The 53,431-nt window shown below is 32.2% G+C and carries 43 protein-coding genes and 1 pseudogene (1 of these 44 cut by a window edge); 9 read left to right on the forward strand and 35 right to left on the reverse strand.

Features of this window, described 5'->3' with window-relative positions; translation table 11 throughout:
- Nucleotides 1-706, reverse strand: partial view of a hypothetical protein gene (locus BED47_RS14605; RefSeq protein WP_069034270.1) — the 5' portion only. Its footprint begins 2,150 nt before the window's first position; only the first 706 of its 2,856 coding nucleotides appear in the window; it begins with the start codon at nucleotides 704-706; its stop codon lies off the left edge, out of view.
- A gap of 107 nt (nucleotides 707-813) precedes the next feature.
- On the opposite strand from BED47_RS14605, the gene BED47_RS14610 reads away from it, so the two are divergent.
- Genes BED47_RS14610 through BED47_RS14620 form a run of 3 tightly spaced genes read left to right on the forward strand, consistent with a single transcriptional unit; the run spans nucleotide 814 to nucleotide 3,412 of the window.
- On the forward strand, nucleotides 814-1,017 hold the full coding sequence (locus BED47_RS14610) for a DNA modification system-associated small protein (protein ID WP_069034271.1): 204 nt from the start codon (nucleotides 814-816) through the stop codon (nucleotides 1,015-1,017).
- On the forward strand, nucleotides 1,007-3,013 hold the full coding sequence (gene dndD, locus BED47_RS14615; protein WP_069034272.1) for a DNA sulfur modification protein DndD: 2,007 nt from the start codon (nucleotides 1,007-1,009) through the stop codon (nucleotides 3,011-3,013). The genes BED47_RS14610 and dndD overlap by 11 nt, the downstream gene beginning before the upstream one ends.
- Nucleotides 3,014-3,412, forward strand: coding sequence for a DndE family protein (locus BED47_RS14620; RefSeq protein WP_084006932.1), 399 nt, complete (start codon nucleotides 3,014-3,016; stop codon nucleotides 3,410-3,412).
- A 533-nt stretch (nucleotides 3,413-3,945) separates the two neighbouring features.
- Here BED47_RS14620 and BED47_RS14625 read toward each other — a convergent pair.
- From BED47_RS14625 to BED47_RS14655, 7 genes are all read right to left on the reverse strand, one after another.
- Nucleotides 3,946-4,623 carry an HNH endonuclease gene (locus BED47_RS14625; RefSeq protein ID WP_069034273.1) on the reverse strand — a complete coding sequence of 226 codons (678 nt, stop codon included), beginning with the start codon at nucleotides 4,621-4,623 and terminating at the stop codon, nucleotides 3,946-3,948.
- Nucleotides 4,620-7,388, reverse strand: coding sequence for an AAA family ATPase (locus tag BED47_RS23275; RefSeq protein ID WP_084006933.1), 2,769 nt, complete (start codon nucleotides 7,386-7,388; stop codon nucleotides 4,620-4,622). Before BED47_RS23275 ends, BED47_RS14625 begins: the two co-directional genes overlap by 4 nt.
- Before the next feature lie 497 nt (nucleotides 7,389-7,885).
- Nucleotides 7,886-9,604 (reverse strand): AIPR family protein, encoded by a 1,719-nt coding sequence (locus BED47_RS14635; RefSeq protein WP_069034274.1) that lies wholly within the window; start codon nucleotides 9,602-9,604, stop codon nucleotides 7,886-7,888.
- A gap of 1,080 nt (nucleotides 9,605-10,684) precedes the next feature.
- Entirely contained in the window at nucleotides 10,685-11,842 is a 1,158-nt protein-coding gene (locus BED47_RS14640) for a DNA cytosine methyltransferase (RefSeq protein WP_069034275.1), read from the reverse strand.
- A gap of 244 nt (nucleotides 11,843-12,086) precedes the next feature.
- Nucleotides 12,087-12,476, reverse strand: coding sequence for a hypothetical protein (locus BED47_RS14645; protein WP_069034276.1), 390 nt, complete (start codon nucleotides 12,474-12,476; stop codon nucleotides 12,087-12,089).
- A 180-nt stretch (nucleotides 12,477-12,656) separates the two neighbouring features.
- On the reverse strand, nucleotides 12,657-14,273 hold the full coding sequence (locus BED47_RS14650) for an AlwI family type II restriction endonuclease (RefSeq protein ID WP_069034277.1): 1,617 nt from the start codon (nucleotides 14,271-14,273) through the stop codon (nucleotides 12,657-12,659).
- Between the two features lie 3 nt (nucleotides 14,274-14,276).
- Nucleotides 14,277-14,765, reverse strand: a complete 489-nt coding sequence (locus tag BED47_RS14655) for a hypothetical protein (protein ID WP_069034278.1) — start codon at nucleotides 14,763-14,765, stop codon at nucleotides 14,277-14,279.
- A 280-nt stretch (nucleotides 14,766-15,045) separates the two neighbouring features.
- Here BED47_RS14655 and BED47_RS24530 point away from each other — a divergent pair, with 280 nt between their 5' ends.
- On the forward strand, nucleotides 15,046-15,225 hold the full coding sequence (locus BED47_RS24530; RefSeq protein ID WP_368072859.1) for a hypothetical protein: 180 nt from the start codon (nucleotides 15,046-15,048) through the stop codon (nucleotides 15,223-15,225).
- A 193-nt stretch (nucleotides 15,226-15,418) separates the two neighbouring features.
- Here the strand turns inward: BED47_RS24530 and mngB are convergent, their stop codons facing one another.
- The 8 genes and pseudogenes from mngB to BED47_RS14695 all read right to left on the reverse strand — a co-directional run bounded on the left by mngB (nucleotide 15,419) and on the right by BED47_RS14695 (nucleotide 25,805).
- Complete coding sequence (gene mngB / locus BED47_RS14665) at nucleotides 15,419-18,019, reverse strand: mannosylglycerate hydrolase (protein ID WP_069034280.1); 2,601 nt, start codon at nucleotides 18,017-18,019, stop codon at nucleotides 15,419-15,421.
- Between the two features lie 15 nt (nucleotides 18,020-18,034).
- Entirely contained in the window at nucleotides 18,035-19,972 is a 1,938-nt protein-coding gene (gene mngA / locus BED47_RS14670; RefSeq protein WP_069034281.1) for a PTS 2-O-a-mannosyl-D-glycerate transporter subunit IIABC, read from the reverse strand.
- A gap of 132 nt (nucleotides 19,973-20,104) precedes the next feature.
- The gene (locus tag BED47_RS14675; protein ID WP_069034282.1) at nucleotides 20,105-20,848 is read right to left on the reverse strand and encodes a MurR/RpiR family transcriptional regulator; all 744 of its coding nucleotides are present in this window, start codon (nucleotides 20,846-20,848) and stop codon (nucleotides 20,105-20,107) included.
- A 105-nt stretch (nucleotides 20,849-20,953) separates the two neighbouring features.
- A complete protein-coding gene (mreC, locus tag BED47_RS14680) occupies nucleotides 20,954-21,694 on the reverse strand; it encodes a rod shape-determining protein MreC (RefSeq protein WP_069034283.1) in 741 nt (246 codons plus the stop codon).
- 229 nt (nucleotides 21,695-21,923) lie between these two features.
- Nucleotides 21,924-22,010 (reverse strand): annotated as a pseudogene (locus BED47_RS24535) (VOC family protein); the annotation flags it as partial.
- Nucleotides 22,011-22,033: 23 nt separating this feature from the next.
- Nucleotides 22,034-23,017: a hypothetical protein gene (locus BED47_RS14685; RefSeq protein ID WP_069034284.1), complete on the reverse strand. Its 984-nt coding sequence runs from the start codon at nucleotides 23,015-23,017 to the stop codon at nucleotides 22,034-22,036.
- Between the two features lie 293 nt (nucleotides 23,018-23,310).
- Nucleotides 23,311-23,865 carry a DUF1643 domain-containing protein gene (locus BED47_RS14690; RefSeq protein ID WP_069034285.1) on the reverse strand — a complete coding sequence of 185 codons (555 nt, stop codon included), beginning with the start codon at nucleotides 23,863-23,865 and terminating at the stop codon, nucleotides 23,311-23,313.
- A 620-nt stretch (nucleotides 23,866-24,485) separates the two neighbouring features.
- The gene (locus BED47_RS14695; RefSeq protein WP_139116362.1) at nucleotides 24,486-25,805 is read right to left on the reverse strand and encodes a hypothetical protein; all 1,320 of its coding nucleotides are present in this window, start codon (nucleotides 25,803-25,805) and stop codon (nucleotides 24,486-24,488) included.
- 380 nt (nucleotides 25,806-26,185) lie between these two features.
- Here BED47_RS14695 and BED47_RS14700 point away from each other — a divergent pair, with 380 nt between their 5' ends.
- Nucleotides 26,186-27,292: a hypothetical protein gene (locus BED47_RS14700; protein ID WP_069034287.1), complete on the forward strand. Its 1,107-nt coding sequence runs from the start codon at nucleotides 26,186-26,188 to the stop codon at nucleotides 27,290-27,292.
- Between the two features lie 377 nt (nucleotides 27,293-27,669).
- On the opposite strand, the gene BED47_RS14705 is transcribed toward BED47_RS14700, so the two are convergent.
- From BED47_RS14705 to BED47_RS14740, 9 genes are all read right to left on the reverse strand, one after another.
- Entirely contained in the window at nucleotides 27,670-28,065 is a 396-nt protein-coding gene (locus tag BED47_RS14705) for a VOC family protein (RefSeq protein WP_069034288.1), read from the reverse strand.
- 151 nt (nucleotides 28,066-28,216) lie between these two features.
- Complete coding sequence (mutT, locus tag BED47_RS14710) at nucleotides 28,217-28,606, reverse strand: 8-oxo-dGTP diphosphatase MutT (RefSeq protein ID WP_069034289.1); 390 nt, start codon at nucleotides 28,604-28,606, stop codon at nucleotides 28,217-28,219.
- 78 nt (nucleotides 28,607-28,684) lie between these two features.
- Nucleotides 28,685-28,807 carry a hypothetical protein gene (locus tag BED47_RS24415; RefSeq protein WP_286143721.1) on the reverse strand — a complete coding sequence of 41 codons (123 nt, stop codon included), beginning with the start codon at nucleotides 28,805-28,807 and terminating at the stop codon, nucleotides 28,685-28,687.
- A gap of 102 nt (nucleotides 28,808-28,909) precedes the next feature.
- On the reverse strand, nucleotides 28,910-29,098 hold the full coding sequence (locus BED47_RS14715) for a hypothetical protein (protein ID WP_069034290.1): 189 nt from the start codon (nucleotides 29,096-29,098) through the stop codon (nucleotides 28,910-28,912).
- Nucleotides 29,099-29,156: 58 nt separating this feature from the next.
- Nucleotides 29,157-30,080 (reverse strand): type II toxin-antitoxin system SpoIISA family toxin, encoded by a 924-nt coding sequence (locus BED47_RS14720; protein ID WP_069034291.1) that lies wholly within the window; start codon nucleotides 30,078-30,080, stop codon nucleotides 29,157-29,159.
- Between the two features lie 109 nt (nucleotides 30,081-30,189).
- Complete coding sequence (locus BED47_RS14725; protein ID WP_069034292.1) at nucleotides 30,190-30,972, reverse strand: ABC transporter permease; 783 nt, start codon at nucleotides 30,970-30,972, stop codon at nucleotides 30,190-30,192.
- Nucleotides 30,973-30,976: 4 nt separating this feature from the next.
- On the reverse strand, nucleotides 30,977-31,780 hold the full coding sequence (locus BED47_RS14730) for an ABC transporter permease (protein ID WP_069034293.1): 804 nt from the start codon (nucleotides 31,778-31,780) through the stop codon (nucleotides 30,977-30,979).
- Nucleotides 31,777-32,754 (reverse strand): ABC transporter ATP-binding protein, encoded by a 978-nt coding sequence (locus BED47_RS14735; RefSeq protein WP_069034294.1) that lies wholly within the window; start codon nucleotides 32,752-32,754, stop codon nucleotides 31,777-31,779. The genes BED47_RS14730 and BED47_RS14735 overlap by 4 nt, the downstream gene beginning before the upstream one ends.
- A 381-nt stretch (nucleotides 32,755-33,135) precedes the next feature.
- A complete protein-coding gene (locus BED47_RS14740) occupies nucleotides 33,136-33,909 on the reverse strand; it encodes a hypothetical protein (RefSeq protein WP_069034295.1) in 774 nt (257 codons plus the stop codon).
- Between the two features lie 801 nt (nucleotides 33,910-34,710).
- Between BED47_RS14740 and BED47_RS23760 the strand changes: the two genes are divergently transcribed.
- On the forward strand, nucleotides 34,711-34,854 hold the full coding sequence (locus BED47_RS23760; protein WP_175403502.1) for a hypothetical protein: 144 nt from the start codon (nucleotides 34,711-34,713) through the stop codon (nucleotides 34,852-34,854).
- A gap of 178 nt (nucleotides 34,855-35,032) precedes the next feature.
- Here BED47_RS23760 and BED47_RS24585 read toward each other — a convergent pair whose 3' ends face one another.
- The 6 genes from BED47_RS24585 to BED47_RS14765 form a co-directional block, all read right to left on the reverse strand.
- Entirely contained in the window at nucleotides 35,033-35,146 is a 114-nt protein-coding gene (locus tag BED47_RS24585) for a glycoside hydrolase family 3 N-terminal domain-containing protein (RefSeq protein WP_439097787.1), read from the reverse strand.
- A 392-nt stretch (nucleotides 35,147-35,538) separates the two neighbouring features.
- A complete protein-coding gene (locus tag BED47_RS14745) occupies nucleotides 35,539-36,909 on the reverse strand; it encodes a PTS transporter subunit EIIC (RefSeq protein WP_069034296.1) in 1,371 nt (456 codons plus the stop codon).
- 318 nt (nucleotides 36,910-37,227) lie between these two features.
- On the reverse strand, nucleotides 37,228-37,965 hold the full coding sequence (locus BED47_RS14750) for an IclR family transcriptional regulator (protein WP_069034297.1): 738 nt from the start codon (nucleotides 37,963-37,965) through the stop codon (nucleotides 37,228-37,230).
- A 242-nt stretch (nucleotides 37,966-38,207) separates the two neighbouring features.
- Nucleotides 38,208-38,909 (reverse strand): amino acid ABC transporter permease, encoded by a 702-nt coding sequence (locus tag BED47_RS14755; RefSeq protein ID WP_069034298.1) that lies wholly within the window; start codon nucleotides 38,907-38,909, stop codon nucleotides 38,208-38,210.
- Between the two features lie 67 nt (nucleotides 38,910-38,976).
- Nucleotides 38,977-39,759 (reverse strand): ABC transporter substrate-binding protein, encoded by a 783-nt coding sequence (locus BED47_RS14760; protein ID WP_069034299.1) that lies wholly within the window; start codon nucleotides 39,757-39,759, stop codon nucleotides 38,977-38,979.
- 27 nt (nucleotides 39,760-39,786) lie between these two features.
- Nucleotides 39,787-40,509, reverse strand: coding sequence for an amino acid ABC transporter ATP-binding protein (locus BED47_RS14765; protein ID WP_069034300.1), 723 nt, complete (start codon nucleotides 40,507-40,509; stop codon nucleotides 39,787-39,789).
- Nucleotides 40,510-40,761: 252 nt separating this feature from the next.
- On the opposite strand from BED47_RS14765, the gene BED47_RS14775 reads away from it, so the two are divergent.
- Complete coding sequence (locus tag BED47_RS14775; RefSeq protein ID WP_069034302.1) at nucleotides 40,762-42,144, forward strand: hypothetical protein; 1,383 nt, start codon at nucleotides 40,762-40,764, stop codon at nucleotides 42,142-42,144.
- Nucleotides 42,145-42,408: 264 nt separating this feature from the next.
- Complete coding sequence (locus BED47_RS14780; RefSeq protein WP_069034303.1) at nucleotides 42,409-42,855, forward strand: hypothetical protein; 447 nt, start codon at nucleotides 42,409-42,411, stop codon at nucleotides 42,853-42,855.
- Between the two features lie 12 nt (nucleotides 42,856-42,867).
- Here the strand turns inward: BED47_RS14780 and BED47_RS14785 are convergent, their stop codons facing one another.
- Entirely contained in the window at nucleotides 42,868-43,560 is a 693-nt protein-coding gene (locus BED47_RS14785; RefSeq protein ID WP_069034304.1) for a phosphodiester glycosidase family protein, read from the reverse strand.
- 170 nt (nucleotides 43,561-43,730) lie between these two features.
- Between BED47_RS14785 and BED47_RS14790 the strand changes: the two genes are divergently transcribed.
- A complete protein-coding gene (locus BED47_RS14790) occupies nucleotides 43,731-44,204 on the forward strand; it encodes a hypothetical protein (RefSeq protein ID WP_069034305.1) in 474 nt (157 codons plus the stop codon).
- Nucleotides 44,205-44,414: 210 nt separating this feature from the next.
- On the opposite strand, the gene BED47_RS14795 is transcribed toward BED47_RS14790, so the two are convergent.
- The 3 genes from BED47_RS14795 to BED47_RS14805 form a co-directional block, all read right to left on the reverse strand.
- A complete protein-coding gene (locus tag BED47_RS14795) occupies nucleotides 44,415-47,159 on the reverse strand; it encodes a bifunctional YncE family protein/alkaline phosphatase family protein (RefSeq protein ID WP_254664602.1) in 2,745 nt (914 codons plus the stop codon).
- A 525-nt stretch (nucleotides 47,160-47,684) separates the two neighbouring features.
- On the reverse strand, nucleotides 47,685-50,816 hold the full coding sequence (locus BED47_RS14800; RefSeq protein ID WP_069034307.1) for an efflux RND transporter permease subunit: 3,132 nt from the start codon (nucleotides 50,814-50,816) through the stop codon (nucleotides 47,685-47,687).
- Nucleotides 50,817-51,831: 1,015 nt separating this feature from the next.
- A complete protein-coding gene (locus BED47_RS14805) occupies nucleotides 51,832-52,428 on the reverse strand; it encodes a hypothetical protein (protein ID WP_069034308.1) in 597 nt (198 codons plus the stop codon).
- Nucleotides 52,429-53,431: the final 1,003 nt, after the last annotated feature.

Below are 53,431 nucleotides of genomic sequence, written 5' to 3' on the forward strand. Positions count from 1 at the left end.
AAATCCAATCTTTAAAGTCGACATATTTATCAAACGTATGCTTTATAGCATTGAATACTATTTGATTTGAATCTTTTTCTATTGGGAGAAATATTGTTATTTTTTTATTTAGATCATTAAAACGATTTAATAATTGATGATGTTTTGGCAAAAATGGTAAGAATGCACCATCAAATATTACTTCATCTACATTTTGAAATTCTTCTTTAGAGAAAATCTCATAAACTAATTTTCCGAAATCATTTTTTTGCTTTTTTTCAACTTCCTTTATATATTTTTCATATAATTCCAATGCCATTGTAAACTTTTGATTTGTATTAATTTTTTTAAGTTCATTAACCTCTATACCAAGTAACGACCATTCTATAAAAATATCAACTAAATCTGGTATTACAGATAACCAAGCATCATTATTTAGATTAATACTTTCTTTCATTAATCTAACAATTAATATTTGCATTTCACTTTTTGTCAGGACATTTTGATTTTCTTTATATACATTATTTTTTATAAATTCATTAAATTCATGAAGCTGAATGTTACTATTATCATTTTTAATATTTACCCCTAATTTCTTATAGAATAATTCACGTTGTCTATATAAAATCATAGTTGGTACAATATGAATAATATTAGTCTCAAAGTTTATATTTTTTTTTAAATACGTCTCTGCTTCATTAGTTTCTCTAGTACAGATTACGTTCATATTACAGTTATTACCTCCTAGTTATTATTTTTATCTTATAATATAATAGTTATAAGATAATTTTACTAAATTGAAATAAAAATTCAATGTATTGAAGGAGCTAATATATGGAATTTACAGTGGAAGAGAAAGAATTATTAAATAAAATTGTTAGTAAACATAATATTCCGGCAAAATATTTAGAAAGTCTAATTAAATTAGAAAAAGGATATTCTGACAAGAATATGGCAAGACGTGTAGGAATTTTTAAAGAAATGGATGAATTTATTAAATATTGGGCAATAGAAATGAGTGAAAAAAATGATATTTGAGTATATTAGGTTCCATAACTATCGTCCATATTATGGCACACAAACAATTTATTTTACGGAGAAGAACCCAAAATTTTCACCTTTTAATCAAAATATTGTTCTAATAGGCGGATTGAATGGTGCAGGTAAAACTTCTTTAATAAATGCCATTTTTGTATGTCTTTATGGTAGAAGATTCTTCAGTAAGAAAGAGTATTCTAAGATCCTTGAAACAGCTATTAATAAAAAGTTTCGCATAGAAGGTGGTACCGAATCTACAATTGAGCTATGTTTTAAAGATAGTTCCGGTGTTTATATGATCGAAGTAAAGTTTTTTCAAACTCGTACTGGGATTGAAGACGAAATTACTTTATATACTATAGATGTTGATGGACAAAAAATCAAATCATCAACAACTTCTGAAGAATTCATCAGTTTTATTGACAAAAAAATTCCTAAAGAAGTCTCTCAATTTTTTATTTTTGATGCAGAAAAAATTAGAGATTTAGTTGGTCAACACGATGCAAAAGAAACAATAGACGCAATTCAGAAAGTAGTTTCTTTAGATTTATATAGAACTCTATCTAAAGATTTATTACATCTTTTTAACACTGAAACAAAAAAATTAGATAGTTTAGTAAAAGATGATGACCTAACAAATATACAAAAAAGATTAGAAGAGATTCAAAATATATTAGAAAATAATGATAATAAAATAGAAGAAATAAAATTAAATACTGAAAATCTCTATGAACAAAAAAACAATTTTGAAAAGGCAAAAAGACAAAAATTTATATCGACTAGTCTTTCAAAACAAAAAATATCAAAAATTCTAGGTGAAAAAAAAGCAAATTTAAAATCCTTTCAAAAAGGAATAGAAGCATTTGCTAAAACAGATTTACTTAAATTAATTTTGAAAAGACCTATAGATGATTTAAAATCACGTCTCCAAAAAGAAAAAGAATATCAAAATGTTCTTAATCAGAATAAGAGTGCATTTAAAAGCTACGAATCATTTGCAAATGAACTAATGCAAATTCAAGTGGATCCTCCGTTAACTAACGAGCAAAAGCATCAATTATATGAGTCAGGAAAAGGGATTTGGAAAAGACTTAATAACATACGTGAAAGAATGATAACTGAGGATTTAACTGTAATTCATGATCTATCAGATGGTGATTATAGAAGAATTATTAGTTACCCAAATTCAACTACAAGTAATTTAAGTAAGTTGTTAGATGATCGTTACAAAACTGAGCTTGAAATTACAAAATATGAAAATCAATTAGAAAGTGCTCCTGAAGAGGTAGATACTACAATTGAAGATAGCAAAATTAGAGAAATAGATAAAGAAATTGTTAATCAACAAACTAATAAAAAATTCTTATTAAGAGAATCGAATAAACTTAAAGATGAACAAGGTAAATTAACAAGGGAATATACAGTAAAATTAAAAGCTAGGAATGAAAACTCTGATGTTGTACACAAAGTTGAATTAGTGAAAAATTTATTATCAGCAACCGATGAGTTTATTTCAGAAGTTACTATTTTAAAAGCAAAGCTATTAAAAGTCGAAATAGAGAATATTTTAAATATTTTATTTAGAAAAAAAGACCTTAATAGAATAGAATTTGATTCAAAAGATTTTACTTTACGTATTTTTGATGAAGATGATAGAGAAATAGACCTAACTTCAAGATCCGAAGGTGAGAAACAACTTATTGCTTTGGCCATGATTTGGGCACTTACAAAAGTAGCAGGAACTAAAATGCCATTTGTAATAGATACACCACTTGCGAGATTAGATAGTATTCACAGAACAAATTTAGTTAATAGCTACTTTACTAAATTAAATGAACAGGTGATCATACTTTCTACTGATACAGAAATAGATGAAAGATTTATGAAGGATCTAGAGCCTCATCTTGTAAAATCATATGTATTGGAACACGATGACGAAGAGGAGTATACAAAAATTCGTGAAGGCTACTTTGAATTTGCTGGAGGTGTATTATAATTGGCAATTGGTAAAGCAAAACTATCTAAACAAGGATTTGAAATTTTAAACGAAATAATGGCCGAATTCGATTTACCTGCTACAAATCAAAGACCAGACACCTTAAGAATTGCATTTGCAAAGGGTTTAGTTTCTGATAAAAATGTAGAAGTACCAACAGTAGCAAGTGAAAAATCTGATTTTGAATTCCCTTTAAGTGTAATTACAAAAGATGATTATTTACTATATAAGCATTTAATTATTAATAAAGTTGGTAAAGCACTTGAAGAAAAGGATATAGAAAAATTTATTTTATTTTTTGTAGAAGATGGTTTACAGATAATGAAATCTGAGGTAAACCAATTATCTGGAATGGATAATTATTTACTTTTTCTTGTAAACTCCCATACTACTAAATAGTTAAAGAGTAATTAATGTTTCATCCTTCACTTTCTGTGTGTATTTTTAAATAAATTAAGATATATAATTTATTTTGAAATAAGTTTTATCTAATTTTTTTAGAAAATAAAATAACATAAGTCGTGTAAAAATTTAAAATGATATCCTGAAAATCAGGATATCATTTTAAATTTATTTTCTATAAATCCCTCAATTTTTTTGGCTCATAGATTCCTATTTTTAATTACTTTATAGTCCTCAATTAGGCATTAAATGTGATTTTGATACTGTTAACCTTTTCTATTAACACAGTTAGGTTTGGTATCAAAAATAGTAATCTTTATTGAAAGACATCCAATAACCTCTTAGCTGAAGAGGTTTACTTTTTAACTCATTTATCAACTTTTTATTTGAATCATTAAATTTAACTAACTTTTTTTAAAAAAATTTTAATATATTCAAAAATATGTATTTAATTATACGTAGAACCCCAGATAATATTCTTATCTCATTTCCACTTTCCATATTTTCTTAGGGAAGTACTAAATTTTAATTTAAATAATACACATTTCCTTTAAATACTCTCTAATTATGAAAGAAAATTCCTTTTTAGGATGAGATTTTTCTATAATAAATTTCTTTATACTCTCTTTTTCTTCCACTCCATCAGGAATCATACTTAAAGCATATACTAATTGAGATATTTCATCTAATAATTCTTTTCTCTTTTCATATAAAGGTAGTCTATTAATGTTTAAGATATTATGGGTTTTTATAGCTCTTAAATCCTTAGGGATAGGAAGTACAAGTGCCCTTAGTCCATAAAAATGATTCAATGGATCATCTACATATGGATTAATAAGAGGTAACGCAGGATCATAATATATACCTTTCCCACTTGTATTACACTTACTACAGGCTAATGTTAAATTGGTCCATTCAAAGGCAAGATCTGGACGAGTTCTTTTAGGATATATGTGCTCAATATCTCCTGGGCTAATATGAATTATTTTACTCTCACAATAAGCACACTTTTCCTCTGTCTCTTTGACCAATACTTTTTTAATGGTGTGATGTCCATATTTACCTTCGATGGATTTAGGAATTTTCATACCTGGGATACGGTTGTATATGTTACCTTTTTTTGTGAAATGAGCAAGATAGTCTTTTGTCCATTGCTCTTCATTTTCTCTTAGCTTTTCAGGTTTTTCTTTCTTTTCCAGTTGGATCACTTTTTATATTTCTCCTTAATAATTTTTTCTAAAGTTTTATTTGTATAATCCCTTAATCCAATACTATTCATATCCTTTTCTAATTCATTCAGCGTGCTTATATCAAGTTCCCTATTCACAAACTTCTCACTAATGTTCTCTAATTTTTCTTCTACCCATAATGGCATTGTATAAGAAAGTCCAAGGGCTTCTATGAGAATATCATTTGAAGTACCAGCTTTATTTACACCGTCTAGAAAAGTACTTTCTATCTTTTTGTTTTCGTTATACCGAAGAGCATAAATGTTTGAATTTTCAACAGAACTAATTATAAACGGATTATGTGTTGTCACAATAAATTGTATATGCGGAAAAGCATTTAGTATATTTGGTAATAATAATCGTTGAATTTCTGGATGTAAATGGTTCTCTGGCTCATCAATTGTTACTATAAAGTTACCGCCTAGCCTGTCAAAAAGAAATATTTGCCAAGTTATATCTATGAGTGCTGCAATTCCACCTGAAACAGAATCAAGTGAAAAGAGCCCTGACTTTGTATTTAAAATAACTTCTGGTAATTGAATAGAGATACTTACAAACCCTAGCTCACGGGGTAAAACAAATCCAAGAATTCTCTGAAAATCTATAAATAATTGGTGTGCTATTTCATTAGGGTGTATAATATCACCCTGTCCAGAACCAAATAAAGCTAATGTAATCAAACTTTCTTTTAATATATGTATGGGACTCTTATCATTATTAATACTAAAATAGCCTTGCTTAATAGCCTTAGTATACTCATCAAAAAAATCCTGAAGAGATTTAATTTGTGTAGGTATACTTTCTATTTGACTAAAGTTAAAAACTGGCCTGTGAGAAGGAATATGAAGCCCGCTCATTTTTGGTAATGATTCAATAGATACTTGATAAGTATAATCTACTATAGATGGAACAAGAAGCTGAGACTCCATATTATCACTGTACACAATCCTACCTATTTCTAAATTTTCTGTCTTTTCAACATCATAACCAACCTCTTTCCTAGTATCTGAAGTATAGGTAATCCGTCCTTTACTATTATTTTGTTGTGGACTACTAATGATGTTGTTATTCCACCCAAAATGTTTATTAAGAAGATTTAAGATGGTAGTTTTACCTGATCCATTTATTCCGATTAAAATAGTTATATTTTCATGAAAATCTATATCTACTTTTTCAAATTGTCTCCAATTTCTTATTTCCATTTTTTTGAATACAAGGTTTTTTTTTCTATTATCGTTTTCTTCTTTTAGTTCTTTTCCATTTTTTAAATTACTTTTGATTTTTCCATTTTGTTTTATTTTTCTGTTGTGATCTTCTTCATTTAATAGCCTATCAATATTTTCTTTGTAATACTTTAGAGCATTTTTCCTACTATTAATCTCCTTTAAAATTGCTTCAGCAGAATCATTTGGTAAAGGGAGTCTAAAGCGAATAGGTATACCATAATTATCCCAATTCCCCTTTAACTTTTCTTTAATTGACCCTTCTATCTGTATCCTATCTTCTACCTTAAATATTTTTTTGAATTTAATTTTTATTCTGTATGGAAAATTACCATTATCCCAAACTATATCATCTGAATTAAACATAGCTTGTGTTATAACTGAAAGGCCTACGATCTTCTTATTTACTATAAAAACAATGTAATCATCAATTTCCCAATTCTTTATTGAATTGTTGTTACTTCCCCACAAACCATTTTTTACACATGTTAAAAATTGATACTCATCAACTGTAACAAGCCTTAATTTTAAATTTAATTTATTATCAAACTCGAGTCCACTTATTATTGATTGTTTTAATTTAATACTAGGATATAAAAGCGGCTTTTCAAATATTAATTCATTAGTATAATATCTAAATCCTAAATCTCTAAATTGCGTATTACAAATTTCTTCTAACTCAATTAATACTTGTTTATTTGAATTGCAACCAATCCATAACCTACCTAATTGCATAGAGGATATAAGGCTAATACTTTTCTCAGTAAGATATGGATCTAATACAATATCACCATTAGAAGTATAAAGCGAAATTATACTTCTGATATATGATTCGATAGTATTATAATTTAGATCATTTAGTATGTCATTATCCCATATATTATTTAAATTAATATTAGTTGTAAATCTCATTAGCTTTGGCATTTCTCTAGTCTCAAAGTGAATAAGTTCGTCTTTTAAAAATTTGTTTAATGTTTCTCTAGAAAAACGCCATGACATTCCCGAAGGAAGTTCATGATCTAGCCATTTAAAAACTCTAGCAGGATTTTGTATTGGTTCAAGCAAATCATCTAAATAATAATTGCCTCTTTCATCTTTAAGTAAATTCTTATTTAAGAAATTCTCAGGATTAGATGGGCCTATTAAGTTTAATGTATAATCATTAAAAGACTTGCTGTATACTAAAAGACGATTAAAATTTGATTTTTTTTTACGTTGACTTTTATATGTTAGAATGAATTCTTGTACAAAGTGTTTTCTTCCAAAAACATGGTCAAGTATTGTCCTTAAGTACTCTGCATAGAAATCGTTTGTATTGAAACATACTACTCCGTTATCAGTTAAAATACGTCGTGCATGCTGAATTACTAGCGTTGCTTCTCTTACATATGAACTTTTTGTAGATATGGTATTTTTTTTGGGTAATGGGGGGTTTAAATATACTAGTTGTACTTTACTGTTCTCTATTCTTTCTAATAATTCTAATGGAGCACATTCATAAAGTCCTAGATTTAAATTCATAAAAGAGATACTCCTTTCATACTGTTGTTTTACAATTTTTACCTTTAACGACTTAATTGTATCAATAATAAAAAGTTTAGGGTAGAATAATCTTCAAAATTGCCAACAACAGCCAGTTCAAATAAATAAGTTGTAAATGACCTAACAAATATTCTATAATTCATGCAAACTTTGGCAACAAAATTAATTGAATGTTTACTAGTTGGGAAATGAGTCAATAGCTCTTTCCTTTTTTGCTCTACGAACCTCACTGACTAACCTACCTACTTTTAAAGACTAAATAATTCCTGAGTAAATTACTGACTATTCTTTATATTGTGCTATATAACAGCTAGCTAAAATGTTTCTTAACAAATCAAATCTATATATAATTTCACTAACTTTAGGTATTTACCTCTCTTTGGATATTTAAGTTTTGCATATACTCTCTCATAATCTATTTTCTTGATTAATTATTAAAAAAAACACGAGCTTATTAAATGCTCGTGTTTTTTTATTCATACAGATGTTATACTACCTTTTCTTAATTCAACAACTTTTTTAATTAGCTGTTCATTTAAAGACTGTCTCTTTGTAATTTCTGTGCTTTCAACATCATCAACAACATTTTCAATTACACTAGTTAGTTCTCTAAAAAGTGTTAATAAATTTACACTATATAGTTCCTTATTTATTCTTTCACACTCCTTATTTATTTTTTTGGAGTTAAAAGGCGCTTGTTCAGTACTTATATAATATCTCAACATCATAAGCAAGTGGTATTTAAATTTTCTAAACTTTGAATCTAAACTCTTATTTCTAAAATAGAATTCTAACTTATATAATGCAAATGAACTGGTATAATAAGGCATTAATTCATGATCGCTTACAAAAGCAAATTCGGATAATTGCTCTAACAGTTTACCATAAAATCTACTTGCCAAATGTGGCCTATCTAAAAACATTGAAGCAAAACATTTTATTTGAGAAGAGATAGTAACAATTCTAACTTTTTCAATATTTGGAACTGCATCATACTGTCTAGATCTTCTTTCATAATATAACCTCTTTTTAGGTTCATTAATAGCATTATAAAATAACTCTAATCGTTTTTGAAAATCGCTTAACGCCATTAATTCTTCTTTTTTAACTTCAGTTTGGCTATTATTTGCAATTATAATTTCACTTATTACATCTTCATTCTCAGTTCCAATTACTTTTACCGGCAAACTAATTAGTCTATTAATATCTTCTTTATAATTATATATTACATGAGATGTTTGACATCCATTTACTATTTGATAGTCTCCCAATGTAAGATCATTTCTTGCAACATTTAGAGATTTAGCAACAATGGTAACACCGTTATTTAATACAGCAAGTCTATTCGACTTCTCAGATTGAACAGTTTTTGAAATACTTTCATTCACATCATTTTCACCTTGATAATCTCTAACATTATCGTAAAATACAGATCGATTTATGTTTCCTAAATCATCTTCAATCAAATTCAAGAACTCTTTAATTTCGAGTGTACCGATATACGCTTCATTAACTCCCTCAATTTCTGGAAGTAAAACTTTATTTGGAAAGTTAATAGTTGCACTAACTTTTTCTTGTGTTTGCTTATAATATTTTTGGATTTCACGAGCATCAATTGGTGTAAACTTAACTTGTTTAAATAGATGTAGGTCTTCTAAGTCTTCTTTTATTCTGGTTATTCTAGATATCAAATTTTGATCATTTATCCATTTTCCAGTTGTAACATAAAACATTTCGCATGTCATTTTCTTTATTCTTGCAGCCTTACTAATAATATATTCAACAATTTTTGCTCTTTTTTTAATAAACTCATTTCTAACCAAAGTAGGATTTTCTGAAAAAAAATCAACTACACCATCGCCAAACGTTCTTATTTCTCCTCCATTAAATGATGAACTTGTCTTAGATTGAATTAGAAGGAAATTAACTTCAGATATACTACCCGATCTTTCAATTAAATCTTCAATCTCCTCTATCGAATTTATCATAATGCCACTAACAATTATTGCCAATCCATCAATTCCACAATCTCCTCCATTCCCCCCGACAACATCTTCTAATTCAAACTTTTCATTATGTACTTTTGATATAATACTATAAGCTGAAAACATTTCAAAAAGTTTACTTTGTTCTTTAATTTCCAGTTCCATTACAATTGAGAAGTCTTCTAAAAGACTCTTTGTTATTCTATCCATTAGTTCCCCCATAATCTTAAAGTCATTTACTAATATAATTATTATAACAATATTCAAAACTATATGTCTCTAATAATACCAGGTATCTTTGGGAGTTTGGATAATAAACATTAATTTTGGTATCTCCAAATATGACTAAAAGTCGATAGCATAGAAATAGTGAAAGTAATCAGTGGAGAAGATATATTTTCTTGATAACCCCTTCAAAGAAAAGTATTGGGAAAATAACATGTTATATTTGACCACAATGGAAAGTTATATTAAGTATGAAAAAATTCGATAATCGATTATAAACTATTAGAAGAAAAATTTGTAACAATGTAGGCGTTATGCTTCGTCACAATAAGAATGAAACCAATTACTGATTAAAAGTTGGATAACAAAATAATAATAGAATGTCACCTAATCATACTTATCAACAAAATAAACAACATAAAGAAATAGTTAATGTGCTTTTACAACATGCACATTTTGCAGTTCACCACATGAATTTAGTAACAATAACATTGTACTTCTTGGTTAATTAAGTAAAAATAAACAGAATATATACGATATAATGATTGTTGGAAATGGAGCTAAAGAAGGTTCTCAATCAGAAATTTTCGTTTTAATATGACCTCAGATATGAAAAATGAGGTTTTAAGAAGAACCTTATATTATAAAGGTTATAAATAGAGTTTTTAATGCACCTATTAAAATTTGACATTCACTTCGTGCCTTTAAAAAAACTTTTGATTCGCATTATTTAACTCAGGAAATGACGTTAATCCTCGTGATCCATATACAGAGTTTAGACAACGGCCAAAAAGTCGTTTAAAAAGAAATTCCTACCGAAAAAATAATGAAAATGCTAAAATAGCTTTTCGAGAAAAATAGTTCAATTACACGGGACGATAATTATTATGTACCAATCATTATTGATGAAATTGAAATATCTTACATTAGTTACTTAGTTATTATTTAGAGAGGGAGGGAGGGACGTATCAAGTTAAAAATAAATTTAAAGGGATAACCTTGTATGTTATCCCTTTAAATTTATATATTTTTAAACAATTAAATTTCAAAAGCTGTCTGACCTTCCTAATCCACCTCTAACTGTTTTTGGATTGATTTTGTTTTTCCTTTGCGGGTTTTCTTCTTTTTTTGTTGACCTGTTTCTATCATTTGCCTAATTTCATTATCATCCCACCTTGCTGGTTCGGTTGGATATTCATTACCTGCAAATGTATTTAATATAGCTTCAACAATAATTTTTGCTCCATCAACTGGAACTGCCATTCCAACTTGAGCTCGGACACTTTCACTTCCACCAATAAATCGAAAGTCATCTGGAAAAGTTTGAAGTCTAGCTCGCTCACGACTAGTTAAGGCACGGGGTTCATCATAATGATACATATGAGTACCACCGCCACCAGAACCAGTTACGGTGTATGCAGGCACATCTGGGTCTAATCTTTTATAAATATTGGACATTTTCGCACCTTTTACATTTAACTGATACTCTTCTGGTATATATGGTGCCCATGCATTATCACCAGGTTTAATAATAGAAAGTCTTTCAATTACCTGTTTGGTATGCTTGGTTGGCTCATTATTAGGTACATCCTTAGGTATTGGCACTTCTAACGCACTTCTTGCAGAAGTCCATTCATCCTTATTTTTAAAAGGAGCCTTGGGTACTCGAAACTTCAAGTTAATATCTTTACGAATACCAACAATAATAATTCTATGGCGAGCTTGTGGTACACCATACTCTTCAAATTTGTATTTATGTGGAGTAATATTGTACCCCGCACCCTCCATTTCTTTTAAGATTTGAATTAAAGCCATGCCATCATTAGCACTTTCAAGCCCGCCAACATTCTCAGCTATAAACCATTTAGGTTTTTTAAATTTCAATACTTTTATTCCATAAGTATAAAGAGGACCAAATTCTCCCTCCAACCCCTTTGACTCTCCCACAATAGAAAAATCATTACATGGGAAGCCAAATGCGAAACAATCTATATCTGGCATCAAATTAAGTTTTAGTCTTCTAACATCAGCACAAATAACTGATTTTCGGTTATCAGGACAAATATTGTGTCGAAATGTTTCACAAGTATCTTCGTCATAATCGACAGCCCATTTATGATTAACTTTATAAATATTTCCTTCTGAATCTTTTACTTCTGCTAGCTTTGCACCAAGTGTCAAACCACCCGGTCCACAAAAAAGTTCACCCTTTTCAAAAATCATGATTACTTCTCTCCAATTTCTTTCTTCTCAGATAGAAATTATTATACACTAGTTACTCGACTATTTAAATTAGCAAGTCCTACCTATATATAGACTTCCTTATAGAGGACTATACTTTCCATCTTCTTAAAAATAAGAAACCGCCCAGTACAAGGCGGTTTTTGACAAATACCATTAAGATCGCGAAAGCGTTTTTCTTACCGTATTTTCATATAAAATTATAAAATTATAAAATTATTAGAAATTAAAGTTTCTCAATTTCAATGTCAGTTGGACTTAACCAAGTAACCCTGATTTGGTCCCCTTCCTCCGCATTTACATGGAAGAACCAATCACCAAGTAATTTTAAGTTGCCACTCCCTTGAAATTGTTTAGCAAAAACAGCTCCAGCCTTCGAGGATCCTGATGCCTTTAAAGTAACATTCTTTAAAAATCCATCAGCTGAATTACAATTGTAGGTATTTGTAGTCCCTGAGTTACTATTTAAAATTCCTATACTATTTGCCACTTGGCTCGGTATGTGGAGGTAACCTTCCCCATAAATAATGCCCCTGCTATTTGTGTATCGATGGTTTCCCCATTCTAAATGTGCTTTCTTTAAAGTTGTGATAAAAGAATCTCCTGTTTTGGGCATAAATAATCCTCCTAAAATAAATCTATTTCTTTGTTTAAAATCCAATATCGATTCATACAGGTTAACCGCTTCCATTGTATCTTTTAAACTAAACTGAATAATTGCTCTAGAAGCAGGACCATTGTCGTTTTACATAATTCAAGAGGAATAAAATCTTCAAAACCTTTAAAACATTGTAAATTAAACTGACTGGATATAGCGTAACAATTCACCAACCGTTGAATAAGCTCTATTGTCAATTGCTTGAAGGAATAGTTCTACTCGTTTATGTTTGCGTATCCCATTGTCAATGCAGTAGTCCAAGAAACCAAGCATTACATTCGCGCTCAACATTATACCTTTAATCTCTCGTTCAGGTATTGCTCTTTTTGCTAACTTGCTAATCTTCACTAGATTTTTTTCTCCGCTCCATGCTGCAACAGTAACGTATCCAAAGTAAGCAACTTCTCTGTTGTCATATCCTTCGTAGTTCGGTATATACTCAGAGGCCATATGGGAAACCAGATTTGCAGCTAGTGGGAACTTTGGTCGATACATTTTTGCGTCAATTATAAAGGAGCGTTTTTTACCCAACTTAACGAGTATTTCAATTTCTGTTTTTTCATCTGATGCTGGCTTCGGGTTCATTTCCACAGTAAAACCTATTGCTTTAAGAACTTCACCCGTTTTTTGCTCAAAATGATGTTCATTAGTTTCGTTTAAATAGCCTTCAACGAAATCAATGTTCAAGCCTTTCATGCTGTATTTCTTAATTGCATCAGCATGTTTCTCAGATTCTTTTATAGAGAACTCTTTTAGCAGTATATCTTTAATATTTTTGCGCGACAATTCTTCCAAATCAGGATAATCTGAAAGCAATTCTTTTATCTTATTTTCAGTTTTTGTTTTATTAGTTGCTGGCTTAATTGCACCGTAATTACTTGCTTTATAACTATCAATATCAAGCCCGTTGTTCTCTGCCATACGCTGTAAAGAAATATGATACCGCGTGTTAAAAGGATACCTGGTATCATAAGCAGTTAACTCATCTGATACTCTCTTTGAGTCAGCTGGATTAACTCTAAGTGCTTCCCCGCGGATATATTCAACTAATCCGGTATAATCACAGATAAGCATAAACGTATGAGCGACGTCACCATGAGCTAGTTCAAAATCCCTTGCTCCCTTGTCTGCTCGTTTACGGTGGTCAAATTCTGCTATAATTTTTTGCTTTATTACTTCTTTTTCCACTGCATTTGCATTTCGAAATCTCATAATTTTGTCAGTTACAGACATAAGTTCAGTGTCTGTCTTTGCAGTTAAAACAAAATAGGTGATTTCCTCTTTGGTTAGATAGTAATCGAGTTGTGATTGGTTCACCAATTTAATCACAAATCTTGCTGGTCGAATACGAAATCCGTATTCGAATTGAGGACGGAAACCAGATTCAAGAAAATATGCATTAGGTATTTGTAGCGTCAGAATCTGCTTAGTAACATTTTCTCTTACCTTTTCACCGTCCATGACCTTTCTGCCGACTTTAGTTAGACTAAGTTTTCCTTCCTCATCAGTAAAAACATATGAGAATGTTTTTAACATAGCCGCCCAGGTCCGACCTCCTGAACCATCATTACTAACATTTTCACGCTTTACCCCCCGAGCATTTAAAGCACGTTCATAATTCAAGTGGGCTTCTCTATTTCCCGCCCACTTGATCTTAAATCCATCAGTTGCATCATTTAAAGCAAGAAGTGCATCTCTATGGAATTTAGGGTCACGTTCTGGACGCGTAATGAACCATATTTTTCTTTCAGCCATTTTTTATCGCTCCCCTTCGTTAATAAGATTAAAAATACGACCGCAAACATCCGATTCTTCAACTGATATATCATTTGTAGTTTCCAATGAATCAACATAAAACTTTAAGTTTTTAAAAAAGTCTGTCATTCCAGAATCGGGGCTGAGCAAATCCTTAATCTCAACATCATTTAGGTCCAACAAAACAGAAGCAATTTCCATTATTTCATTGTTAAGTATTGAAGTAATCAAAATTGGGTTATCCTTGTTTTGTTTGGATATCTTAGAAACTGCTGCAATCGATTTAATAAGAGTGGAAACTCTCATATCTTCCAAATTGTTGAATGTTCGATTAAACCAATTTCCACTTCTTCCAGTTGCTTCACTTAATTGGTAATGTTTTATTTTTCGGGATACAAGTTCATTGTTTAGGTTTCTAGTAACCCGATAAAGAATAACTTTATGCAATACACCTTGCAATAGCTCATTATCATTAGGTAAAATGTTTGGCAAATCGTCCACCTCCCAAATAAAACCATTTTTCCTTTAATGGTTTAATAATATACGATGGTTAGCACTTAGAAATCAGCTCATGAGGTGATTTCTAAGCGCAAATGTTAATTTTTTTATTATTTTCTTTAATCGAGGTTTTTAATATGACAGATATATTTTCAAATTAGTAGCATTTGAAAAATATCAAGGTAATTCGTTCTAAAGGAACTTCATTGGAAAATAATATAGGGATGGAATTGTGCAAAAAGGTATAGGATTTAGGAAGAACGTTCGAAAACTTGTGGGGAATCCAGACTTAGCAATACTAAAATATAAAATTGTATTTTTCCTTTGTTTCATGTTTTCGCATTCATGTCCATTACATGGAAATAAACCTAGCTCTAATTTAGAATATTGTAAAAATCTCAAGAGGAAAATTGCAAGCGAATATGAAGTTATCAGCAAAAAGGATGGAGTATAATGGATAAAAGGAAGATTGAAGTACATAGAACATCTCAATTATATTTTTTTGGACCTTTCTATACTAGTATTGAACAACATTACAAATTAATTGAATGCGGAATAAATATTTAAAAGCAACCAGAAAAAGGCTATTTTCCGTTATTAAAAAAGAAAAATAGCCTTTTTTGATTTAAATACATATATTTATTGTTTTAAAACAAAATCGATTTAACCTTATTTGTTCTCACATTTATTCCTACTTGCTGATCGTTTACAATTACTTCTACTTTTACTTTTTCATTTAAATTAACTGTGTATACTTTATCAATCTCATCATTAAATTGCAAAAAAGCATACTCTGCTTTTTCCGATGAATTATAAAAACGTATAACAAATTTATCTACTTTTTCAGCCTTTTTCAACGTACTTAGAACAATTTTTTGGGAATATTCTTTAAAAAAGCTAAACACCAACGGCGTCTTCACACCAGACTCATTCAACTTCATAGCATCAAAAGGAATCTTATTATATGCAACAACCGGAGTTAAATACTCCTTAGCAATACGAGCAACATTTTCTTCCTTACTATATGTCGCAATCGCAAACTCCAACAACAACTTCCCTATCATCTGAGAATCCGGAGTAGGCAACTTAATCCCCGACGGTCGCCCTGGCCGACGAACCATCTCCTCTTTCCCAAGAAAACCAACACTCCTAAACAAAGTAATAGCTATCGTATCAAATTTTTCACCAACAATTTCATACTCCCTCGTACTGTTCGTTAATACACTAACTCCAAAATCATCATTTATTAATCCAACATAGCTCAACATTGGATAAATTGAATCAGGACGTTCATCCCAATTTTCTTCCTCCCAAAAATGAATTGCCGAATCAACTACATCTCGTTTAATCGAACCAAATTGGTTATCTGATAACGAGAAAGCCGACGCAATATTCGTTGGAATTAATACTCTTAACCGGTGATCCTTTGCTTGGTTATTCACTTCAAATTTTATATCAAGTCTAGGTTTATGATTTGGAACATTAACTACAATATGAACGTCGACAGCACCATCAAGAATTTGTTTTTTACGTTTTACTAAATTTGAAGGAACAGCCAAAGTATATTTAATATCAATTGTTACCCTAAATCGATTTTGTTGAATTTTAGTTTCAGCAACAACATAATCACTATAAATTAACTCCTCATTTAGAAGTGGAGAGTAATCATATTCATCTCCATCATCACCACCATTTTCTAAACGAAGAACATTCGTAAAAATTTGTTTAATTTGCTTATCAAAAATATTCAATGTTCCATTTGAATTAACGGTAATCCTATAATAATCTGTTTCAATCTCATTAGTAGAGTAAGTTATTTTCTTTAAGACATCATCATCTTCTACTACAAAAAATGTCTTATAACCCATAGATGGAATATTATCCTTTAATTGGATTGTATATTCAATAAACGGATCATAATTTCCATAATGAACTATTTGACGATCGATTAAGCCTGGATCAGTAACCTTACTTTCAATAATTTCGTAGTCTATTTCATTTGATTCATGATCAACTAGCTTAAACGATTTTAATTTTGTCATAACACTAGTAGTCACAACTTCAGTACGCTCATAAGGAAGTAAGTTAAAAAGTGTAATTCGATCATTTTCATTAGTAGTATCCATCGAATCAACAATTTTACGTTTATAAAAATTGATTAGTTGATCAACTTTTTCTTCCGCTAAATAAAAACGGCTTTGAATTTCTCTGTGTACCTTATCAGAACAGCAACATCCAATACTATCATGTGCGTGGTTTTTCATAATCTCTTTCCAGATTAGCTCAATTAAGCCATGGTGATACTCAAAACCTAAACGGTAGGCGATTGATGCAAGTGGTTCTAAAATATTGGTAATTTTATTTTCAATTCTAGTATTTGCTGCTTTAATATCCATTCTAGTCGAGTAAATACTTCGATGAACCCGCATGTACTTCCCATCTAAAAATTCACCTTTTAATGTAACAAGATCTTTTTGCTCTTCTAGATTTTCAAAAACATTTTCATATTTACTTAAGAAAAAATCTCGCTCTGGATAAAGATTTTGAAGCTTTTCGATGATTGTAAAAATATTCTTTTGAATCGGCATTTGATCATGACCATTCGGTAAGATTATATGGTCACTCGTTGCTCCTCGATCAAGTACAGTGAAATACTTATCAATTCGACTTTGCAGTACTTCTTCATCCTCTGGTAAATACTTACCGATTGCATACCCTAGCGGAAACAATTGAACTAACACCTTTGAACCATCATCCGTCTCCCAATAAAATTCAGTCTTATTTGTTCCATGTCGTTCAGATGTTCCACGCCAGAAGATTGAATACTTAATATCAAACCCATTTAAAATCATCGGAATCTGAGCTGATTGTCCAAACGAATCTGGAAGATAACCAATTTTCATCGGTACTCCAAACTCTTCACAGTCCTTCATTCCGTATAATAAATTACGAACAATCGACTCACCACCGACAATCATCTCATCCGTTTGCGTATACCATGGACCAATAATTAATCGCCCTTCTTGAACAAGCTTTTTCACTCGTTCTTTATTTTCTGGTTTTACAGCAAAATAATCTTCTAAAATAGCAGTCTGTCCATCTAACACATAGTAAGGATAATCAGGATTCGTTTCTAACATCTCCATAATTTCTTCCATATTATTAACTAATAGAATTCTAGACTCTTCCGTCGTAAAATACCATTCTCTATCCCAATGCATATGTGGAACGATATGAACTTTTTTCATTTTACTCCTCCACTCTTATGCGACATTTTGTTGTGATGCCTTTATCTTTATTTCTTTAACTATTTTTTGTTTTCTTGTCATAATTAATAAATTTGTTGATATAAACGCACCAATTAATGCTGCTCCAAACCAAATGCCTGCAGCTACTATGGCTGGTTTACCTTGAAGTAAGGCTAAAGAGAAAATTCCAGCACCAGGAACATTTAGACCAATATTAGAGTAAGCAACGATCGCTCCTGTGACTGCTGAACCAGTGATTAATGAAGGTATCACTCTTAGGGGATCTTTAATCATAAATGGAATCGCACCTTCTGTAATTCCTGCTAATCCAAGCAACCATGTTTGTTTACCAATTTCTTTTTCTTGTTCAGAAAATAAATGTTTACCAATTATCGTTGCTCCAGTGACGGAAAATGCAGAAACCATTTTGACAGATGCAAATGCTGCATAAGGTACTATATTTCCACTAGCCATTGCACCGATACAGAATGTGTAAGCAGCCTTGTTTATTGGACCACCAAGGTCAAATGAAACCATTGCTCCTAATATTGCACCAAGTATAATCGCATTTGCTCCACTCATTCCATCTAGCCAATCAATTAGTCCTTGATTTAAGAGAGCTAATGGCTTACCAATTACAAATAGCATGATTGAACCAACTACAAGAGTTCCAATTACAGGATAGAACCAAAAACTAACAAATCCTGCGAAAGTTCCTTTAGGTTTGACCTTAACTTTTAGATACTTTAAGAAATAACCCGCTAGTAATCCTCCTAGCATACCTCCTAAAAATCCACTGCCGATTAAATTTGCCGCGACCCCTGCTGCAAAACCTGGCCCTAATGCTGGTTTATCAGCAATCGAGTAGGCCATATATGCAGCTAAAATTGGAATCATGATTTGTCCTAATAAAGAACCACCTAATTGGCGTAATAACCATAACCATGATCCTTCTGCTGCATATAAATCTTGAAGACCAAAAGCTTGCGCTATAAAGACAGCCGCCGCTAACGTCATACCTCCCGCTACAATAATAGGGATGATGTGAGAGATTCCTGTTAAAAGAGAATCCTTAACTTCTGTTTTGATAGATTTCTCTTCAATCTCATGAACTGATTCTTCACTTTCGACCATTCCTCTTTTTGGTTTATTTTCTATTTTTTGTAATGCTTGTTCTAAAATACCTTTTGCGTTTCGAAGAGGAGAAGCTACAGATGTTTTTACTTTCGGAAGATGCTTGAATCGCTCTTCATCCTTCACTGCAACATCCACCGCCAATACAATCGCATCAGCCTTTTTAATTAATTCGTATGTATGCCGATCTTCAATTCCATTTGCCCCTTGTTTTTCAACAAATACATTAATTCCTAATTCATTACCTGCTTTAACTAATGCTTCCGCTGCCATATAAGTATGTGCTATACCTGCTGGGCAAGCTGTAATGGCTAAAACGGTTTTATCTCTATCTTGTGAGATTTTCTGATTAGTAGATTGTAAAGATAAATCAAGATGATCATAAAGTTCTTTATTCGTCCTTGAATGAAGTAGATTATTTTTATACTCTTCATTTGATAGTCTTGTAACCAGTTCAGATAATAGAGTAAGATGTGTTGTTCCTTCCTCTTCTTTTGGAATCGCTAATAAAATTACTAATTCAACTTGATTTTTTGGATCAACACTCTCCCAAGTACTAATTGGCTTCTCTAGTGTTGCGACTGCAAATGAAGCTTCTTTAACTGCCGAAGATTTTCCATGTGGAATAGCAAGACCACCTTCAAAACCAGTTGGAGATAAAGCTTCTCTTTCCATTACCGCTTTATAAAACTCTTCCTCAGAATGAATTTTCCCTTCTGATGCTAATTTTTTAACTAAAAATTTTATGATTTCTTCTTTAGATGTAAATCTCTCTTTAGTACTTACTAAAGCTTCAGAAGTTAACTTTTTTAACTGCATCTTTGTAACCCCTTTCAATTATTAGTGGACTACTTTGACTTCATAATAGCAAAAAAAAAATAAGAAGCTTGATACTTCTCATTTTTACACAAGTTTTAGTAATTTTTTAATTTTAATGTGTATTTATACACATCAATTCGATGCTTTCCAGTAAAACTCAGATAAAGCTCTAAGAACTAACAACAAAGGTGTTTTATCTGTAATATTGTATTCATTAAACTTTTTATTAGGAGAGTAGCAATACAAATTCACATCTGCAATTTGTTGTAAAGAATTTTTACTAAAATGAGTAAGTGAAATTATTTTAATTCCCTTTTGTTTTGCCAGCTCTACTACATCCAATACTTGAGCCGTTTCTCCAGACAATGAAATTAAAAATAGTAAATTATTTTCCTTAGACTCCAATCTAGAAAGTTCATATAATATATCATGACGATGGAAATAGTATTCAGCTTGTTTACCAACAACCTTAAGATTTTTTATCATCATTTCACAAAATGGCGCAGTATCCCCTACACCAAAGAAAAGCACCCTTCGTGCTTCTTGAATTAATTTCGTAGTGAGTGCTAACTTATTTTGATCAATTAATCCAATTGTTTTATGAATGTTAAATGATAGACTATCCTCTTCTGTAAAAACATCCTGCTTAATAATCTCCTCTTTTAAACTATTCTTCATCTGAGAAAATCCATCAAAACCTAATTTTTTTGTTAATCTCGTTATTGTATTTGGAACAGTAAACAATTGAGCAGCTAAATATTGTATAGAGTAGCCAACAACTTCTTCTTTGTTATTCATTATAAACTCAATAATTTGATCATCAGTATCGTTTAGTTTATATTCAAATTTTTGAATCCTTTCCTCAAAATGTAACATTATGCAAACACCTACTTATTTATGTACTGTTATTGTTTTACCTATATTTAACTTCAAAAAGAGAACAACTATACTATTGTTCTCTTTTCCTATTGTTCTTCCTTTTTATTTTTTACTTAACAATAAAATAACGTACTCTAAATCGTTTAAATCATAAAAAGGTTCAATATAAGCTGTTTGATTTAAACCTAAATTATCAATTTTAGCTTCTTTTACTTTACCTAATTCAATACCTGGTAAATAGATTCCTCCTAGTCCAGAGGTAACAATGATTTCTCCAGGTTTTAATTGATCATTTACATTGAAAAGAGTCATTTTTAAATAGCCAGTTTTCTCATCTGCACCTTTAATTAAACCTTGTAATTGATGATTATTTTTTGGTTGGACTGAAATATATGAAGTATATTTAATTGCGCTTAATAAATCTACTTTTGAAGTATGATTCGAAACTTCGATTACTTTACCTACTAAGCCTTGAGAGGTTATTACATTTGTATTTATTTTCACTCCATCTTTTGATCCCTTATTTATTTCAACAAAGCTGTTCCATGTATCATAATCTCTTTTTGTAACGATTGCTACTTCAGTTTTGTTGCTTTGACTTTCTTTATTTAGTCTTTCTCTTAGCATTTTTAATTCTTTATTTTCGAGATTGTATTCAGTTATATTAGCTTTTAAAGATGTTTCATTGCTCATTCTTTCATTTAAATAATCATTTTCTTTTTTTAATTTAATTAAGTCATTGATATTGTTAGTGTAATTATCGAATGTCTTGCTTTTTGAGAATAGAAATCCACTTGTAAAAAGAATGACGATTAACACCGTAATAATAATTATTTTTTTCATTGGTTTATCCTTTTCTTACCTGTTATTATCATGAATTATTTCAATTTAAGAATACCATGAAAAACATCCTAAATAAGAAGGGTAATATGGCAATTTTGTGTTTGAACAATTTTTATAGAATTTATTATTTTATTCTTCCTTTTTATAACAAAAGTCAACTGTCGACAGTTGGCTTTTGTTTCTCTAAGTATACAAAAAAAAGAGAACAACTTTAAATTGTTCCCTTTCATCAAATCCATAAAACATTAGGTTGATGAATTCCAAAAATATTTCCTTCAGTGTCCTTGAAGTATCCTTGCCATGCCATTCCAGGCAATAGCACTAACCGTAACTTGTCACTTATTGATTTATATGTGATGACTCAATTATTATTGTTGAAATACCACCTTCCCCCTCTAGCTTATAAAAGGGGATTAATGCATTTTCGGGTGCAATTTGCAAAGACTGATTTGTTATCTTTTTCCCAATTAAATCAGTTATAAAAGGAGTATTTTTATTTGATAAAGATGCATAGAGACCAGATAATCCATTTAAATTACTCCCGTTTGTTCTTGATGCAGATGATAATTTAATATTCTTACGCTTAAAATTTTTCTGAACAGAATTCTCCAGTAATAACCAAATTAATTTAGACCAGTCACGTTTATTATGCGCGGCCTTTCTTCCTAAAAATTCTTTTCCCTCTTCAAATAATAATATCTTTAACATAGTGTGAGTCAAACTATTTGCAGGAATTAATGTTTCATCTGCTTCAGCTGTTGAATATGTACACGAAAACGGTCCCATAAAATTTTCATCGTCAATCAATAAGTATTGACCACCATTATGAGCTTGACTGGGAACTACATTAATATTTATCCCACTGATCTTTGGTTTCACAAAACTAAATTGTGGCCAATGTTTATAAAGGAGCAGTTGGTGATCGTGGGTGGAGATTTTCACAGTATGATCAGTCATCATTTTTGCTTGTAATAATAATGCAGTTCTTTTGCTTTTCCCTTTTTTGGGATGATATATATGTACTATAAGTAAATCTCCTATTTCTGGGTTTACGCTTGACATCGTATGTTTTACTATTGGTCTTTGATGACAAAAAACAGAAACAACTGAGGTAGAAATTCCATACGGCATTAAAATATTTTTCCAAGAATTTGCTAAATCAATTATCCCAGCTGTTGCAATTTTTGCAATAAAGTCCGGTTCTTGTGGGTTTAAAGCCATTGTATGCGCTTCTAAATGAGAGTTTTTTATAGCTTTAAGAGCAGTTTCATAAAGAACTTTTTTATTCAAATTAACAATACTTTTGTAGGTACTGAAATCCACTTTTATATTCCCCTTTAACTTTACCTTTATTAACAAAATACAGAAAACTACGAAGTTCATATATCCATAAATTATTAATTAACATCATATTTATAAATTATCTATTTTCGTATAAAAAGTGTTGATCTACGTAATTACTAAAATAAAAAACAGGAACTATAATATATGTCTTATTTAAATCAATAAAAGAAAGTTTAAAAATACTAATGTAGTTATCCCATCATTAATAATCCTTTATTATCAAATAGATAATGACAAAGAATAATTTTAGTTGAATAAAATTTAAATATATTTTAAATAGTATATTGAATTAACGCCCAATAACTTTTTAATAATACCGGATGCCTTGGCTTTATATTAATTAATTCTTCTTTACCATCCCAAAAAATAAATATTTTATCTTGATAAACTCTCAACATTTCTAAAACATTAGAAATTCTTATATTAATATCACATTTGGTTACCGCATTTACCTTACTAAAATCTCTACCCCAAGCAACAATTATGATGTCGGAATATTCAAAAGAATCCTTCAGGAAAGTATCATTTTTCATCTCATAATCTAGCTTTCTATTTACTAAAAGTTTAGGATCAGTGCAACGATAAGCAAAAAGGTTAACGATTGAATATGAACCATATGATTCATTCTCATAATCTATAATAAAATTATGAACATTCATTATCGTAGTATCAAATTTTTGATGGGTCGCCGTACTTGGATTTAACATAATTACTGTAGCCTTCTTTTTATTACAATCCCATTCCCATTTTAGAATATATCTATACTCGTTGTTTATATCTTCAGAAAAAACTGCAATCGATTTTATATTTTCGGAAGCTAATATCATTATTTAACACCGCCAGTTCAATATCTATGTTCTAATAAATCCAGCAAGTTAATTAATTATTCTAATCACCTTTACAAATTATTCAAAATAATTCCTCTTGTAGGCTTCATTGATGGTTTGGTATGTAAAGAAAATAGAAGTAAGAAGATAGTCCAACTCTATGAGCGTTCATTTACATCAACTAACTTCAACTCCTAGAGATGAACCACTGAAGTCCAGTCAGTACCTTAACCCACTGCCTGACTACAAGCTGATAAAGTAAACAAAAAAATTGTTGCGTGTAGTTAAACTCCCCTTTTTAATTGTTCACCTCTTAATTTATGAGTATCTCCTCCTGTTTAATCGTAATACATTACAAATATAAGCCTCCCTAAAAATCAGAGTGACTTTTACACACAGCCACAATCAATTTATTCCTTCGATTCTAGTAGTGAGTAGCACTCCACATGTCTAGAGTATATGTTGTAACACAAAAGATCTTGATGGTTTTATATAAGTAATTCCAATATAATAGTATGAGCCCTTTCTTATTTTTCTTTAACTGACTTTTCAACCGGGTGTATGAATTTTATACCTTGCTTTATAGATTATTATAGAGTTACTCAACATCAACATTATAATTACATACTTTTACCCTTTTTCCCACGTGAAAATGGTTCTTTTTCTCTGAAAATCCGACCTTCTCTTGTATTGTAATGCTGCCCATGTCCCTTTACAACATGTTCCCTCGGAGAAGCGTGGGTTGAATTAGTTGTATTAGTTCTTTTATTTGTAATATTTTTTATTTCAATTGAATCATTGTAGGTTTTTTCATTCCCCTGATTATCAAATAGACTTGGCCTCGAGTCCGAACCCCCTCCAAACATCTTGTTCACTATTACTCTACCAGCGGCTACTGAAGCGGGTAATATTTTTAGTACTCCATCCATAATCATTTCAGGAGGAGAATCATATCCTAAGAAATTCGCTAACCCTTTTATTAAGCCCTTCTGTATTGGTTTGTTAACGTTCTTATTCCCTGATACACTTTTAGTTTTATTATTATTTCCCTTTCCTTTTGCATATTTTATATTTTCGGTTGAAGTTTTGGAACCTTTCTTAGATACTTCTTCCCTCTTTTTCTTTTCTATTTTTGCCATGGTTATAGGATTCAAATAATTTTCCGGTATATTTGGTAATTCAGAAGCTTTTTTACATAACTCAACCCAGCTAGACCGATTTTCAGTTTTACCTGGAAGTTTAGATAAATTATCTCTTATTCTATCCCGATTATCTTTACTAGCAACAAATGGCCTATCTTCTGAATCAGCGGGTGTAATACCATCACTTACATATTTAAGATAATCCATCATAAGCCTATTAATGTCTTGTTTATTCCACACGGATTTAATAGGCTTCTTCTTAGGATGTACTTGTTTGAGCTGGTCAAATTTTTCTCTTTGCTTCTCCGTAAGCATTTTTAATCCCTCTTCGGTTGTCAGATTACCATCCATATCAACCATAGGTATGTCATATCTACTATTTACAATTTTGTTCCACTGGTTTAAGACATACGTACTACCCCCGCATTTAATGTCTGGTCCAGGAATAGCTTCATATTTATCATCCTTTTTAATAATATGTAACAAATCTGCCTTTGAAGTTGAATCTGGATTAATTATTGTCATCAAAACAATTCCCTTGTTTTTTAAGGCATTATATTCAATACATGCCAGCCATTCAGCAAATTTACCTCTGAAAAGGCTTAAATTGTTATCCCGAATTGCTCCAATACTTGTCGCCATGCTCTGAGGCTTTTTTAACATTGAATCAATGGTTACCCTAAAATATCTGCTATTAGTTGCATATTTTTTAATAGCATCTTCAATACATTCATGAAATTCATTAGGTATAATATACTCATAATTGAGGATTTCCAACAAATATTCACGTTGACCCATACTAATATTCATCTCAACCATCTACTTTCTTATACAAATTTCATAACTTAATATTTTTGTTTTCTCTTCATTTCCAGATGTTAATTAGAATGGTGGCTCAACACCAGCAGTCTCATCGGCAGCATTCGATAAAGTCTGTATCCATTTTCTTTCCTAATTTTAAGCAGAAAGGATCCTTATCAACTAAAATAGTTTAGCAGCTTTTCCCTACTTTCAAGATTATAGAAACATTCAAATTAAATATGTTATTCCTAATTAATCATAAACTAATAAAATACCCGCCAATTTAACAAAATTATCATTTATCCATAAATCACAATTTGTTGAACACTATTACATTTTTCATTATATAATAGTTATTATTTAAGGGGGCTAATAGAATGATAGGAAAGTATAAAAACTTAAATCAAGCTGAAGTACAAACTACCCAAAAATTAAAAGACTTACAGGATAGTGTATTGGAAATATTAAAAGAAAAAGTAGAATATCACCAAGTAAATAATTCAACATCAATTCATGGCCTTCATGCATTAATCGGTAGTAAAAATAATACTTTTGTTGATAGTGTGAAAATGCAATTTAGAGACCCTGATGATTTTATTGCTCGTTGGTTGAAAGGTTTAATCGATTCAACTGGGCATCAAGTTCATACAGATAAAAATGGTAGAACTCACAAATATATTCTAATAGAACTTCTTAAAAACGATACATTCAGGGATTATTCATTCACCTTTCTTGAAAGGAATTTCTATAGAAATTATAATGCTCGTACTCGATATAAACCCAAAGAACAACTGTGGATAATTTGGTTTGGTGATAACAACCTAAAATGGGGATTAGCAATTACTCCCACTCTTAGAAATAGCGAATGGACAAACGATGTGAACGAAATTAGACGAGCCAATTTTAAATATTGGACTATTGGTCATATATTAACTAGTGGGATAATAGATCCTGATTCAAATAAATTAGTTTATTTTGATAATCTACAAAATTTAATTATGTTTTACCGAAGTATTTTAAAAAGGATATCTAATTCCATTTATGAAAAAGAAATTTTTGATAGATACATAGACTACTTAAAAAAAAATGAAAATGTATATGAAGAACCTTTTTTAATACCTGAGTTAAGATATGCTGGTTTAGAACATGATCATAAATATCGATTAGATTTCACTATTTTCAACATTCATACTAATGATTTTATTGGATTTGAATTTAGCCCTCATTCTACACATATGGCCATTAATGGTATTACAAAAAAAACTCAAGTCCAATTAAATTCGGACTTAAGTTTAAAATGGGGGAAAGAAATGGACAAAAGAAATGAATACTTTAAAAATTTTGGAATTACTACTATTACTTTTACCGACTCAGACTTAAAAAATATGGATAAGTGTTTCAAAGAAATTGAAACTTTTTTATCAGCTAGATTTTTAGAGAGTACGGATTTAGCACAACAAATTCAAATTTTAAATTCTCTTTAAATAGGAGTTGAGTCTGTCTCATAAGTCTATGAGATTAAAATTAATGTAAAATTAAGTAGGAGGGGGCGACTAACACCCGACATATTAAGCATAGTTATGAGCAGTCCTATTTTATTGAAACAGGAATTAATTTAAAGAAATTAAATTCAACTGTTGGAATGTCAGCCGAAACCCAATCTAGTTCTTTAAAACCTTTAATCACTTTGCATGTTCATTCACTAATGGTGCACCCTTTAAGTTCTTTTAAAGTACGCAGGTAAATAAAAAAGAGAGAACAACTTTAAATTGTTCTCTTTTCTATAAATATTTATACACAGAAGTTCCCTAATCTATCATATAAATCAAATCTTGGATTATTTTCAAACACCCATCAATAATTACTTTGCATTAGCATCTGGTTGATGAATTCCAAAAACATTACCTTCAGTGTCCTTGAAGTATCCTTGCCATGCCATTCCAGGCAGTGCATATTTAGGCATTGCTACTTTGCCACCATTTTCAACAATTTTAGCTTCCGTAACGTCGTAATTTTCTACTCCCATTGTACATGCATATCCATTTAATGGTTGGTTAGCTTCAGGAGGAGCACTTTGGCGTTGCATTAAGGCACCGTTAATTCCCATTTCGTCCTCATTGCCTGTCACTGCACCAAAGTATGGCATTCCTGCATATTCACTCCAATCTTGAAACGTCCAACCAAATACCTCTCCATAAAATTTCTTTGCACGTTCCATGTTATCAACATGAATTTCGAAATGAACTAATCTTCCCATAGTTTCCTCCTATGTTTTACAAGAATTTTCCTTAACTAATCTAGTATGTACACTATAGTTGCTATTTATAATTATATTGGATATGGAAATAAATTCAATTTCCAAAGAAATATTTCTTTTATCATTCGTTCGATATCTAGTAATTGATAATTTATCTAATCAATTTGTCAACCGTAGGAAGGTCAGCTAGGGCCCATTCAAGTTCATTTAACTCAGAAATTTCTTTCCATTCAATCTTCGCATGCTCATTAGCTACTGGCGTACCGCTTATAATCTTGGCTTCGTAGGTTATCAAATTTACAATTATATTTGGATACTCATGAATTACATCATGAACTAGTTCGATTACAGATATTTCACATCCTAATTCTTCTTGTATTTCACGAACCAACGCCTCTTCAGGTTTCTCAGTCTTTTCAATTTTTCCTCCAGGAAATTCCCAGCTATTTGGCATGCTCATTTCTGGTGAACGTAAGGCACATAGTATTTGGTTTTGATCGTTTCGTATGACTGCTCCAACTACTTTAATTTGTTTTTTCATTGTTTTTTTAATCCTTTTAATTCAATTATATTTATTATTTTGGAAGTACATTTAGACAGCCTATAAAAAATCATAATACTATTTCTTTTCTAAAATCCGAATGGCTTTTTCAATTTTAGCTAATGTCTTACCCATTCCAAAATCGACTACTTTTGTGTGTGGTTGAGTGGATTTTCTTTTATTTTTTCGTTTTAATCCCATAATGCCCCTCCTGTACAATCTTTTAATACCAATCCTATACAGGAAAAGAAGCATTTATGCATAAGAAAAGCAGGGAATTTAATCATCCCCTGCTTAATGAAATTACCTTGTATATGTAAGTTTTTCTGCTTTAGCGTTAGCTTTAAGAACATTTCTAAATCCTTCAACAACTGCTACTTGTGTATTTGGTCGTAAGGAGTTTTCTGTAGGGGCGTTAGACTTAGATTTTCTTCGCTTAATACCTGCAGATCTACGAAGTTCACTTACTGCTTGTCCACTTATACTTGACATGATAACCCCTCCTGTTTTATTAGATGTGTTCATTCATATCTTATCATAATAATTATAATTATTCATCATCCTCTTCTAAATCAACCATATACCAATCAAAAATATATAACAAGTTTGAAATATAAGAAGCATCAATCCCATCGACCGCTACATCTCCTGCCTCTAATGTCACAATCATACTATAATAATTTCCGAAGTAAGGTATAGAAATTAGTTTTTCCTCTTTTAAAATAATGGTTTCACCATAAGAAAAAGTCTTTATCATATCCTTTTTATCTTCTTCATTTGTTGAAAAGTTTATTGCATGTCTAATACTCATCTTAGTAATCTGGGATCGAATTTTATTTTGCTTATCTTCCTCGCTAATTGGTGAGTCAAATATAAATATAGTGATGGCAATACCGAATGTATCGCTATATAGCTTCAGATATTCCGATAATTGATTAACATACTCTTCTCTTGATTGTGGAAGAGGTTTATTATCAAAGGAAACAACGGTTTCTTGTATGACTTTAGAGAAATTTTCTGCTTTTTTGGCACTTTTTAAAATCATTTGTTTACTCTCTGTCAAAGCCTCACGAACTTCATCTTCATACTTAAACTCTGCACTCCAAATTTTTAAAATGTTTGGACATAGAAATACAGCTAAATCTATAAAAACTACCAAAGCTGAAATTTCTGTAAGTAACTTCCAATTCTTAAAATCTAGATTACTAGTTATTACTCCAATTGCCATGACTATTAAATACAACGTATAATATGTCCTTCGTATACGACCTAAGTTGTTATGAAAGCTTTTACTATCCATCCAGTAAAAAGCTAAAACAATTAGCAATAAAATAGAAAATCCTCCAAATAAAACTTTCAAGTGAGATACATGAAATAAAAACATTAGTGAAAATATTATACTAAACATCAATACAAGTAATATCACATATATTACCAAGAAGTTAACCTTATATTTACCTATCTGTACTTTCAACTTAACTCCCCCTTATATCTAATATTTTATCAAAGAAAAGGTAGAGTTTGCTTCACAAATAACTAGAATATTGGAACTCTAATTGAACGGATCCATCATGTAAAGAGTTTTACGAACCTGTCGATCGATAATGCCTCACTCCAATTTGCCAAACTAGTAAACAAGGTATAATAAAAATAATCCCTGCTACTGGCGATAACATATATAGATATGCTTTCCCCTCCGTTTTATCTAGAATGTACATTAAAGGCAAGTAATTGACACATCCAAAAGGAATAACAAAAGTAAAGAATTTAGTTATCCATTTCTGATAGATATTTAATGGATACTGTGCCATCTCTCTACCGCCATCTGTAAAAATATTGACCACTTCGAGACCTTGAATTGTCCAAAAACACATCGTTGCAGCAAGAATAAAGATTCCAGTAAAAATAAAGACCCCGCTAATAACCATCAAAATAATGGTCACTACTTTCATACTACTCCATTCAATGGAGAGATTATTTATTGCCCAAATCAAAACAATTAAACTCTGAAGCAATCTACCAATTCTAGTAAACTCGAATTTAGAACCCATAACTTGAACGATCGTACTTCTAGGACGAACAAGTACTCGATCAAAATTACCGCTAGCTACTAGACTAGAGAAAGAATCAAATCCACGAGCAAAACATTCACTTAAAGCAAAAGCCATATGGATAATCGCAAAACAAAGCGCAACCTCATAAAAAGTCCATCCTTTAATTTGTCCAAAACGTTCAAATAAAAAATAAAGACCCGCAAACATCGAGAACGGGATTAAAAACTGGCCAATTGTTAAAAGCCAAAAAGATGTGCGGTATTGCATTTGTGATTTAAAGAGAATAAGAAGATATTTAAAATATAGTCTCATAGTGTCAACCTCCTTGGACTACGACTCTTCGTAAGGCTTTATTAAAAGCGATTCTTCCTAGCCAAACAAGTAAACTTAACCAAACAATTTGTATTACGATACCAATTACTGCTTCAGTTTGAGGAATATTCCCAGAGTAAACCCTAAACGGGAAATCAGCTGTCCATCGAAACGGAAGGAAATAAGCAACGGTCTGAAGCCAAGCCGGCATTAGAGGAATCGGAATTGTTAATCCAGAGAAAAACTCACCAAAAACCCCAAACAGTAGTAAAGAGCCTATAGGTGACATTGTCACAAATACTGAAATATAAATGAACATTGAAATCGAAACTAGTAGAAGTAATCCAAAAATCAGGGCAAGTAAAAATAACACAAAGGTTAAGACACTTGGTGGTAACGTCATTTTATAAGGTTGAGGTAAAAGGAATGCAACAAGTAGGATCGGAAAACACCTTAGTATTGCACTCGACAAGCGTTGGGCTAAAAGTTTTGAATACCAAAATCCGTATATTTCGCATGGTCTACAAAGTTCGTATGCGATATTCCCAGTTGTAATTAGATCAAAAAGCTCATTATCACGAAACCACAGCATGATGAAAGCTAAAAAGGATTGTTGTAACCATAAGTATGTAATGATTTCTTTTAAAGAAAGTGGTTGAGAATGTACTGTTTGACTATAAAAAGCTTCAAAAATCATGATGTACATAAATCCCCAGAAAAACTGTGTTGCTACCCCAGCCAATGCTGCTGAACGATATTGCATACCGTTCAATAATCGTAGTTTTAGTACAGATACATATGGCTTCATATTTGAAACTCCTTGTAGAGACCAACGATAATTTCTTCAATTGGTTGTGCTTCAATCGTCACATCGAGTAGGTCAACCTTACTGGATAAACTGGAAATCACGTCAGATATTTTAACTTGTTCAGTATCTAAACTTAAAATTGCCCGTTCAGGAGACCATGACATCATTGTGGTTCCAGGAATTTTAAATGGATTCTGGTCCTCCCGGTAATCTACCGTAATCGTTTTATGAGTCCCAAAATGTTTTCGTAATTCATTTAAGTTACCATCGAATAATAAACTTCCTTTACCAATTAAAATAACTCGATCAGCTAAAGCTTCAATATCATTCATATCATGCGTCGTAAGAATGACGGTAACGCCCTTTTCTTTATTTATCCTTTTAATGAACTCGCGTACGGCAATTTTTGAAACAGCATCTAGTCCAATTGTCGGTTCATCCAAAAATAAAATTTTAGGACTATGAAGCAGTGATGCTGCGATTTCACAACGCATCCTTTGTCCTAAGCTTAATTGTCGCACAGGTGAATGAATCAGACTTTGTAAATCGAGTGTTTCAATGAGTAGATCAAGATTATCTTGATATTCATTTTGAGGAATTTTATAAATATCACGGAGAAGCTCAAACGAGTCTATGACGGGTACATCCCACCACAATTGAGACCGCTGCCCAAAAACAACACCGATATGTTTTACATAGGATGCTCTTTCCTTCCATGGAGTGTATCCCATTATGTTACACGTCCCTCGATCTGGAACCAATATTCCGCTCATGATTTTTATCGTTGTTGACTTCCCTGCGCCATTCGGACCAATATACCCGACGATTTCCCCCGGTTCAATAGAGAAAGAAATATCATTCAACGCTTCAACAATCGTATGCTCACGATAAAAAAGCCCCTTCACTGCCTGCCTAAGTCCTGAAGACCGTTTCGCAACCTTGAAGGATTTACTTAAACCATCTACTGTAATCAAATTTTTCCCCTCCTAACTTTTTTTGACTGGAAGAAAAATACTATCATCATACTATCGGCACGTCAATATCTTTTTCAGTTTATTCGGTAATTTTAGAAAAATAGGCTTTGTGAATGTAAATTGTTGATTTTCTTATACAATCACATGGCAGTATAGTTCAATTAAAAAAGCGTATTATCCTTTTTAATAGAATAATTATAAGTAGACAAGTTTTGTTGAATTTAAGGATTTTAATTTGAGGGGAGTTACTAAATGTATACTTGGTTAATTTTATCTTTACTATTTCTCATTAATAATCTTAATTCACTAAAAAAGGAAAAGAGGTGATAAGTAATCTCCTTATCTTCTCTTTTCCTTACCTTTATATTCTACAAATATGAATTATGAATTTCCATATTGCTTAATTCTTAAACGTATTTGGTTTTCAAATTCTACCATAGTTAAATTTGTTACATGCTGAAGAGCTGAATAAAATTCTTCTCCATTCTTCATCTCATTTAGAATGTTTAAAACACCTTCTTTTCCACTTCTTTCAACAATCTCTTCAATAGCAAAGTAACTTTGCTGATAAGGACCGCCTACTTTATCCCACTGTTCATGAGTATTTAATTGTTCAAATGAGATAAGTGGAAATTCAGATTTGTCAACGTTTTCTCCCCACTGCGTTTGTATTTTTTCTCCAACATAAGTAGCGAAACCTTCATGAAACCAAAACGGAAGTTTCGAGGATATAATATCATTTGACTTTAATACTTGTATCAACCGAAAATGAGTATATTCATGTGCAAGGGTGTTTTCAAAATAAATAGGCAAGTTTGGTTTAGACGTTCGTAAGTATATAGCATTTTTTTCTTCATCATAAAATCCTGCGATAAGGTCTTGATATGCTACTTTTTCAAACTTTTTTTCATTCAAAATAAAAATATCAATATCTTTATTATTTGTTCCTAATAAATCATCGACACTTTTTTTTGCTACTTTCACGGTCTGTACACTAACTGGTAAATAGTTTTCTTCACTTTTGTTGTACATAAATGTAGCATTGTAAATATACTTACTATGTTCTAATTTTAAACCTGTGAAAAACACTTGCTTAATAACCAATGCTAAGATAAATCCAATTACAAATAATAAAACCAATAATATTTTTTTCAAAACTAATCCACCTAATTATGATTGTAATAATATTACCTTTGTATTAACTTCTTTTCTAACTGCAAACCAATAATCTAGATCTTTACTATTCAAGTTTGTAAATTTAGTGAAATAAGTAAGTGACGTCTTTTTATTACCTACTTCTTCATTCATTAAAGCTAGTTGATGTAACATAATGTCTGAATTGTTACTATTTATATTACTCTTATACAATTTCTCAATATTTTCTATACTTACAGAGTTTTAAAATACAAGAAATTCAAATATGTACAATATATTAATTCCACATTAACAAAATATTAAATAAACTATTATTCTACTAATATTTTTAATAAAATTTTATTGTTTCTAACATTATCTTAATAATATAACAAATATTGGAAAAATTGTATATGTTTGGAAAGATATTTTTCTGAAATTTTTGTCTAATAGTAATATATAGACTCAATTTTTAGGGGGAAGTTAGAATTATTGGTGTTTAACAAAAATAGAAATTATTTTACTATGTGGACTTTTTTCTCGAAAAAGCTTACGAGGGAATGAGTAGATATTTTTATTATGTTAAAATTTTAATCTAAAATAATGAAATGATAAACCAGAAATATATTACGAAATTTTTCATTTATACTCTAAGTTTAAATAAAGTAAAAAACTTTTCCTTATACAATTTACGCATGCGTTTGTTACAAAACGATGGACTACTTCGGCGCACTTTTTTTGTCCTAAATGGCACTTAGTTGAAGAAGGTAATGTAATAGAAATATTAATTAAAGTAATCATATTCTATAAGGCGCAAATTGAATGGAAATAAGAAAAGCGACTATAAATGTTATTCCAGAATTAGTCTCATTAGTGAAACAATCGGGGGATCCAACTACTGTCGTTGTAACGCTTGTGGTAGATTCCACTTATCGTAAAAGAGGAATTGGTAAAAATCTTATTTAAGAAGCAGAAAACTGGGCAATAAAACAAGGGGATTCTTCAATAGGGCTAAACAGTGGAAATCGAGAAGAAAGAAAAGAAGCTCATATTTTTTATTTTTTATACAAATTTAGATTATGTTGCCAAAAGTACAGATTATGTAAAACCGAAAGCGTGGCTGGAACCATAATCTCTTGACAATCTAATTTGCTAACTTTGTATCATCAAAGAGAGGGAACTTAATATGAGCTGTCATGATCATATCTACACTGTTATCAATTGCTTTCTGGAAAGGTGCTAGCTTAACGAACGTAATCTTTCCTTGTCATGTTTAACAATCGGAGGTTGGTAATGACTGTCAATACTAGTATCGCTGTTACCAAAACTTCTCACTTTGTATTCCTTTTATTGTCTGGAACTTCTTGTTGCACCTAGTTCCATTGTGTCAAAGTTGAAACTGAAAGTACAGCTGTTAAAGCTTCCCATTTCTTTCTAGTCATCTTTTCCCTCCCTTTTCTTTAAAGATTTGTAGAGATTATAAATCGCAGTTACTCTCATATATGCCAATATTTACTATTGCTTGTATATTAGTTAAACATCCTACTTATAAAGCCTTTGATGAAATCATCTTGGAAGGTGCATTGAATGATTAGATTTTTCCTCAAAACACCTTCCACTTGAGTAAAATACATTTTCAGTTAGTTCTAATTACTTGAATTCAACCGCCATTTCATCTTTAAACCCGAATAAATAAGTAAAAATAAAGCCAGCTACATAAGAGATAATAACTCCAGTTAAGTACAATAAAATCTGATTCGTATGAACTAAGAATGACAATGGAAGTCCTGAAACACCGACAGCAATGGTAGCGATATGGAAATGAGCCTGAAATGCTCCACCGATTCCGGCACCTAAACATGCAGTTAAGAATGGACGTCCTAGCGGGAGCGTTACACCAAAGATTAATGGTTCACCGATTCCAAGCATTCCTGATGGAAGTCCCCCACCGATTGCACGTTTTAAGCTTTTTTTCTTCGTTTTAAAGTATATTGCAAACGCTGCTCCTACTTGACCCGCTCCACCCATCGCTAGGATTGGAAGTAAAGGGTCATCTCCAATTTTGTTGATCAATTCAAGATGAACTGGAGTCAAACCTTGATGGAGCCCAGTAACTACTAGTGGAAGGAATGTTGCTCCAAGTACAAATCCAGCTACAACTCCTCCATAATCAAGAACATTTAGCAAGCCTTTTGTAATCGCATCTGATACATAACCGCCAACAGGCATAAATACAAGGTATGTAACGATACCTGTAATTAATAATGCTATGGTAGGTGTGAGAATAATATCTAAAGATTGCGGTACAAATTTTCTTACTTGCCTTTCAACTAAAGCGATGAAGATTGCTGCAAAAAGAACTCCGATTAACCCTCCACGACCAGGAAGAAGATTGTGCCCAAACAATGAGATATCTGCAACTCCAGGGTTAATGACAAGAATACCTGCCAATGCCCCAAGCGCGGGTGATCCACCAAATTCCTTTGCGGCGTTTATTCCGACTAAGATTCCAAGATAAGCAAACAGACCCGATCCAATAACAGTTAAAATAATAGCTAATTTTGAGTCTGCAGCAAGCCATTCCGCTTGAACAATTGCTTTTGTAATACCAGTTATTAATCCTGAAGCTACAAGGGCAGGAATTAACGGAATAAAAATACTTGCGATTCTACGTAAAAAAAGTTTAAAAGGTTTTGCGTTCTTTCTATCAATCTCTGATTTGTTTTTTGAAGCTACCTCATTCAGATCAAAATCAGTGGCCGCCGCAAGCAGTTTATCAAACTCTGCTGCAACTTTATTTACAACACCAGGTCCGAGTATGATTTGAATCGTTTCTTCTTCTACAACTCCTAGAACCCCTTCTGTCTTTTTGATTGCCTCTATGTCTACCTTTGAATGATCTTTCGAAGCTACACGTAATCTTGTCATACAATGAGTGGACGTCGTAATATTTTCTACTCCGCCTAAATGCTCTAATAAATGTTCAGCAATTATTAAGTATTTGCTAATCCCCTTTGCCATCTTCATAACTCCTTTCAAAATAATCCTACCTCTTAAAATAGTTTGAAATGTTTATGATAATAGTCAGCGTTGATAGATTGATAGTTTTTTAAATTGTCTATCCTCTCCCTTTCCTAAAAATTTACATCCATAGGTTATTTACCAAAAACAAAATTTCGATTTTTTTATTACGGATTTTGAAATTTTCTTTTAAATTTTACGCTAATGATATCGCTTTTATGACAAGGTATTAAGAGGAAAGAATATGATGAGTCTCTATCAAGTATGTTTATATAAAAAAAGACGCATCCCATGTTAGTGGAATGCGTCTAATATCACCTATATCTTCCCTATCTTCTTTGAAATTTCTTCCGCTGCTTTCATTACTTCTTCGATCAAGAACGGAACACGTTCCTGAGTAAAACGAAATCCAGGTACGTTCACGCTTATAGCAGCAAGTACTTTGTTGTGATATCCAGTAATTGGAGCCGCAATAGCCGCCGTATCCTCTGTTTTTTCACTTTGACTTATTGCATAGCCATTTTGTCTGATTTCAACTAGTTGCTGTTTTAAAATTGATATTGAATCAGGTGAAAGATTAAGTTGATCTAGTACATGTTGAATTTCATACTCTTTCATATAAGCAAGAATGGTTTTATTGGGAGCACCAATATGTAGTGGAATTCGGATACCCAAATTTTCAGCAATTCTAATTTTTAAAGGACTGTCAATTTTATCAATCACAATTCCATCTATTCCGCTCTCAATATTTAAGTAGATACTTTCCTCTAAAAGGTGCGCCAAACGCTCCATTACTGGTCTTGCAACTAATCTGAAATCCATTTTATCCAATTGACGGAGACCAAGTTCCATCCATTTATACCCTAACTTATAATGCTTGGTTTCAGGTATTTGTACAACAAGTCCATGTTGGATTAAAGCGTTAAGTAATCGGTGAAGCGTACCGAGAGATAGAGATGTTTTTTCCGCTAATTCGGTAATTTGCCAATTACTTTTGGATTCATCCGAATTTAGGATATCGATAATAAGCATAGCTCGGTCAATTGATTGGACCATGATCATAACTCCTATGACTCTTCACTTCTTATCTTGGGGAGTCTGTTCAAAAATCTGGGAAGTTTCCACGTTAGGTGGATTCCCGTTTATTACGTACTGGTAGTATACGTACGTTTCTTTAAAGATGCGTTGACTTAAGTATCTCAGCTCTTCTTGTTTCCTTTCGAACTTGCAATTGAATAATTGTGAGAGTAATTTTTTACATCTATCTTACAAGTTTATCGTCTGTTTTTCCAATTAATTTATAACTTTATTGATTCTAATGATGCATTAGACTTATTTTTTCTTAATTTACGTTTTTTACCACGACTCACATCTAAAGAATCTTCAAGCTTTTTAACTCCAAACGTAATGATTAGTACAAGTGCAAGATAATATAAACCTACGACAATATATGTATTCATTTGTTCAAAGTTAGAGGCAGCCTCACTTAGTCCTGCTCCCCATAAATCTTGCATCCCTACATATGCTACAAGTGAAGAATCTTTTAATCCAATGATAAACTGATTTCCAAGAGCAGGAATCGCCATTTTAAAAGCTTGAGGTAGTACGATTCTTCTCATTGCTAAAGGTTGGGACATCCCAAGAGAACGCGCAGCTTCCAATTGCCCTTTGTCAATTGATTGAATTGAACCACGAAAGATTTCAGCAATATATGCTCCACTATGCACACCTAACGCCAATGCACCTGCCCAAAACTGCGAGAATGTAATAATACTAGAAAGTCCAAAATATAAAATGGCAATTTGAACAATAAGCGGTGTGCCACGAATGACCGTAATATACAGATTAGCAATATAATTGAGTGCTTTAATCCGTGAGAGTCTAAAAAATGCAAATATAAGTCCGATTCCACTTCCCAAAATAGTAGATACGATTGTTAATTTTAACGTTAATAAAGTTGCTACTAAAAACACATGAAATGTATTTAAGAATATATGCATGATGAACCTCACCCCTCATCTTGTCCTAAAAAATCTTAGGCTCTAATTTTACGCTAGTATTCTATTATTATTTTTCTTCAAGAATATTGCGACCAAACCACTTTTGACTAATTTTTTCGTAAGTCCCGTCTTTAATAATTTCATCTAAAGCTTTATTAATTTTCTTCTCAAGTTCTTTATCATCTTTCCTTACAGCAATTGCTTGATTATCGTGAGTTAGTGGTGTGCCAACATCTTTAATCTTAGCCTTTCCTTCTTTAATGACTCTAAAGCCAACCATTTGATCCGTAATAACAGCATCTAGTCTACCTGTTGGAAGATCCATTATAGCCGTTAGATCACTATCATAATCAACTACATTTTCTTTACCAGTATACTTAATCGCTAAATCTTTATAAGGGCTTGCTTTTACAACGCCAATTTTCTTCCCTTTTAAATCCTCAGCAGATTTGATTTCCTTATTATTATCAGCGACAAAAATCTGAGAACCTGAAATATAATATGGATTACTGAAATCAACCACTTTTAATCGTTCATCAGTGATCGTCATACTCCCCAAAATCGCATCATACTTATTGGACACTAATCCTTGAACAATTGTTTCCCATGGGTTCGTTACTGGTACAGCCTTCATTCCCATTTTATCCGAAAGTGCTTTACCGATTTCAACATCAAATCCAGTTAGCTTTCCATCTTCTTTAAAGTTAAATGGTTTATATAACCCACTCATCGCATAATGAAATTCTTTTGAACTCGCTTGATTACTGGTTTTATCTGCTCCACATGCACTTAGAAACATTGTCCCTGCTACCATTGAAGATAATAAAACACCATACCATTTCTTTTTCATTTCTTATACCTCCCATAATTTTTAAAATTATAAAATACTATTAAGAAATTGCTTTGTTCTTTCATTTTGTGGATTTTCAAAAAACTGTTTAGGTGTACCTTCCTCTAAAATTAAACCTTCCTCCATGAATAAAACTCGATCCGCTACACCTCGAGCAAAACCCATTTCGTGAGTGACTACAACCATTGTCATCCCTTCACTCGCTAACTGTTTCATAACCTGAAGAACTTCTCCTACCAGTTCAGGATCTAAAGCTGAAGTAGGCTCATCAAACAGCATTACCCTCGGGTTCATCGCAAGTGCACGTGCAATCGCAACCCTTTGTTTCTGTCCACCTGATAACATATCTGGATACTCATCAGCCTTATCTGTCAGTCCAACCTTGTCCAACAAAGCATAAGCAATCTCTTTTGCTTCACTCTTTTTCATTCCTTTAACATGAATAGGAGCTTCAATTATATTTTCTAAAACTGTTTTATGCGGAAAGAGATTGAAGTGTTGGAAAACCATACCAACCTCTGACCGAATTTTATTCAAATCTGTTTTACTAGGTTGAACCAATTCACCATCAAAATAAATGTCTCCTGAATCATTGATTTCTAAAAAGTTTAAACATCTTAAAAGAGTGCTCTTCCCTGATCCGCTTGCTCCTAATAAAACAACCACTTCTTTTTCTTCAATCGTTAAATCAATTTTTTTTAATACTTGTAATGGCCCAAATGATTTACTTACACTTTTGATCTGAATCATATTCATCAACCCTCCCAGCGAGTAAATAACAACACTTTTTCCACAATGCGGAAACCATTTCTATTTTATCAATATTATACACAATTCCGACTATTCCGTCATTAAGTAATTTTCTTTCTACTATTTCAGTTAACAAAGTAATTATTTTAGTACAATTTTCAGAAGTCAGTCTGTCAAATCTTTCCAATCACCCAAAACTAGGCGAATGCATATATTGTTATCCAATATATGTATCGAAAGGGGGCTATTCTCATGCATGTCGATTTAACTGCCATACATTGGCTTTATGTAGCATTTATAGGTTTAATTATTTTATTTTTAATTCTTAGACGTGACACTAGCCTAGTCTGCCTCGCAGGAATTTTTCTACTTGGCTTGGTAGCTACTGAGTCACTAACTAGTTCAGTCAGTATCTTGTTTTCAAGTTTCATATACGCCATAACCGAATTACTTTCTACTATTTTAGTAATCTCGATTATTGTTTCTATGAGTAAAGCATTAACTGATAGCGGAGTGCATCAGGCGCTCATCAGTCCATTTACAAAGGTGATGAGAAACGCCACACTTGCTTATTGGACAATTGGTATTGTTATGATGGTTGTCTCTTGGTTTTTCTGGCCGTCACCTGCAGTTGCCTTAATTGGTGCGGTTTTTCTGCCAGTTGCCCTAAGGGTCGGGTTACCAGCTTTAGGTGTTGCGATGGCAATGAATTTATTTGGGCATGGTATCGCTCTTTCAAGTGACTATGTAATTCAAGGTGCTCCAAAACTTACAGCTGACGCGGCTGGCATTCCGGTTTCGGATGTTTTACATGCAAGTATTCCTCTTGTAATCGTAATGGGTGTCGTGACAACTGTAGTTGCTTTTTACTTCTTAAAACGGGATATGAAAAGAGGACTTTTAACAGTCGAAATACCTGAAGAAGATACTAAAGCTGAGGACTATTTACTTTCATCTACTCAACAAAAATGGATGGCCGCTCTTGTTTTCATTTTATTTGCAGTAGATATTTGGGTGATGGTTCATTTCAATTTACAAGGTGGAGATGCAACAGCTTTAATCGGGGGTACTGCATTAATTATCCTTTCATTCCTATCAATGTTGGGACATAAAAATAAAGGATTCGAAGAGGTAACAAATTATTTAATCCACGGGTTCAAATTTGGATTTAGAGTATTTGGTCCGGTTATTCCAATTGCAGCTTTCTTCTACCTTGGGGATAGTGGATTTACTGCAATTATTGGAGATTACTTGCCAAAAGGATCACATGGGATAGTAAATGATTTAGGGTTTGCTTTAGCACATTCAGTTCCTGTAAATCCTGGGGTTGCTGGGGTAACATTAACTACAGTTGGAGCAATTACAGGTTTAGATGGATCTGGATTCTCGGGTATATCACTTGCTGGATCTGTTGCTTCATTATTTGCTACGGCGATTGGGCATGGGGTTGCAACTTTGACTGCTATGGGGCAGATTGCGGCGATTTGGGTTGGTGGTGGAACGTTGATTCCTTGGGCGTTGATTCCTGCTGCTGCTATTTGTAATGTTAGTCCGTTTGAGCTGGCTAGGAGGAATTTGTTGCCTGTTTTGATTGGGTTGGTTGTTACTACTGTTGTTGCTATATTTTTGATTTAATAACATTGTATTTTATTTTAACTGGCGAATATTAAATAGAAATAAAAAATAAGAAAAGCTACACATAAACTATCAAATAGTTTGCTGTGTAGCTTTTTTTATTTCCTTTTTCCTTCACAAAAAGTATAACTTTAGTAAATAATTTCCCCTACTAAATCTAATATAATAAAAATATTCAATGGAATGGCAGTATTGCAAATTAATGATAATTTAATTTCAACATTGCCAAACAAATTTCCGATATAAAAGAAAGGAGAAAATTATATGGAAAACAACAAAAAAAAATATAAATCCTTTATTCTCATTTATTTACTATTAACTTCAATCTCCATGGCTATACCTTTTTCAATTTTAATCCAACTAGAGCCAAATCAGCCGGAAACAATAAAGCTAACCAATTTCGAAAGTCTATTTGTTTTTCCCTTTTACTTAACTTTTGTATTATTCCCATATACTTTTTTGGTTTATTTAGCATCTTATCTTGTAAAATTAATAATTAATAGGTTTATTGAAAAGATGAGGTTTTTGTTTGATATATTAATATTTAGTACTATTTCAATATTTTCTATATTTTTCCTTCCAATCAATATTCAAAATCTAATTTTTAAAACTGAATATAATTATTTGATTAATCCATATTTAATTATTCCTTTTTTGGGTGCAATTACAATATCTTTTTTAGAGAAGAAAAAGTATTTTATTCCTTCTTAGATCCAAATAATTTTAATTTTTATTAATTAAACGAATCATATTAAAAATATATCTTTCTTTACCTTTTTTGGTAAATTCTTTACATTGCATAGATGTAGAGCCTGACCCATCTAAAACAATTGAGTTAGTTGGATTTAAACCTAAAGCTTTAATATAATTTTTTAAGCTTGGAATGCTTTGTTGAATTTCTGTAACAATTAAATATACATAAGTATTATCCCAGGCTAATACAGTTCGATTAGTAGGTATATTATACGCTATCCCTCCCCATGAATCTGAAGAATAATCAGTTCCTCCAATTATTTGGGTATATGTCGGATATTTTGAAATAATATCTTTACTTTGTTTTGCATACATAGATGCGATTTTTTTCTTACCACTTGAAGTATAAATTACTGCTGTTTTCCTAGATATTGATTTTGAGGAGGTTCCGTTGTAATTATAATTTTTAGCAAACTTTTTCCCTTTTACAGTTAAATTAACATTCTTCTCAGTTATATCTACACAAATTGAACGTGAACCTGTAGGTATATTATTATAATTACTACTCTCAAAAAAACCCCCGTTTATTCCATAATAAGATGTGTCTGTAAGTGGTCTACAGATTGTTTCAGTGCAAATATTACTAATTTTAGTTTTGATTACATGAAATGTTGGTCTCCCCATTACCATTAGTTCTTTTGAATACTTGTAATTTGTTGCCATAATTTCGATTCCTCCATATTTTTTTATCTTACATTTTGTAAGTAAATAAATTTGGTAGGAATCTATTAAAAGATTAGTGACATTTCTATGACATATCAAATCACTATATTAAAGCCCAAAAATCCATATCTAGAATATTACAGACTATCGTTTCTATAAGGGGTGAATAGATGACAAACTATATTGAATTAGAAGACGCAGAAATTATATATCATGTTTATAATCTAAATTGGTTACTTCCAAAAGATATTCAAGAAGACTCTTTTGAAATTTTATCTCAAATTAACCCTGACAAGACACATTTATTAATACCTAAGTATGGTAAATCCTGTTGGCTAAATGGTGTATTATTAATTAAAAAAATCGGTTACCCAAATAATAAAAAGGCCTTACCAAAATTAGCTGGTTTATTACAAGATCGTAATTGGCCAGGCGCATTAGAATCTATAAAAATTTTTAGAGAAATTGGTAAAGAAGTAAGCGTCCCTTATATTGAAGTAGAAATTGAAAATGCTCTGCAATGTAATGACACTGATTGGTTAGAGCATCTTCTTTTCGCTTGTGATAGCTTATGTATTGAAAGAGACGATTTTAATAATAAGTCAAATTACGACCGAATCGTAAAATTAGTAAAAGAATTATAGTATAAGAAATAAAAAAGACAATGTTAAATTCAATTTTGGAATTTACATTGTCTCTTTTATTGAACACTTATTTTTAAATTTATAAACATAATTCGGAACTATTTTTTAAATCTTACATTTGTAAGTAAATTAGATAGGAATCTATTAAAGTATTAGATTGGGTTGGTTGTTACAACTGTTATCGCGATATTTTTGATTTGATTAACGTTTTTAATTATTCGCTGGATTAGGTGCACTACTTTCAGGTTGCTTCTGCACTTCTTCTGGACTAAGCGGTTGTTTATCCCCTGGATATGGTTGATCAAAGCCTTTTGTTGCGTACCAAACAGAGTGATTCAGCATATTGGCGTTGACTTCATCCGGAGAAGCATGTTTTCCGGTAAATAGGTTCTTGTTTTTGTTAGACCATTCCGTCCATTTTTTTGAAAGTTCTTTTGACTCTGTTGTAACTTGTTCGGTATTAGCAAGTGCAGCTGTATTGGCGTTCGGCTGTCCGTTTAACGTATCAAGCGGTATTTGGTTAGGCTCGAAGTTATACGGTGTAAAGTCTGGCTTGTTTGTAAAGAGCTCGCTCATTGGTTCTGCAGCTGCATCGTTTTGGTTCATAGCCGGGAGACCAAGAATTTGCTCGATACTTCTTACCATATTTATGACAGTCCAATAGTGGCTGTCCGTAATACCTTTTTTCACCCATGGGCTGATTACATGCGCAGGCTGGCGATGTCCATCGACATGGTCTAATCCATTTTGTGAATCATCTTGCGTTATGAATATGACAGAGTCCTTCCAATAAGGACTATGTGAAATAAGGTCTACGATTTTCCCAATAGCAAGATCATTATCAGCAACCATTGCTTGTGGTGTAGGAGAACCTGTTGCATTTCCTGCAGTATGGTCATCCATTACCCATAACGTGTTTAAAGCTGGTAAATCCTTATTTTTAACGTGCTCTTCAAACCGTTGCTTAAATATTTCAAATCGGTATTGATCTGGAATATTCGTGTCAAAGGTTGGGAAAGGTTTATAAGTAATCGGCCCGAGAGATGGAATATCGTATGTTGCCGAATAGTTTCCGATTGGTACGTGAAGCTCTCCCTCTTTCTGTCCGGAAAGGATTTGATAATCTTTGTACCAGTCCGTCCATGTACCAAATGGTGCTGATCCAGTGAAACCAGTTGTATCTTCGCCGAAGTTTTCTACAGATATGTTATTTTTTGCTGCTTGATCCCATAAGTGTCCTGTAGGTGCGTACGCCATCGGATCACCAGCCCCTCCAGGATAGCTTCTAACATTAGCTGAATCTGTTTCTTTATCCTCATAGTCCGTGTTCGTTCCTTGCATTACCCATTGGTGCCCGCTTGCTGATTGAATACCTGAAGTATATACGTTATCTAGGAGCGGGAAAGTACTTGCAAGCTTGTGAATGTTTGGAGTGACTGCTTTTGGGAACTGAGTTAAAGCTGGTTCTCCATTTCCTTTACCTAGATCTCCTAGAACCTGGTCATAAGTGCGGTTTTCTTTAATAATATAGAATACATGTTTGATTGTTGAAGGTTCACCAACACGCTCAGGCATAGCAACTGGTTTCTTATTATGACGAGGTTTTGCGTTCAGGTTCTTTAAACCAAACCAGTTGTTGTTGGCAAAAACCTGCTTGGTTCCTTTCGCAAGATCCTCGGTAGAAGGGAATGGGATTAATGAAAGAGAACCAATTTGGGCATATGACGATTTCCCGGTAACCTTAACTCCTTGAATCGTTAAATCACGTGCAGGTCCACGAGAACCAATCCCATCCGCATTAGCAACAATTAACTTCTTATTTTGAGAATCAACAGCGATATCTACTGGAAACCAGGCTGTCGGCAAGAGTCCTTGCAGTTCAGGAGTCTTTTTAGGTCCCTGCCAATCGTATACTGCAATCGCATTATCTCGGCCAAGGCTGACCATTAATTTGTTATCTACCATTTTAACAGCATTTGGTGCTGAGCCTTTAGCAGCTTTAGGGTATGGTTTGATGTCGATCGTTTGTGCGACCGTATTAGTTTTGGAATCAATGACAGAAATCGTGTCACTATTTGTATTTGCTACAAATATGTATTGGCCCGACTGCGTCATACGTTCAGGCTGTACACCAACTTCGACCGTTTTTGTTACTGTATTCGTAGTCAAGTCAATAACAGATACTGTTCCTGTCGAAGTTGCACCTGTTTTAGGATCCACAACCATATTTGTCCCTGAAGAATTTACCGTTGTGTCTCCTTCTTTTGCGGTACGGCCACCCTGGTTCGTTACATAAGCAAGGTTGCCTTTGACTAATACACCTGTAGGCGCATTTTCTACTGCTACTTTCGTTACAGAGCTTGTTTGAGGATCAATAACTCCAAGGCTGTTATCACGGTTTAGGGCAACTAGCAGCTTACCTTCTTGTGTAACCACTATATCAAGTGGATTAATATTTCCCCCGACAGATGCTTTCGGCAGATTAATACTTTTTTTGACGGTTGGAGTTCCATCTTCACTAACTGACATAACGACTACTTTACCGGTTGTTCCTGATGAACCTGTTGCATATAGCTGGCTACCATCCGCTGAATAAGCTAATCCCCACATTTGAGAAAGGCCTAACGATAAATCTTGAGTAGTCAATTTTCCTGTTGATAGATCGACAATGTTAATTCCTTTTCCACCGTAATTATTGCGTCCAACGATTGTTGCTGCTGTCTTACCATTTGGATTTACTGCAACCGAAATCGGATTGCCCCCAAATTCAATTTGCTTTCCTGCTGGTGTGATTAGTTGATTGGCTGGAACTAATACGGAGCCGTCTGCCTGTGGACCAACGAGCCTCTCTCCAAAAGCATTATCATTTGCAGCATAAACACCTGCAGATCCTAACAACATAGTACTTAAGGTAATCCCAGCGAGCAGTTTCTTCTTATTTCCTTTTTTCTTCATTATTCTTCACTCCTTTCTGAATCTTCTTAAAGAATACGCCTATTCTATTAATCTACTATTCAAGTTTAGTAAATTTATATAAAGGTTATATTTAGTATAGTTAAGTATGAATTAGTAAATTTTTCCTAAAAAAATAAGAATCTTGGAATAAGCACCAACATTAAAACATTGGTATATCAATATCCGTAGTCCTGGGAATCCTCATTTTCCTATCTAAATAAATTTACAGAACTTAAATAAAATTTAAGTAAATAACATAAATAATTTCTTACTAGGAAAATGAAGACACCCCTAATCGGGGACGTAGTAAAACAATTTTTGCGAAAAATGAGTAGAAAGATAGGGTTTACTATTAAATGAATTCCGGAAGTCTAGCACATCTATTTCTTTATGGACCAGAAATGATTGTATGAACCATTTGGACGGCACATTCTATGTAACTTATAAAAGTATTTCATCTATAAAAAAAAGAACCGTTTTTAAAACGATTCTTTTTTCACAGGATTTAATATACTTCTTAAACGGTTAAACGGTTAGTTTAAATTTATGAATAATATGATCTAAACTTTCGTTGGCACTCTGATCATAGTCTTTATGAAGCCATCTATACAGAATAGGAATCATAAATAAGCTCATAAATGTGGAGCTAACTAACCCACCAATTACAACTATACCGAGAGTTTGAGAGATAATCGTGTCAGTTTGAGATGATAAAGCTAAAGGCAGTAGCGTTAATATTGTTGTTAAAGCAGTTGTGAGAATCGGCCTAATTCTAGATAATGTACCAAGGAATAGAGCTTCATCTAAACTGTGTCCTGCCAACCTATTTCTTTCTATTTTATCTACTAATACAATCCCATTCGTAACCACAATTCCGGTTAACATTAACAGTCCAACCAAGGCGGCCAGATTCCATTCTAACTGGAAGATTAGCATACCAGCGACTGATCCAATGACAGCAAGCGGTATACAAATTAATACTGTTAGCGGTGCCTTCCACCCCCTGAATACAAAGCTGATAATGGAAAGGACGAGCAAAATGGAAAATGATAAAGCAATGGCCATTTCGTAGATCATTTCCTTTACTTGCTCAGGAGCTCCTGCAAAAGAGTACTGGACTCCTTCGGGAAGCGGAGTATCCTTCAGTACACTTTTAACTTGTTTAGTTACTTTCCCTACATCTCTAGAGAGAATGTTTCCCGTAATAACAGCGTATGGATGACCATCCTTCTCTTGTATCACAGATGCATCTGTGATGGGAGTTGCAACCACAAGCTGATTTAATCTAAAAGTTCTTCCCTCTTTATTTATAAACGCTTCGTTTCCCATTTGATTTAATAATCGAAGGGCCGGATCTGTATCATTGAAGGCGTTCTTACTATTCATATTCTTAAGATGTAAAACGATAGGATAAGTATTATGGTTAAGTGAAATCTCGCCTATTGTACCTTCAGCCGTGTCTAACTTGAACCTATTTATTATCTCTACTAAATCCAGACCATTTTGTTCAATCATCTTTCTATTTAAGGTTAGTTGATATTGAGTAGCGGTACCTTCTTCATCAGCCAAACCTTGCACAGCAAGGCCTGGTATTAATTTTAGGCGATTTCCAACGGAGATTGATAAATTTTCAAGAGTTTGGCTATCCGCACCACTTAGATTAATTTTCAATAAAGAGTCATCTCCTGAAATACTCTTGTCAGTTACCGTATAAATTGCTTTACTTTTTAGTGAATCCAACTGCTTTTGTAATTGGCGAGTCATTCTAGTTTTATCTGCATTTTTTGTAATGCTTAGGGACAGGTTGGCTATATTCGGCTGCTGGATCCATCCACCTCCAACATCAAATACATCATCTGATTGAGGAGTGAATGAAGAACCGAGGCCGGAAGAAAATGAAGTAACGTTTGAGTTCCCTTGCAACAGTTCTTCAACTCTCTTCACTTCTTCGTCTACTTCACTTAGCGATGTATTTTTGGGTAATTCAATTTGGATGCCAAGCTGCCCTGTATTATTAGTCATCGTCAAGAAATTTACGGGAAGCAAGGCTGAGGCTGCAGCCAAAAAGACAAATAAACTTACAGATAGTATACTAAGAAGCTTCTTTCTCTGAAAAATCCAGTCATACATCTTATAAGAACGTTGAGCCAGGAAATCATTCGGTGCCGTGGGTTTCCCCTTCCAGAAAAGATTATATAAAGCAGGAACTACAAGAACTGAAACAACTAAAGAAATAATAAGAGCAATAACAACAGACCACGCAAAACCTGAAAATGCTGCACCAACAAGACCGCCGACAAGGGCTATTGGAATATATACAGCAACCGTAGTGGCCGTAGATGAAACGATCGCCGGAATCATCTCTTTTACAGCCAGTGTAATGAATGAAAAGCTTTTTAATTCTTTTCCTTCTTTTACTTTTCTGTTGATATTGTCCAAAATCACAATCGAATCATCCACAACTCTTCCCATCGCCACCACAAGACCGGACACGGTAAGAATGTTGAGGGAGATTCCTAATATTTTTAGGATACCGGTAGTAGCTAAAAGACAGATTGGTAGAGAGATAACAATCAATAATGTAGAGCGGACATTGCGAAAGAAAAGAAATACGCAGATCATGGAAAACAAGCACCCCAATAACCCCTCTTTAGCGAGTCCCTCTAAGGAATGGTTCACCTGCTGAGCTTGATCAAAAAGTATGGAAGCTTCTACATCATTAGTTTTAATCGGTGTTATATCTTGTAGTCGGCTGTAAATGCTTTTCGACAGATTGCTAATATTTGATGAAGGTGTTTTTAAAATATCAAGTACTACACTTGGTGTACCTTTTGTTCTGGTTATGGTCTGAAGATTAACAATCGAATTCGAAATATCCGCCACGTCAGAAAGAGGAATGGTTTTCCCATCTGCACGACTTATAGGCAATTTTTGTAGGTCTGTTTTGTTTAGCCCCCAACCATTCACTTTTATGGGAACTGTCATCTGGCCGTCTGATAAGTTCCCTTCTGTTTCAGTTGTGTGTTGTTGTTTGAGAGAATTATTGACATCGTCCACACTAAAACCGGACTTAATTAAATCGTCCTTGCGAATTGAGATAGCGTATCCAGCGTTACCACCGCCTGACACTTGAATGTCCTTTATTCCAGGTACTGTTTTAAGTCCTTTTACCACTTCTTCTTGTACCGAAGTCCTCAGTATATTTTCGGTAATATTAACATTATTGCTTTTTAGACTGATCGTCATAATAGGAAGCGAATGCGTACTAAGACGGTTCACAAGGGGTTTATCAGATCCTTTTGGCAATGAAATTCCTTCCAGCGCTTTATTCACTTGCTGATCTGCCTTTTCCATATCATACTTCATAGGAAAATTTAGACTGATAAACGAGCCCCCATTAAAAGAATTGGTTTCCACATCCTGAAGATTGTCTACTACCCTGACCGCCTCCTGGATAGGCTTTGTTATATATTCTTTAACCTGATCAGCCTGAAGACTCTGTGCTTTTACCGTAACCGTAAGAGTAGGATTATTAATTTCAGGTAGATAATCCCTCTGCATTTGAAAGGCAGATATTGCACCCCAAACAAGAACGATAACAGTAAGGGTAATAATAAGGCCCGCTCTTCTAATAGAGGCTTGTAGTAAACGATTCATTTTCTCCCAAATCCCTCCTGTATAAATAAATTATTATGTACGTTTTACTGCACTAACGAAACATGCCAAGCATATTTACTTTTTGAATCGGCAAGAAACATAATTTGCCCTCTTTTTCAGCAAGTAGTTAAAAACCCAACAAGCAAACTTGTGTCTTTATTTATCCCCTTTCTCCTTCTTAATAGATTAATCTCCATCTGTTAATCTACAATTTCAGATTTGTAAAGCTATATAAATTCTTTGTTAATCCTTTTAATTATTTGTCAGATAAATTTACGTTTTTTCGGGATGCCATAAGGTAGAGAAAGCCCTTCAAAACAGCTATCACTGCTCATAAATTGGATTAAAACTTAATGAGTTCCCTTCCAGTACAGATTTAAATCCTTAAGTTCTTCATTCACTTGCAGAAAGGATATCTTGCAATCATAAAGCTGATATCCGGATTCATTACAATCCTTTCGAAGAACAAAAAAAGCAACTACCACAAGGGTTAGTTGCTTCCTATTTATAAGGTTCTACTAATAATTATAGCAGGACCTAAAATAAAACTATTTAATTGTGATCTATTTATATGCCTATGATATTTTCTCTTTCATTAAATTCATAATATAACTGTTATCACTTATTCCTGTGGCAAAATTCCAATTTACGTAAAAGTATAAAACCTCAATATTTCTTAATGATAGCTTTATGGGTTTCGCTGATTTTAGAAAGAAAAGTCTAGATTGAGTTGTGAATAATGTTGAACTAACAGTTGCATCATTTTCCATTTTCAAATCAATAATATCGAACCATTTAATAGTTTTCCAACCTTTAAATTCAATTGCATCATCATGAATAAATAATTCTCAACAATGTGAAAGTAAATTTTTCACATGAAGTCGTGTCATTAATGATAATTTCTTTTCTTCAACTTCAATGTTAGTTGCGCCATGAAAGTTTAACTTTTTCATCTTCTCAACTCCTAAATACAATATGTAGCGATATTTAATCTATTTACATTGAACTAAAATGCTTAATTATTATATTCAATTGTCTTTTCTATTTGTTCTACTGTAATTCCCAAGCCATACCATGTTGGTGGTGGAAGTAAAACTCTTTGTTTGTTTCCATCTGAATAATGTATTGATGGTCTTAACACCGTGACTGCATAAGGTGATTTTTTAAAATCAAATTTAATTGGAACTTCTTCTTCTTTTTGTTTATTTGCTTCAATAACGAATGGTTTAATCTTTAATACCTGTTCACCATTCAATTCCGCATCAAATTTGTTTACAACAATTTTATCGCTCCCTTTATTTTGCAAACTATAAATGTAATTATTTTTTTCATCTCTAATAATAGGATAAAAGTTCCCTACTTCTAGAGGCTTATCAGAAGTATCATCAATTACATTTATTTCTAATGCTCCAACATCATATTTTTTTAATCCACTTTTAGTTTGTATTGTTAATTCCCTTATATCTGTTTTTCCTTTAGATTTAGCGACAATATTAAGAATCAAAGTTTTTACATGATACTCACCAACCTTAGCATTTCCATCTACTTTAAAACTCTCAATACTAATTGAATCTTCATTACTGAGATTGATCGAATAAATTTCGTTAAACAAGTCTTTCTTATCACCTGAATATATATAAGAAAAATTTAGTGGTGTAACTTCTCCTACTCCAAGTTTATAAGACCCTTTATAGGAAGAAATGTGTTTGAAATGGGTTTACTTATAACTTCATTAATTGGGTATGATTTACTTTTCTTATTGAACATTAATGGTCCTGTAAATAATAAAACTAGTAAAAAGATTGGTAAAAAAATAAATAATATTTCTCTGTTATTCATGTTTCGAACTTAATTATCTCCTAGTATTTTTAGTAAACGTTTACATATTTATCTTAGCATTTAATAAGGTGAATTTTACTAAAACTCCTTGTCATTTTTGTGAATGATTTCACAACAAACGATTCATCCGCTTACAAAAATTAATAATATCTTACTGGTCTGAAATAATTTAAGCGGAGGTTAGCATCCATTATTCAATGCTGACCTCCGCTATTTTAATTATTAATAAATATTGATATACATACAAATAATAAAAAACTTAAAATAATATATTGATAATTTCGTTTAGTTCGAGGCATTATTATAAAAATAACTAAGTAACTTAATAAAAATAAACATGTTACAACTACATTCACGATACTTTCTATCATAAAACGTGCATTTAACATAATAAATAAAGACTGCATACCCGATGAAATAGATAGTATTCTATATAAAGGAAAAGCTTTCTCATCCTTTAGAAAAACATTCTCATCCATAATCTTCAATTACTCCTTTTAATCAAAATAATTTTACATTATTTATATCTTTGATCAAAATTGCTTTATCCACTTTTGACATATTTTCTACCTATTTATGATTCAATTAAAAGGACTTGATTACAAATAGGAAAAGTTTCTGGGAAATCAAAAGAAAAATATTTGCAGACATTATCCCGACATTGAAATATATTATATCTTTAATTTTTAATCCCAATAAAACAGAAAATAATAATGAAAAAATAATAGGTGTAATATATTTATAATCTTGTAAGGTAAAATATAATTGATTATTAA

Origin of the sequence: Gottfriedia luciferensis (assembly GCF_001712755.1) — a bacterium.
Classification (GTDB): Bacteria; Bacillota; Bacilli; order Bacillales; family Bacillaceae_G; genus Gottfriedia; species Gottfriedia luciferensis_B.

What these genes read in the sequence shown, in the direction of transcription:
- BED47_RS23760 (WP_175403502.1), top strand. Translation starts at nt 34,711, where the DNA reads ATGGAAATAAGAAAAGCGACTATAAATGTTATTCCAGAATTAGTCTCA.
- BED47_RS14645 (WP_069034276.1), bottom strand. Translation starts at nt 12,476, where the DNA reads ATGCCCAAAACAGGAGATTCTTTTATCACAACTTTAAAGAAAGCACAT.
- BED47_RS14695 (WP_139116362.1), bottom strand. Translation starts at nt 25,805, where the DNA reads ATGGGTCAACGTGAATATTTGTTGGAAATCCTCAATTATGAGTATATT.
- mreC (WP_069034283.1), bottom strand. Translation starts at nt 21,694, where the DNA reads ATGAAAAAAATAATTATTATTACGGTGTTAATCGTCATTCTTTTTACA.
- BED47_RS14785 (WP_069034304.1), bottom strand. Translation starts at nt 43,560, where the DNA reads ATGGCAACAAATTACAAGTATTCAAAAGAACTAATGGTAATGGGGAGA.
- BED47_RS14650 (WP_069034277.1), bottom strand. Translation starts at nt 14,273, where the DNA reads ATGGCTGAAAGAAAAATATGGTTCATTACGCGTCCAGAACGTGACCCT.
- BED47_RS14755 (WP_069034298.1), bottom strand. Translation starts at nt 38,909, where the DNA reads ATGCATATATTCTTAAATACATTTCATGTGTTTTTAGTAGCAACTTTA.
- BED47_RS14675 (WP_069034282.1), bottom strand. Translation starts at nt 20,848, where the DNA reads ATGTTACATTTTGAGGAAAGGATTCAAAAATTTGAATATAAACTAAAC.
- BED47_RS14715 (WP_069034290.1), bottom strand. Translation starts at nt 29,098, where the DNA reads ATGTCAAGTATAAGTGGACAAGCAGTAAGTGAACTTCGTAGATCTGCA.
- BED47_RS14745 (WP_069034296.1), bottom strand. Translation starts at nt 36,909, where the DNA reads ATGGCAAAGGGGATTAGCAAATACTTAATAATTGCTGAACATTTATTA.
- BED47_RS14640 (WP_069034275.1), bottom strand. Translation starts at nt 11,842, where the DNA reads ATGATTTTTGAAAAGGGTGAACTTTTTTGTGGACCGGGTGGTTTGACA.
- mngA (WP_069034281.1), bottom strand. Translation starts at nt 19,972, where the DNA reads ATGCAGTTAAAAAAGTTAACTTCTGAAGCTTTAGTAAGTACTAAAGAG.
- BED47_RS14775 (WP_069034302.1), top strand. Translation starts at nt 40,762, where the DNA reads ATGCATGTCGATTTAACTGCCATACATTGGCTTTATGTAGCATTTATA.
- BED47_RS14800 (WP_069034307.1), bottom strand. Translation starts at nt 50,816, where the DNA reads ATGAATCGTTTACTACAAGCCTCTATTAGAAGAGCGGGCCTTATTATT.
- mngB (WP_069034280.1), bottom strand. Translation starts at nt 18,019, where the DNA reads ATGAAAAAAGTTCATATCGTTCCACATATGCATTGGGATAGAGAATGG.
- dndD (WP_069034272.1), top strand. Translation starts at nt 1,007, where the DNA reads ATGATATTTGAGTATATTAGGTTCCATAACTATCGTCCATATTATGGC.
- BED47_RS14725 (WP_069034292.1), bottom strand. Translation starts at nt 30,972, where the DNA reads ATGAGACTATATTTTAAATATCTTCTTATTCTCTTTAAATCACAAATG.
- BED47_RS14610 (WP_069034271.1), top strand. Translation starts at nt 814, where the DNA reads ATGGAATTTACAGTGGAAGAGAAAGAATTATTAAATAAAATTGTTAGT.
- BED47_RS14700 (WP_069034287.1), top strand. Translation starts at nt 26,186, where the DNA reads ATGATAGGAAAGTATAAAAACTTAAATCAAGCTGAAGTACAAACTACC.
- BED47_RS14730 (WP_069034293.1), bottom strand. Translation starts at nt 31,780, where the DNA reads ATGAAGCCATATGTATCTGTACTAAAACTACGATTATTGAACGGTATG.
- BED47_RS14760 (WP_069034299.1), bottom strand. Translation starts at nt 39,759, where the DNA reads ATGAAAAAGAAATGGTATGGTGTTTTATTATCTTCAATGGTAGCAGGG.
- mutT (WP_069034289.1), bottom strand. Translation starts at nt 28,606, where the DNA reads ATGAAAAAACAAATTAAAGTAGTTGGAGCAGTCATACGAAACGATCAA.
- BED47_RS14790 (WP_069034305.1), top strand. Translation starts at nt 43,731, where the DNA reads ATGACAAACTATATTGAATTAGAAGACGCAGAAATTATATATCATGTT.
- BED47_RS24415 (WP_286143721.1), bottom strand. Translation starts at nt 28,807, where the DNA reads ATGGGATTAAAACGAAAAAATAAAAGAAAATCCACTCAACCACACACA.
- BED47_RS14635 (WP_069034274.1), bottom strand. Translation starts at nt 9,604, where the DNA reads ATGGATAGAATAACAAAGAGTCTTTTAGAAGACTTCTCAATTGTAATG.
- BED47_RS14780 (WP_069034303.1), top strand. Translation starts at nt 42,409, where the DNA reads ATGGAAAACAACAAAAAAAAATATAAATCCTTTATTCTCATTTATTTA.
- BED47_RS23275 (WP_084006933.1), bottom strand. Translation starts at nt 7,388, where the DNA reads ATGAATTTAAATCTAGGACTTTATGAATGTGCTCCATTAGAATTATTA.
- BED47_RS14705 (WP_069034288.1), bottom strand. Translation starts at nt 28,065, where the DNA reads ATGGGAAGATTAGTTCATTTCGAAATTCATGTTGATAACATGGAACGT.
- BED47_RS14795 (WP_254664602.1), bottom strand. Translation starts at nt 47,159, where the DNA reads ATGAAGAAAAAAGGAAATAAGAAGAAACTGCTCGCTGGGATTACCTTA.
- BED47_RS14765 (WP_069034300.1), bottom strand. Translation starts at nt 40,509, where the DNA reads ATGATTCAGATCAAAAGTGTAAGTAAATCATTTGGGCCATTACAAGTA.
- BED47_RS14750 (WP_069034297.1), bottom strand. Translation starts at nt 37,965, where the DNA reads ATGGTCCAATCAATTGACCGAGCTATGCTTATTATCGATATCCTAAAT.
- BED47_RS14690 (WP_069034285.1), bottom strand. Translation starts at nt 23,865, where the DNA reads ATGATATTAGCTTCCGAAAATATAAAATCGATTGCAGTTTTTTCTGAA.